Here is a 57,671-nt window from a genome sequence, read left to right as displayed (position 1 = left end):
CGTCCAGATAATGTGACCCATGCTAGGATTAGCAGCGGCGAGACTCACCAGCCAGGCGGCAAGTATCAGCAATGCCGTGATTGCATAGCCTAACATTAGCCAGCGGCTGTTTTTAAACGCCAGTTGCCAGTGTGCATCGACAAACCAGAGCGTGTTTTTTCTGCTGCGCAGATAGATCGCACCTATCAGCGCGCCGGTACTCAGGAAGGGAACCAGCAAGCCTACCATGCCAAACTTCAGCGCAATAACGGCGGGCGCCATCAGCAGATTAAATCCAAACAAAGCGGAAATGAGTAAATTATGCGGGAATTGCGCGCGTTTAATTACGGACGGATCAATCTCAAATTGCATCGCATTTCCCGATTTGAATTCAACAGAGGAACATATTAGCACAAGCTAATATTTAAATCAGGCTGATAGCACACGCCAGTGCATGCTCAGAAATGCGCCTGATCGTCCTATTCTACAGCGGAGGCCGGGATCACGGGTTCCGGGAAAATATCACAAAAACTGGCATATAACGACGTAAAGACCATCGGCATCAGTATCAGCCACCCTAACATCATCGGCATGCTGGCCAGTATCGCCAGCAACAAAAAGGCCATGCCATAGACAAACATCGCGCCGACATTATGTGTGAATGCGCGCAGACTCAGCTTCATCGCCTCATAAGGCGGTACATCACGAAAGAATACCAGCATGGGGGCAAACTGCATGGACATCAGCAGGAGTCCAAACAGTGCAACGCCAATCATGACCGATGCACCAGCGCCAGCGACTGCCTGCTGGATGACGTCGGGCGGCACGGCCGCCTGACTATTCATTAATATTCCCACCAGCGCAGCGCCCCCGACCATCATCATCACGCCAAAGATCAGATATTGACCGACCAGTGCAATCCCGCCCAGCGTTATCAAATGCGAAGTATGCCGCTGAAAGCCGCAAAAAAGATGCATCAGTTCCAGATCGTCACCCAGCTCCAACGACCGGCAACCTGCCATTAGGCCAATTACCACAACCGGCATCAGCAAACTGACCAACGGTTCGCCTATCACCGGCACCGCCGTGACGCCTGCAGCAGTAACAAAGCAAATCGCCAGCAGCACGATCCAGAGCAGCGGCGCCTTCATAAACAAGGCATACCCTTTTTTGATCCATTGCATGCCCTGAGCAGCTTCTAAACGTAACGGTTCCATTTTTTCCCCAAGCCCCTGCTTATCCGTTTTTAAATCCATACAGCTTGCGAGGTGTCGATATGATTTTTCAGGATGCGTTCAAAATGAGCGGGGTCATGAGCATGGATCAATTCGCCATCGCGCGGCAGATATTTATCGAACAGCCGCGACAGCCAAAAGCGCAACGCGGCCTGCCGCAACATCAAAGGCCATGCCTGATGCTCACTGTCCTGCAGCGGGCGCACAGTATGATAGGCGCGTAAAAAAGTCTGTGCTTGAGTTGTGTCGAGTATGCCGTCAGGACGCATGCACCAGTCATTGACCGTAATAGCGACGTCGTAGAGCAAGGCATCGGTGCAGGCAAAATAAAAATCGATCAGCCCGCCGACACGCTCTCCTTCCAACAAGACATTGTCACGAAACAAATCGGCGTGTATCAAGCCTTGCGGCAAGAGTGAATAATTGCGCTGAGCATGCAGAGCAATTTCACTATCGAGCAATGCCGCTTGTCCGGTGTTAATAAAGGGCCGGACCTGAGGTGCGGTCGCCATGCGCCATGCGCCTCCGCGCGGATTCGGCATGATCTGGGAAAAACTTTGTCCTGCGATATGCATCTGACCTAACATTGCACCCATCGCGGCACAGTGAGCCAGTGTCGGCGCCGTTGTGGATTTACCACTCAAGCGACTGACAATGCAGGCAGGCTTATCTTTCAGAACGCCCAAAAATTGATTGTGCCTGTTAGCCATCGGGGCAGGGCAGGGAATACCGTGACGGGCCAGATGGGCCATCAAGTTCAGATAAAATGGCAACTCGTCCGCGCGAAGCTTTTCGAACAAGGTCAGGACAAAGCGACCATTGCTGGTCGTAACGAAATAATTCGTGTTTTCAATGCCGGAAGCAATGCCCTGCAATTCCTGCAATTCCCCTAAAGAATAATCATTGAGCCAAACGGTCAGTTCAGCATCGGATACAGTAGTGTAAACAGACATGAGTTAAAAGGTCTTGATAATCCAGCGCGGAGGGCGAAATCCTGAGTCCAGACTTTCCTGACGGGCAAATTTACCATCACCCCTGTCGTCGACCAGATAGTAAGGAGGCCCGACCTTAGGAGTTACTTTGATCATATAGATGCGACCTCCCGAGCGATATTCTTCCACCGTGAGTTCAGTTTGTTTAACGATAGTCACTTCAGGCTCATCGCCTGCCGCCGCTTCCGGAGTAAATTCGGGCGGAGGAGATAATGGCTCCAGATTTGCGGGTACGGGCTGAGCCGCAAAAACCGGCAATGCGAAGCCTGCAAAAATCAACAATGACAATATACGCATGACAGCTGCCTGTAAAAAATTGTAGTGCGCGCATTTTAGCCGATTTATCGACTGGCAAGTTCGTGATTACCACCCGTCTGTGAGCAGCCATGAGCGTCTGGCGAGCAACACTCAAAAATATTTTTCATATTCCGGAACTTTTTACTAAGCGACCTGCCTGAGCATACAGTTAGCGCAAGCTATCACCCATTACCTCCCTGGATGGGTATCTTAACTCCTCCCAAATAGTTAAGAATTTCGCCCCTGACCTTTCATGTTCAGGGGCATTTTTTTGCCTGCTGCAAAGCCGACCGAATACAAATAAGGGCCAAAAGTTTAGAGCAAGCCCCGGGGCTTATGCGGTGCGTTCGCGAACAAACGGTCATATAACCAGCGTGGCAGACACCTGAGCACGCGCCCCACCCAACCCATTTGCCAGGGAATGACCGCAAAGGCCACTTGACGGCCGATCGCCCGCACCATTCTCGCTGCCGCATCGTCTGCGTCTAAAATAAAGGGCATAGGATAAGGATTGACCGCTGTCATCGCGGTCTTAATATAACCCGGGCAAATCGTTACCACCTTTACCCCGCTGCCATGCAACTCGACCCGCAGCGATTCCAGATAACTGACTGCTGCCGCTTTAGACGCAGAATACGCACCGGCGCCCGGCAGGCCGCGAAACCCGGCGACGCTGGCAATACCAACCAGCGTACCGCACCTCTCACGCCGCATGGCGGCAAGAAATGGCTGAAAGGTTTTGACCATCCCCAGCACGTTTACCTCCATCACCTGAGCAAACGCGTCAAAATCTTCGGCATATTCGGTGAGCGTGCCGACACTGACGCCCGCATTGGCGATCACCACATCCGGCACACCGACCCGCGCAATAAAGTTTGCTGCCGCCAGTTGCAAGCCGGCAGCATCCCGCACATCCAGCGCATAGCCATACACTTGACCTGGAAATTCGGCAGACAGCACCTGCAGCAATTCATCGCGCCGGGCGATTGCGCCAACAATTGCGCCGGACATAAGATAATGGCGCGCCAAAGCCAAGCCTAAGCCGCTCGACGCGCCACTGATTACAACCTTTAATGACATTAAGGCTTGGCTTTAACCTTGCCCGATGCACGCCCTTTACGCACCATTGCCACCACTTCATTCAATACACGGATCGTATCAGCCGGTTGCAGCCCGGTAATTGCATACCTGCCGTCAACGACCAGTGTGGGCGTCCCCTCGATATGATATTCACGAATCATTTGCTTAGCACGCATGATGCGGCTATTCACCGAAAAAGAATTGTAAGCTGCCGCAAACTTAGCTTTATCTACGCCGTTGCTCGCAACGAATGCGCTTATCGTATCCATGTCATACAGGTTTGCTTGTTTCACATGGATAGCCTGATAAATCGCATCATCTAACTGCTTGATTTTTCCGATGCTATCGAGCGCATAGTAAGCACGCGCCAGCGGCTCTGTTGAGTCGCGAAAAATAGTCGGTACAAGAGTCAGCTCGACATCAGCGGGCAAAGCCTTTTCCCAGCGTGCCAGTTCAGGGTGCAAATGATAACAGTGCGAGCACTCATAGAAGAAAAACTCCAGCACCTCGATTTTCTTGGCATTTGCGATCTGCGGCGCAGCCAACAGGGTAAATTCCTTCCCCTGCACGGCGGCATAAGAGGTTCCGCACATCAACAGGGCTAGGGCAACAAGCAAACCTTTAAGACTTAATTTCATGCATCTCTCCTCAAAAATACGACAAAAATGGCTAAAAACCAGATTAGCGCGCCGGCGTAGCATCCAGCCCGTTCAGCTTTAACGTACCACGCGCGCTATTCAACTCCTGCTCGCTTGTAAATGGGCCGATGCGTACGCGATGCATCTCGCCGCGCCCTGGAATGGTCACTTTTTGCACACTTGCCTCCATTCCCTTCATCGCCAGGGTCGCTTTAAGATTTTCAGCATCGGTTGCACTCGCAAACGAACCTGCCTGTAAAAATTTGGGCACCGATTTGAACTCCTCGGCTTTAGGCTTCTCGGCCGGTTTGAGCTGGGCATCCGCCGCATCCGGCTTGTCGGTCAACACCTTGTAGAATTCAAAACGGGGTTTAGCCTCATCCACGCTAGAGACGGCCGCAACATCAACCTTAGGCTTAACAGATTCAGGGCGCGCAACGTCAACGATTGAGACTTCCGCCGCAGGCCTCGTTGCTACCTCCTTATTGACGAAAGGGCTAGGCGATTTCAATATAAACCAAGCCAACCCTGCCGCCAACGCCACCCCCACCACCATCCCCATCAAAATACCGGCAAGCAATGGGCTGCCACTTTTTTTCGGTGAGGACGGTTTACTGCCTGTGACTTTACTCATTTTTGATTCATTTCCAATTTAAAATATTCAACTCTTGGCAAAACTACATTTTTTCCGGAGCGCCGACACCCAAAAGCGCCAGGCCGTTCTTCATCACCTGTGCCGCTGCCGCAATCAGTGCCAGACGCGCACATTTGACCGCTTCATCCTCGACTAGAAAGCGAGACGCATTATAGTAACTGTGAAACGCAGCCGCTAATTCCTTCAGATAAAAAGCAATCAGATGAGGCGCCAATTCCTGAGCTGCATTTTCAATCACCTGAGGGTAATCAATGATCTGTTGCAGCAACGCCGTTTCGTATTCGCTGTCTAGCAAACTGACATTCGCATTCAACAAGCTCAAGCGCTCGCCGCCCCAAGTTTCCAGCACGGTACTGATGCGTGCGTGCGCGTACTGAATGTAGTACACCGGATTGTCGTTACTCTTGGATTTCGCCAAATCAATATCGAACACCAACTGGGAATCAGGATGACGCGCGGCCAGGAAATAGCGCGTTGCATCGCAACCCACTTCGTCGATCAAATCGCGCAACGTCACATAACTGCCCGCACGCTTGGAAATTTTCACCTCTTCGCCGTTTTTAAGCACCGTCACCATCTGATGCAACACATAATCCGGCCAACCCTTAGGAATCCCGACATCCAACGCCTGCAATCCCGCACGCACGCGCGTGATGGTGCTGTGATGATCTGCACCTTGCTCATTGATGACGCGCACAAAACCCCGGCGCCATTTATCCAGATGGTAAGCCACATCCGGCACGAAATAGGTATAACCGCCATCAGATTTGCGCATCACACGGTCTTTATCGTCGCCAAAATCCGTGGTGCGCAACCACAGCGCATCATCCTGTTCATAGGTATGCCCGCTCGCGATCAAGCCTGCCACCGTTTCATCGACCTTGCCTTCGCTATACAGCGCCGACTCCAGTGAAAACACATCGAATTCGACGTGGAAGGCACGCAAATCCAAGTCCTGCTCGCGACGCAGATAGGCCACCGCAAAATGGCGAATGGCCACCACGTCGTCCACATCCCCGCAACCGGTAGTCCGCTGATCGTCCGCTTCAACGGTTTCACACGCCATATAAGCCCGCGCCACATCGGCAATATAATCGCCACGATAACCGGCCTCAGGCCAGGATGGATCATCCGGCGTAATTCCCTTGCAGCGCAACTGCACTGAACGCATCAGATTATCGATTTGAGCCCCGGCGTCGTTGTAATAAAACTCGCGCGTGACATTCCAGCCAGCCGCCTGCAACACATTACACAGGCAATCGCCAACGGCCGCCCCACGGCCATGCCCCACATGCAAAGGACCAGTCGGATTGGCCGAGACAAATTCCACCTGAACCCGTCGCCCCTGCCCCACATGCAGATGGCCGTAACCGGCACCCGCATGCAACACGGCATGCACAATGGCCTGTTTGGCAGCATGGGTCACGAACAAATTGATAAATCCGGCACCCGCAATTTCAACTTTTTCGATCACATCGGACTTTGGCAGGGCAGCAATCAGTGCATGAGCAATATCGCGCGGCGATTTTCGCAGCGGCTTAGCCAGTTGCATTGCCAGATTGCAGGCGTAATCGCCGTGCGATGCCTGCTTGGGACGCTCTATCAAGACAGACACACTGCCCTGCTCTGGCGCGACCTCGCGCATCGCTTCAACAAATAATTCGGTAATATGGGATTTAAAATTCAATACGACGGACATAAACAGCACCTTTAAAGAGGTGTTGATTATAACACTTGCATGCGAACTGGCTGGTACTCGCGAGATTCTGGCGCATCGCGCAGATCAAGAATAGGTGTTTTTTCCGCTTCGCTTTGCCAGATACATAGCCGCTTTATCCATAATTTCATCCACTTCGCAGCCGTTACCCAACGCATTTCCGATCGCCGCCCCCACTGCAAAATCTCAGATGCCTGCACCGTGACAGTGACCAGATAAGCCCGCGCTAACGCAACAGATTTGAAAAGTATTTCACATGACGCCCATCGCGCAACTTGCACGACAAGCGAGGCTCAGACTACCTTGCCCGGATTCATCAGATTCCCGGGATCAAAAGCATGCTTGATCGTGCGCATCATTTCCAGTTCCAGCGGATCTTTGTAGTCGCGTATCGTTTCTCGCTTGAGTTGCCCAAGACCATGCTCAGCGCTGATGCTGCCGCCCAGTTTTTGCACCACCTGATAGACAAGGCGATTCACTTCGATTTCATGCTGCCCGATAAAAGCATCATTCACTGCAGCGTCAAGTAACGACACATTAAAGTGAATATTGCCATCCCCCATATGGCCGAATGCCACAATGCGCAGATCAACAAACCGGTTACGCAATACGCGGCTAGCCTCGGCAATAAATTCCGCGACGCGGCTCACCGGAACAGAAATATCATGCTTGATACTCACCCCTTCGAGTTTTTGCGCCTCGCTGATATTTTTGCGCAGATGCCACCACAGCTCGGCCTGCCTCGCATCACAGGCGATGCCGAACGTCAGCACGTCGCCACCAAAATTGAGCAGCGCACTGCGAATCGCTTCAGCGGGTGAGCTTTGCTGCACGTCATCGATTTTGATCAGCAAATACCATTCGTAGCGTTTCTTGAATGGCTCATGTGCATCCTCGATGTGCTTGAATACCAGATCCAGACAATTGCGCGAGATAATTTCAAATCCGCTCAATGCCTGACCACAGCTTGCCCGAATAGTCGCCAGCAATCGCACAGCCACTTCTGGGCTTGCGACCGCGACACAGGCCGTCGCGGTCGATTGAGGACGCGGAAACAATTTCAGCACAGCAACCGTAATAATGCCTAGCGTACCTTCGGCGCCCAGAAATAATTGCTTTAAGTCATAGCCGGTATTGTCCTTACGCAGACTGCGCAATCCGTTCCAGATGCGGCCGTCCGGCAGTACGACTTCAAGGCCTAACACGAGATCGCGCGCGCTACCGTAGCGCAGCACACCGATACCGCCCGCATTAGTGGAAAGATTGCCGCCAATTTCACAGTGCGCGGCGATGGCTGTCAACCCGAGGGGAAACAAACGATTAGCCTGTTCGGCCGCCTCGTACAGCGCAGCCAGCTTACAGCCCGCCTCAACCGTCATCGTATAGTTAATTGCATCTACGACACGAATTTTATTCATGCGCGACAGATTCAACACAACCTGGCGGCCTTGACTGACCGGTACACTCGCCCCGCACAAACTCGTGTTGCCTCCCTGCGGCACAATGGCCACCTGATTTGCAACACACAACTTGACGATTTCAGATACCTGCAGGGTATTAGCGGGAAACAGAACCGCCAACGCAGCACCGGAATAGCGCCCGCGCCAGTCTTCGCAATAAGCGGTCATCGCATCCCCGGTTAGAACCGCCTCACGGCCTGCGATGGTGATTGCCGACTGAATGAAGGCTTCCTGCATGATCAATGCACGGGTCTTTTAAGCGTCCAGATCTGATATAAAGAAATCAGAATTTGCAGCGCCATCGACATTCCTAGCAAGCCACCCGCCGCAATCACGATCACAGCGTAGTGCGAATCGTATTTGGTCAAAAACCATGAAAGCACGTCAACGAACACCGCAAGCATAGGCGACACAACCAGAAATCGCTTAAACCAGACGTTGATTTCGCACTGGATAAAAATAGATCCCAGCATAAACAACAGCAGACTAATTCCGAACAGATGTATATGCGACAGTTTCAACAAACTGGCCATCGACATGCCGGTATCCACTTCGGCAAACTTATGCAGCCCCTGATAGGTGCTGAAATCAGCGATATTCATTCCCGAAGCCTGCACATGACAGGCAAGACAGGTCTTATCCAGAATCGGTTTGATATCCTTTGCAAAGTGCTCTTCTTCTGCACCGTCCTTAAGCCAGGCCACCATTACCTCGCTGTCTTCAGGGCTTATGTTTCCGGACATCGGACCGCGTATCGCAGCCTCAAGACGGGTACCGCTACGATTACCGTAATAGCTGTTTGCTACATCGGCAACCGATAATCCCGGCTTAGTGTCATTCATTTCGTGCGTGACGTACAAATAAGCTGTCGCCATCAAGTAGCCCAACCCCACCAGAGACAGGAAACACGTGTAGAGTAATTTTTCGCTGATCGTGCGATCGTAAAAACGTTTTGGTACGATGTGACCTTCTACTGCTGCCATAGCTTTTTCTCCAATTTAATGTGTGACTTTAAAACTCTAGCGGGTCAATGTCCAGCGAACATCGCAGTTTATTACTTGCCAAATCCGCCAGTCCGGGTTGCCATACGCGCAGAAACTGCTGGAGCACTCGTCGAGAATTAGCCTGAATCAACAATTGTGCTCTCACATGGTTAGCACGACGCGCTAGGGACGCCGGCACAACGCCGAAAATTTCCACCGGGTGATTTAATTTAACGCCAGCTAACTTCGCCATATTAAGGTAAGCATAGACATCTGCTTCCACCAATCCCTCGGCTCGTAGCATGGCTTGAAACGCAAAGGGAGGAAAATCAGCCATCTCGCGCTCGGCCAATTGCGATGCTGCCCAGCCTTCAAAATCGTGTTGCTGTAAACATCGGTACATAGGATGATCCGGAAACTCGGTCTGAATCAAAACCTCGCCGGGTTTATCGGCACGTCCGGCGCGCCCCGACACCTGCATCAGCTGAGAAAATAATTTTTCTGCCGCCCGAAAATCGCTGCTGTACAGCGCACTGTCCGGATTCAAAATGCCCACCAGCGTCAACGCCGGGAAGTCATGTCCTTTGGCCAGCATTTGCGTACCGACCATAATATCTACTTCATTCGCCGTAATTTTCGAGCGCATCGCCTCCCACGTGCGCTTGTTGCGCGTGCTGTCGCGGTCAACCCGCAGAATGCGCGCTTCCGGAAATCTATCGATCAAAACCCTCTCGACTCTTTGCGTGCCGCTGCCAACCGGAAGTAACTCTGGATGGCGGCATTCAGGACACAGCGTGGGCACATGAATCTGGTAGCCACAATGATGGCAGCGCAATCGCTGATCTTTAGTATGCAGCACCATCTTGCCTGCACAATTTTTACAATCTGATAACCAGCCGCACTCCGTACACATCAACACGGGCGCATATCCGCGTCGATTGATAAAGAGCAGACTTTGCTCGCCTCTTGTTATGCGGTGAGCAATCTCGCGCAACAACACCTCGCTGATACCGTCCACCATTACCGTTTGCTTGCTATGTATGAATTTAATTTCAGGCAGATTCGCATCCGCAAGCGCTCGCCCTGTCAGCTTCAACATTTCGTAACGACCGTTCAGCGCATTGTGGTAACTCTCAAATGAGGGCGTGGCAGACCCCAGAAGGATGGGCACGCCGCATTGTTTTGCACGAAAAATCGCTACATCCCGTGCAGAATATCGTAAGCCATCCTGCTGCTTGAATGAAGCATCATGCTCCTCGTCCACGATAATGAGCGACAACTTAGGCAATTCTGCGAATACCGACAACCTCGTCCCAAGCACGATGCCTGCTGCACCTGATTGCGCCTGCTGCCAATGCTTGAGCCGCTCATTTTCAGATAACCCGCTGTGCAAACTGACTAATGTAGCAACGGGAAATCGACTTAAAAAATAGTGTTCAAGCTGAGGGGTCAGATTAATTTCCGGCACTAACAGCAATACCTGACCGCCTGTTTGCAAGACGCGATTGATCAAATGCACATAGACTTCGGTCTTCCCGCTCCCAGTGATTCCATGAAGTAGAAAACAACGATATCCGGATGTCTGCGTAACCGCATCAACGACCTGCTGCTGCTCATCTGTCAGTTTGTGTGCATTCGCAAAACAGTGCATACGAGGGAGGCAAGCCAGCGGGTTTACCTCGAACGCCTCAACCCAGCCCGCTTCAATCAGCCACTTCAGTTGAGCTGAGGCAGTTAGCGCCACTGTTTTCAGTTGTTGCAAGTTGCAAGGCTGAAGCGCTAGCATCTTAACCATATTACGCGCGGCGGTTTTTCGTTGCGGAATCAGATCGATAGGTGGCGCGCCATCAAGTAATCGGTAGTGATACTCGTGTTTGACAGTAATAGGTTTGTCAGAGCGCAATCGCGCAGGCAATGCGGGTATAACAGTCTGACCAATGGGGTAATGATAATACTCGCTGCAAAACCTCAACAAAGCGAGCAACTTACTTGATATAGGCTCACTATCAGATAAAATTCGCACAACCGGCTTAATTTTCTCTACCGCCAGCTCAGAAAACATCACGCATTCCATCACCACACCGACAAGTTGGCTGCGACGAAACGGCACAATTACACGCTGTCCGAGCACAACTGCATCGTCCACCGTGTAATCAAACAAAGTGGGCAGCGGTACATCAAGGGCAACACGGACAATTTGCATTTCTATTCAGGCACAGGAGTTAGCGGGATTATCTCAGACTCAGTGATCTAATACCGATTGAAATTTAACAGTACAAAGCAAAAACCCCCGCCGTTTCCGGAGGGGGTTATGCATATAAGGAGTCTGACGATGACCTACTTTCACATGGGTAATCCACACTATCATTGGCGCGGAGTCGTTTCACTGTCCTGTTCGGGATGGGAAGGAGTGGGACCAACTCGCTATGGTCGTCAGACAAACTGGTAAGTCGTTTGCGATGTTCTGCAAACCACTATGTTTGTTGTTTCTTGCCGCCATTATACATGGTTTCAAGAAACATTATCTGGAAGAAGTAAAGTAAGTCTTTGATTGTACTTGCGTTACATATATAAGACCGTTTTATCAGCCCTACTTAATGTTATAGGATCAAGCCTCACGAGCAATTAGTATTGGTTAGCTTAACGCATTACTGCGCTTCCACACCCAACCTATCAACGTCCTGGTCTCGAACGACTCTTTAGAAGGCTTAAAGCCTAGGGAAATCTTATCTCAAGGCGAGTTTCCCGCTTAGATGCTTTCAGCGGTTATCTCTTCCAGATTTAGCTACCCGGCAATACCACTGGCGTGATAACCGGTACACCAGAGATCTGTCCACTCCGGTCCTCTCGTACTAGGAGCAGGTCCCTTCAAATTTCCAACGCCCAAGGCAGATAGGGACCAAACTGTCTCACGACGTTTTAAACCCAGCTCACGTACCACTTTAAATGGCGAACAGCCATACCCTTGGGACCGGCTACAGCCCCAGGATGTGATGAGCCGACATCGAGGTGCCAAACTCCCCCGTCGATATGAACTCTTGGGAGGAATCAGCCTGTTATCCCCAGAGTACCTTTTATCCGTTGAGCGATGGCCCTTCCATACAGAACCACCGGATCACTATGACCTACTTTCGTATCTGCTCGACTTGTCAGTCTCGCAGTTAAGCATCCTTTTGCCATTGCACTATCAGTACGATGTCCGACCGTACCTAGGATACCTTCGTACTCCTCCGTTACAATTTGGGAGGAGACCGCCCCAGTCAAACTGCCTACCATGCACGGTCCCCAACCCCGATAAGGGGTCTAGGTTAGAATCTCAAACACACCAGGCTGGTATTTCAAGGTTGGCTCCATAAGAACTGGCGTCCCTACTTCACAGCCTCCCAGCTATCCTACACAGGTCTATTCAAAATCCAATGCAAAGCTACAGTAAAGGTTCATGGGGTCTTTCCGTCTAGCCTCGGGTAGATTGCATCTTCACAAACATTTCAACTTCGCTGAGTCTCGGGTGGAGACAGTGTGGCCATCGTTACGCCATTCGTGCAGGTCGGAACTTACCCGACAAGGAATTTCGCTACCTTAGGACCGTTATAGTTACGGCCGCCGTTTACTGGGACTTCAATCAAGAGCTTGCACCCCATCATTTAATCTTCCAGCACCGGGCAGGCGTCACACTCTATACGTCCACTTTCGTGTTTGCAGAGTGCTGTGTTTTTAATAAACAGTCGCAGCCACCATTTCACTGCAACCCCATCGAGCTTCGGACGCGAAGTCCTACACTCTACCGGGGCGCACCTTCTCCCGAAGTTACGGTGCAAATTTGCCGAGTTCCTTCACCCGAGTTCTCTCAAGCACCTTAGAATTCTCATCCTGCCCACCTGTGTCGGTTTGCGGTACGGTCCCAATATAACTGAAGCTTAGTGGCTTTTCTTGGAAGCTTGGTATCAGCAACTTCTCGCTCAAAGAGCAATCGTTATCACGCCTCAGAATTGACCTCCCGGATTTGCCTAAGAGATCTCCCTACACGCTTGAACAGCCTATTCCAACAGACTGCTTGCCTAACCTTCTCCGTCCCCACATCGCATTATATTGAGGTACAGGAATATTAACCTGTTTCCCATCGACTACGCATTTCTGCCTCGCCTTAGGGGCCGACTCACCCTGCGCCGATGAACGTTGCGCAGGAAACCTTGGGCTTTCGGTGAGGGAGCCTTTCACTCCCTTTATCGCTACTCATGTCAGCATTCGCACTTCTGATACCTCCAGCATCCCTCACAGGACACCTTCGCAGGCCTACAGAACGCTCTCCTACCATATCAACACCCATATAGAGTGTTCAATATCCGCGATTTCGGTGCATAGTTTGAGCCCCGTTACATCTTCCGCGCAGGACGACTCGATCAGTGAGCTATTACGCTTTCTTTAAATGATGGCTGCTTCTAAGCCAACATCCTGACTGTTTTAGCCTTCCCACTTCGTTTTCCACTTAACTATGTCTTGGGGACCTTAATCGGCGGTCTGGGTTGTTTCCCTCTTGACACCGGACGTTAGCACCCGATGTCTGTCTCCCACGCTCGCACTTCTCGGTATTCGGAGTTTGCAATGGTTTGGTAATCAGCAATAGACCCCTAGCCATGACAGTGCTCTACCCCCGAGAGTGATACGTGAGGCACTACCTAAATAGTTTTCGGAGAGAACCAGCTATTTCCAAGTTTGTTTAGCCTTTCACCCCTATCCACAGCTCATCCCCTAATTTTTCAACATTAGTGGGTTCGGACCTCCAGTTGGTTTTACCCAACCTTCATCCTGGCCATGGATAGATCACTTGGTTTCGGGTCTACGCCCAGCAACTATCGCCCTTATCAGACTCGGTTTCCCTACGCCTCCCCTATTCGGTTAAGCTCGCTACTGAACGTAAGTCGCTGACCCATTATACAAAAGGTACGCAGTCACGGAACAAGTCCGCTCCCACTGTTTGTATGCATGCGGTTTCAGGATCTATTTCACTCCCCTTCCGGGGTTCTTTTCGCCTTTCCCTCACGGTACTGGTTCACTATCGGTCGATTACGAGTATTTAGCCTTGGAGGATGGTCCCCCCATATTCAGACAAGGTTTCTCGTGCCCCGCCCTACTTGTCGTAACCCTAGTTCCACACCACTGTTTTTACCTACGGGACTATCACCCACTATGGTCAGACTTTCCAGACTGTTTGGTTAACAATGATGCTAAAAGTTACAGGCTGCTCCGTGTTCGCTCGCCACTACTTACGGAATCTCGGTTGATTTCTTTCCTTCAGGTACTTAGATGTTTCAGTTCCCTGAGTTCGCTTCACGAAGCCTATGTATTCAGCTTCGGATGACCCCGAAGGGCCGGGTCTCCCCATTCAGATATCTACGGATCAAAGCTTATTGCCAGCTCCCCGTAGCTTTTCGCAGGCTATCACGTCTTTCATCGCCTGTAATCGCCAAGGCATCCACCACATGCACTTATTCGCTTGACCCTATAACGTTAAGTCCTCAGTGTTGCCACTAAGGCGTTATATATGTTTCGCAATTTAAATCTTCGTTACATCAGATTGATTTAAGGATCTGATTTCGCAAAGGTTTGTGTACAAACCATGATGACTAATCACGGAATGTCTTGATACAATCAAAAACCCATTTAAGTTAAACATGTAATCATAAGAATGGAGTTAACCAACCTGACTCATACATGAATCACTTCTTTACTTCTTCCAAATTTTTAAAGAACATCTTATCGGCAAAAGCCAATATCGAAACCCTAAAGGTTTAAATATGGGTTCTTGCAACTTCTTACTACCACCACTACTTCTCAGTTAATGGTGGAGGTTAACGGGATCGAACCGTTGACCCCCTGCTTGCAAAGCAGGTGCTCTCCCAGCTGAGCTAAACCCCCGGCAAAACTATTTCTAACTGGTGGGTCTAGTTGGACTCGAACCAACGACCCCTGCGTTATCAACACAGTGCTCTAACCAGCTGAGCTACAGACCCAGGTAATACTCTTAAATTAAACAATCGATGAGTGTAGGCACTCAATTTCCGGATTCTCTAGAAAGGAGGTGATCCAGCCGCACCTTCCGATACGGCTACCTTGTTACGACTTCACCCCAGTCATGAAACCCACCGTGGTAAGCGCCCTCCTTACGGTTAGGCTACCTACTTCTGGCAGATTCCACTCCCATGGTGTGACGGGCGGTGTGTACAAGACCCGGGAACGTATTCACCGCGACATGCTGATCCGCGATTACTAGCGATTCCGACTTCATGGAGTCGAGTTGCAGACTCCAATCCGGACTACGACGCGCTTTCTGAGATTAGCTCCCCCTCGCGGGTTGGCAACCCTCTGTACGCGCCATTGTATTACGTGTGAAGCCCTACCCATAAGGGCCATGAGGACTTGACGTCATCCCCACCTTCCTCCGGTTTATCACCGGCAGTCTCATTAAAGTGCCCAACTAAATGATGGCAATTAATGACAAGGGTTGCGCTCGTTGCGGGACTTAACCCAACATCTCACGACACGAGCTGACGACAGCCATGCAGCACCTGTGTTCAGATTCTCTTTCGAGCACAATCACATCTCTGCGATCTTTCTGACATGTCAAGGGTAGGTAAGGTTTTTCGCGTTGCATCGAATTAATCCACATAATCCACCGCTTGTGCGGGTCCCCGTCAATTCCTTTGAGTTTTAATCTTGCGACCGTACTCCCCAGGCGGTCAACTTCACGCGTTAGCTACGGTACTAAGGAAGTCTCCTCCCCCAACACCTAGTTGACATCGTTTAGGGCGTGGACTACCAGGGTATCTAATCCTGTTTGCTCCCCACGCTTTCGTGCATGAGCGTCAGTATTAACCCAGGGGGCTGCCTTCGCCATTGGTATTCCTCCACATATCTACGCATTTCACTGCTACACGTGGAATTCTACCCCCCTCTGCTATACTCTAGTCTTCCAGTTTCAAATGCAGTTCCCAGGTTGAGCCCGGGGATTTCACATCTGACTTAAAAAACCGCCTGCGCACGCTTTACGCCCAGTAATTCCGATTAACGCTCGCACCCTACGTATTACCGCGGCTGCTGGCACGTAGTTAGCCGGTGCTTCTTCTTCCGGTACCGTCATCTACTCCTAGTATTAATAGAAGCAATTTCTTTCCGGCTGAAAGAGCTTTACAACCCGAAGGCCTTCTTCACTCACGCGGTATGGCTGGATCAGGCTTTCGCCCATTGTCCAAAATTCCCCACTGCTGCCTCCCGTAGGAGTCTGGACCGTGTCTCAGTTCCAGTGTGGCTGGTCGTCCTCTCAGACCAGCTACGGATCGTCGCCTAGGTGAGCCTTTACCTCACCTACTAGCTAATCCGATATCGGCCACTCCGAAAGCGAGAGGTCTTGCGATCCCCCCCTTTCCCCCTCAGGGCATATGCGGTATTAGCGTAACTTTCGCTACGTTATCCCCCACTTCCGGATATGTTCCGATATATTACTCACCCGTTCGCCACTAACTAAAGAGCAAGCTCTTTAATCCGTTCGACTTGCATGTGTAAAGCATACCGCCAGCGTTCAATCTGAGCCAGGATCAAACTCTTAAGTTCAATACCTGTTTTGGTTCACTGCTGAACCGATCTTACTCAAAGAAAATCACATAACATGATTTTTTTCGACTTTGCGTAAGCACTACTATATTTTAAAGTCGTTATCTTTTTAAGCTCCATAAGAAGCCGATAACTACCAAAAATCAAGCACCTACACTCGTCGATTGTTTAATTTATGTTTTTAAAGAGCGTTCGCTTTGCAGCGAAGAGGTCAGCATTATAGAGACTTAAAACTTATTGTCAACTACATTTTGAAATCTTTTATTTCTCAACTAAACCGGCGAAACTCAATCAACCCTCTGATCTTTAAGCATTTCAGGCTACCCCTTACGCTTCGTTTCAAACCTCGTTCCGTTGAAGAGGTGCGCATTATAGAGACTAAAAACACATTGTCAACTAAATCTTCACACCTTTATTTCAACCTCACCAAAAACATCAGGAAACGCAATCATTTTATTGATTATTAAGACTTTTCCGCTTCCAGATCCGCCTCGTTTCAACCACTGTTCCGGTGAAGAGGTGCGCATTATAGGCACTTAAAATACCACGTCAACTCTTTTCGGTAATATTATTGAAATATCGCAAGAAACCTATTTTTTCGGACATCTTCTATTCAAACTGCATCCGCGAAAGCAAAGAACCGCAGGGGTCACCTGCGGTTCTTTGCTTTCAACGCTCTGCCTCTATAACTAGTGGTATTTTCGGCTCAGCTCATGCACGGCTGCCACCATCGCTGCAACATGCTCAGGGTTGGTATGCTGCGAAATCCCATGACCCAGATTAAATACATGACCGCTACCGTAACCGTAGCTGCTCAGCACTTTCTCTACTTCGTTGCGAATCGCATTAGGATTTGCAAACAGAACTGCCGGATCAAGATTGCCCTGCAGCGCGACTTTATTGCCCACCTTCTGACGTGCAACACCGATATCCATCGTCCAGTCCAGGCCGATCGCATCGCAACCCGTCGCGGCAATGCTGTCGATCCACAGTCCGCCACCTTTGGTGAATACGACATTCGGAATACGCACGCCGTCTTTTTCCTTGATCAGACCTTCCACGATTCGTTGTGTATAAGGAAGCGAAAACTCATGGTAGGCGGAATGCGACAATACACCGCCCCACGAATCGAAGATCATCACGGCCTGGGCGCCCGCTTCGATCTGCGCATTCAAATAGGCAATCACGGCCTGGGTCGTAACTTCCAGAATGTGATGCATCAATTTAGGCTCGTTGTACATCAGGGTTTTCACGCGTGCGTAATCATCGCTGCCACCGCCTTCAACCATGTAGCATGACAAAGTGAATGGACTACCGGAAAAACCGATCAACGGCACGCGACCGTCGAGCGTCTTGCGAATCTGTGAGACCGCGTCAGTTACATAACGCAGAGTTTTATCGATATCCGGCACTTGTAACGCCATAATCGCCGCTTCATCGCGCAGGGGACGCTCAAATTTAGGGCCCTCGCCATCAGCAAAGTACAACCCCAGTCCCATCGCATCGGGCACAGTCAGAATATCGGAGAACAAAATTGCCGCATCGAGCGGATAGCGATCCAGTGGCTGCATGGTTACTTCGGTCGCAAAATCAGGATTCTTGCACAGACCCAGAAAGCTGCCAGCACGTGCGCGCGTTGCACGGTACTCAGGCAGAAAACGACCTGCCTGACGCATCATCCATAACGGCGTGTATTCAGTAGGCTGGCGCAGCAAAGCGCGCAGAAACGTGTCATTCTTTAACTTGAAATTCATTTAATGGCCTTTAGTTCGTATTCATCGAGCGGGACGAATCCCGCACTTTTTAACGCGGTAAAACTGACGATCCCATCAGGAATTCATCAACAGAACGTGCGCACTGACGGCCTTCGCGTATCGCCCAGACTATCAATGACTGACCACGACGCATATCGCCCGCCGTGAATACGCGCTCCACACTGGTACGGTAATCATCGGTATTAGCTTTGATATTGCCGCGAGCATCTTTCTCAACGCCGAACGCTTCCAACACTTTTTGCACCGGACTGACAAAACCCATCGCCAGAAATACCAGATCGGCTTTGAGTTCGAATTCGCTGCTGGCAATCTCAATCATTTTTCCCGCCTGCCATTCAACGCGTACTGCGCGTATCTTTTCAAGCTTACCGTTGCTACCAACGAATTCCTTAGTAGCGATCGCCCAGTCGCGATTGCAACCTTCTTCGTGCGAGCTCGAGGTGCGCAGCTTCAACGGCCAGTTAGGCCAGGTTAGGGGTTTGTTTTCCTGCTCAGGCGCACGCGGCATTACTTCGATCTGCGTGACAGACAGTGCGCCGTGACGATTCGAAGTACCGACACAATCGGAACCGGTATCACCGCCACCAATCACGACCACATGTTTTCCAGTGGCGCGAAGCTGTTCCGGCAAGACATCCCCTGCATTGACACGATTTTGCTGCGGTAAAAACTGCATCGCGTTATAAATTCCAGACAGTTCACGTCCTGGAACCGGTAAATCACGCGGCGTTTCAGCACCACCCGACAAAACCACCGCATCGAATTGAGCGAGCAGCGCTTCAGGGGAAATCGTCGCAACGGCCATGTTATTGACGCCTGCCTCGCACTCGGAGCCGATAAACGTCGAAGTTTTAAATGTGACCCCCTCCGCTTCCATCTGAGCAACACGGCGGTCGATGTGCGATTTTTCCATCTTGAAATCAGGAATACCGTAACGCATCAAGCCACCAATGCGGCTGTTTTTCTCGAACACCGTTACATCGTGACCGGCACGTGCCAGCTGTTGCGCGCAGGCCATACCGGCGGGGCCAGAACCGACCACCGCTACTTTTTTGCCCGTTTTCTGAGCCGGCACTTGAGGCACGACCCAGCCATTTTCCCAACCTTTATCGATAATCGCATGCTCGATGGACTTGATACCCACCGCATCATTATTGATATTCAGTGTACAGGCCGCTTCGCAAGGCGCGGGACACAGACGTCCGGTAAATTCAGGGAAGTTGTTGGTTGAATGCAGCACATCGAGCGCCGCACGCCAGTTACCGCGAAACACCAGATCATTCCAGTCAGGAATAATGTTGTTGACCGGGCAACCCGAAGTACAAAACGGCACGCCGCAATCCATGCAGCGCGCACCTTGCGTCTTGGCCTGATCGTCGGTCAAATGCAACACAAACTCATTGTAGTTCGCGAGTCGGTCAGCCACCGGCAAGCTTGCCTCTGACAGACGGTCGAACTCCATAAAACCCGTTGGCTTACCCATTATGCAGCCTCCCCATTCTTAACATTTTCCGCTGCTTGCTCCTGCAATGCGCGGCGATAGTCGGTCGGCATGACCTTGGTGAACTTAGGCAGGTAGTCTGCCCAATTTTCCAGTACCATCCTTGCGCGCTCGCTGCCGGTGTAGAGCAGATGTTTTTCAATCTGTTCGCGCAGCGCATGTTCATCCGCCTTGTTCAAATGATTGAAATGCACGCGACCGTGACTCGACGGCAGCTCATCCGTGCTGTCCAGCGTAGCTAACTCTTCCTCAACCGGTTCGAGTGCCACCATGGTCAAATTGCAGCGTTTCTCAAAATCGCCCGTCTCATCCAGCACATAGGCAACACCGCCCGACATCCCGGCCGCAAAATTTCGTCCTGTCTGTCCCAGCACGATAACCATACCACCGGTCATGTACTCGCAGCCGTGATCGCCTAGCCCCTCGACAACGGCGATGGCACCCGAGTTACGCACGGCAAAGCGCTCACCCGCCACGCCGTTGAAATAACATTCGCCCGAGGTCGCACCGTACAACACGGTATTGCCGACGATGATGTTTTCTGATGCCACGAGCTTCGCTTCTGCAGGCGGCATGATCGCGATGCGTCCGCCGCACAGCCCCTTGCCAACGTAGTCGTTGCCTTCGCCGCGCAATTCAAACGAAATGCCGTGCGACAGGAATGCGCCGAAACTTTGCCCTGCCGTCCCCTTGAAGTTGACACGAATGGTATCAGCAGGCAATCCGGCATTACCGTAACGGCGTGCAACCTGATGCGACAACATGGTGCCGACCGTACGGTTTACGTTACGGATCGGACTCTCAATCACCACAGCAACCTGATTCTCAAGGGCCGCCTTGGCACCGGCAATCAGCGTGTTGTCGAGCGCACGGTCCAGTTCGTGATCCTGCTGTTCAGCATGCTGACGCGCCACTGATGCCGCGACTGCGGGCTGATGGAATACCTTGGAAAAATCCAACCCTTGCGACTTCCAGTGTGCGATGCTGTGTTTGACATCCAGCAAATCGGAACGTCCGATCAGATCGACAAAGCGGCGTATCCCCATCTGCGCCATCAATTCGCGCACTTCTTCGGCTACAAAGAAGAAGTAATTCACCACGTGTTCAGGTTGACCAGTGAATTTGCGGCGCAACTCAGGGTCTTGCGTAGCCACGCCAACCGGGCAGGTATTGAGGTGACACTTACGCATCATGATGCAACCTTGCACGACCAGTGGGGCCGTGGCAAAACCGAACTCATCCGCGCCCAGCAACGCACCGATCAACACATCGCGACCGGTTTTCAACTGACCATCCACCTGCAGCGCGACGCGACCGCGCAACTGGTTCAACACCAGCGTTTGCTGCGCTTCCGCCAAACCCAATTCCCACGGCGTACCCGCATGCTTGATAGACGACAAGGGTGATGCGCCCGTGCCGCCGTCAAAACCCGACACGACGATGTGATCAGCCTTAGCCTTCGACACACCAGCCGCCACCGTCCCCACGCCCACTTCGGACACCAGCTTGACCGAAATCGATGCCGATGGATTCGAATTCTTCAGGTCGTGGATGAGCTGCGCCAGATCTTCAATCGAATAAATATCGTGATGCGGCGGTGGAGAAATCAGGCCAACACCCGGCACTGAGAAACGCAGCTTGGCGATGTATTCAGATACCTTATGGCCGGGCAGTTGGCCGCCTTCGCCGGGTTTAGCACCCTGCGCCATTTTGATCTGAATCTGATCGGCACTGGCCAGATATTCGGCGGTTACACCGAAACGACCGGATGCAACCTGCTTGATTTTCGAACGCAACGAATCCCCTGCCAGCATCTCGCGATCCGCCTCAATACGGCTCTTGCCGATGATATCGGAGAGCATCTCGCCGCCCTTCAGCACCGCAAAGCGCGCCGCATCCTCACCCCCCTCACCGGTATTGGACTTGCCGCCGATGCGGTTCATCGCAATCGCGAGATTGGTATGCGCTTCGGTCGAAATAGAACCGAGCGACATCGCGCCGGTCACGAAACGTTTGACGATGGATGCAGCAGAATCGACTTCATCGAGCGGCACGGAAGCGCCGACCGACTTGATTTCAAACAATCCGCGCAAAGTCTTCAACTTCGTGCTTTGATCGTTGATCAGCTTGGCGTATTCCTTATAGGTAGACGCATTATTGGTACGCGTTGCCATCTGCAATTTCGCAATGGAATCCGGCGTCCACATGTGCTCTTCGCCGCGCACGCGGTAAGCATATTCGCCACCGGCATCCAGCGCGTTCGCCAACACAGGATCTTTGCCAAACGCATCTTTATGGTTACGCAGCGCTTCTTCAGCGACTTCTGACAAACCAATCCCTTCGATCTGGGTTGCCGTGCCGGTGAAATATTGCGCAACGAAGGAGGCATTCAGACCGATCGCTTCAAAAATCTGCGCGCCGCAGTAGGATTGATAGGTGGAGATACCCATCTTGGACATCACTTTCATCAAGCCCTTGTCGATCGCCTTGATGAAGCGCTTCTTGGCTTCCTTGGCATCCGTGCCAGACGCTGCGCTCATCGCCATGATGGTTTCAAATGCCAGCCACGGACACACGGCTTCCGCGCCGTAACCCGCCAGAAGCGCAAAGTGATGAACCTCGCGAGCGGAACCTGTGTCAACAACAAGCCCCGTGCTGGTACGCAGCCCTTCACGCACCAGATGCTGATGTACTTTCGAACAGGCAACCAGAGCCGGAATCGCAACGCGTTCAGCCGACATACTGCGATCAGACAGGATCAGCACGTTATAGCCGTCAGCGACCGCACGGTCGGCTGCCGCACAAAGCGCCATCACGGATGCTTCACAACCTGCCGCGCCCTCGGTTGCCGGATAAGTGATATCCAGCACGAGCGAGCGATAGCGGCCTTGCGTCAACGCATCGATATTGCGCAAACGGGCGATATCGTCATTCGACAACACAGGCTGATGCACTTCCAGGCGCAACGAAGGCACCGTTTCCTCGATGCCGAGCAAATTAGGTTTAGGACCGATGAAGGAGGTCAGCGACATGACGATTTCTTCGCGTATCGGATCGATCGGCGGATTGGTCACCTGAGCAAACAACTGCTGGAAATAATCAAAGAAGGAGCGGTTCTTGTTCGACAGCACCGCCAGCGCGGCATCCGTACCCATGGAACCGGTCGGCTCTTCACCGGCAGCGATCATCGGCGCCAGAATAAACTTGATGTCTTCTTGCGAATAGCCAAACGCCTGCTGCGTATCGAGCAAGGATGCGGCAAGCTTGACCTCGCTCACCGTGCTAGGCAGGTCACCCAGGAAGAAACGCGATTCGTCGATCCACTGACGATAAGGTTTGGCCGTCGCCAGCTGAGTCTTCAGTTCGCTGTCGTCGATAATACGACCCGCCTCCATGTCGATCAGGAACATGCGCCCCGGTTGCAAACGCCATTTTTTGACAACCTTGTGCTGAGGAATATTCAAAACGCCCATTTCAGACGCGAGCAACACCACATCGTCATCGGTAATCAGATAGCGGGCAGGACGCAGACCATTGCGGTCGAGCGTTGCACCGATCATTTTGCCATCGGTAAAGGCAACAGCGGCAGGGCCATCCCATGGCTCCATCAGTGCGGCGTGATATTCATAGAACGCGCGGCGCTCTTCATCCATCAGCGGATTACCGGCCCAAGCTTCAGGGATCAGCAACATCATCGCGTGCGGCAACGAATAGCCACCAGCAACCAAAAGTTCCAAAGCGTTGTCGAAACAGGCCGAATCGGACTGACCATCAACGATCAGCGGCCAGAGCTTTTCCAGATCTTCGCCCAGCAATTTGGAGGACATCGCCGCATGGCGCGCCGCCATCCAGTTCACATTACCACGCACCGTGTTGATTTCGCCGTTGTGCGCAATCATGCGAAACGGATGCGCCAAATCCCAACTCGGGAAGGTATTGGTGGAGAAACGCTGATGCACCAGTGCCAGCGCGCTGACCAGCGTACTGTCCTGCAGGTCCGGATAGTACTTGCCTACCTGATCTGCCAGCAACATACCTTTGTAAACAATCGTGCGCGCCGACAATGAAGGAATATAGAAGCCCTGCACATTGGGCAACGCATTCACGGCGTGTTCAGCCGTCTTGCGAATCACGAACAGTTTACGCTCGAAGGAGTCCGTGTCGATGCAGTTTGCGCCACAACCGATAAAGACCTGACGCACAGTAGGCTCGACGAGCTTTACGCTCTCACCAAGAATCGCGCTATTAACCGGCACATCGCGCCAGCCCAGCAAGATTTGGCCTTCAGCCGCGATTTTATCGGCAATGATCTGTTCGCACGCAGCACGCGCTGCGACATCCGTCGGCAGAAACAACATCCCCACGCCATAAACTTCCGGCAACGCCAAACCCCGCGCCGCACACTGGACACGGAAGAATGCATCGGGAATCTGCAACAGGATACCCGCACCGTCGCCGGCCAGCGGATCAGCACCGGTCGCACCGCGATGGGTCAGGTTTTCCAGTATTTGCAACCCCTGGCTAACCATATCATGGCTTTTTTTACCCTTGATATGGGCGACAAATCCCACTCCACAGGCATCGCGCTCCTGGCGCGGATCATACAAACCTTGTTGCATCGGCAAAGAAGAGTTAACCACGGCATTCCTCAATCAAATCAAACTGGGTGTTAAAACCGGACAAGCACGCCTGCTATGCGGCGCGGCCTGCATCCTTTTTTAACACAATGTTAATGCAAAAAAATGACGACACGCGTCGCCATGCCTACTACCTGTACTCAAATACAAAAGCGAAAGGGCTGGAATCTTACCTTTAATCAGCCCTATCGGCAACCGCAGTACACATTATCCTCGCGAGAAAATCTTTTGGATTATTTATTGATAGGGGTAGAATGCCTACCAGAATTCGCAATTTACGGTGAGAGACATATCATGACAAACATATCAGGCTTATCGTCCTCTAACATTGCCGCTTACAGCGCACCCGCCCAAAAGCCCAGCGCGGTCTCGAGCGCAGCAACCTCCGCCAGTCCTTCGACGGTCAGTTTGCTCAACTCATCAACCAGCAGCACGCCGCTAACTTATAACGCCACAGGCCAGCTCAATGCCTCAACGCAGAGCACGACCAACGCCATGCAGGCAGCGCAAAATGCCATGCTGGCTACACAGAATGCACTGACGCAAACACTCGACTCGCTGATGTCAGGATCTCAGTCTGGCGCATCGACTATAGATATGTTCGGCAATACCACCGACACGAACGACCCGCTCGCCGCCAATACACCCGCAGCCACTTCCGGGGGAATCACGGCTCAGGCGGCACAAAGCGCTTATCTCGCAACGCAAAACATCGTTACGCAATCACTTAACTCAATCAAGTAATCATTACCGGCCAGTCAACGTCACCCCGATTCAGGCCGGCTTACTTTTTTCATGAAATCCCGGTTCCTGCACAACGAATCCGCTCGCATAGCGATTGCCCTTGGACTGTCGGTGCTCGCTCATATCGCCATCTTGACACTACAGCCGCACTTTAACGCCGCGCCTTTTGCACACCAAACAACCGGAAAAACCTTATCCGTAACACTCAATAAAAATTCAGCGAAAACTCCGCCGCGCCCTAGCACCATCAACCTAACATCCACACTAAAGCCGGCCATCACACCCAGCTCGCCTGCCGCTGCGGCCACGTCCGATACACACTACTTCAATACAAATGAGCTGGATCAACCGCCCCACACGGACCAAGATCAACTCGCCTTTAACCTGCCTGACCCGCCAAAACAGATCGACATCGTGATGCGCCTGTGGATAGACAAATCCGGCAAAGTCGTTAAAGTCGAGCCGGTTACCGCAGAATTGTCGCAAGCCTTAATTTCTGAGATTCGCTCACATCTGATGAACAGCCGCTTTTCCCCCGGGCACAGACTAGGCTACCCGGCAAACTCCGTGGTCGAGATCACCTTACACTACGAATAGCCGGAACAATCGGTCGCTATTGCCCAAACTTTTAACTGCCTGCCTGATACGTTTATGGCGAGTTGCGCTCCGCTCATCTGAATTTGCCAACGCTCAGTCGGATTGCGATGGCAGTTTACCCCGTAAACATTTACGCTTTGCACATTCTGGAAAAGCTATGGAGTGCAACATGAGCAAGCAACGAGGCTTCACGCTGGTTGAACTGTTAGTCGTTATCGCCGTGATCGGCATTCTGGCAAGCATCGCCATACCCAGTTACAGCGACTACTCAATCCGCGGCAAGCTTATCGAAGGCACATCGCAACTCTCCGACGCACGCGTCAAAATGGAGCAGTTTTATCAGGACAATCGCACTTATGCGGGCGGCACCTGCCCCGCTGCCACCGCCAATTTTACCTATGCATGCAGCAACCTGACCACCACGACTTATACGATAACTGCAACCGGCAAAAGCGCTCTCTCAACTTACAGCTACACCATTAACGAGTCGAACGTAAAAGCATCCACCACCCCTTGGGGCGACAACACCACTTGCTGGGTCACGAACAAGGGAGGTGGCTGTTGAACACCTACAATAAATCTCGAGGCTTCTCGCTCATTGAATTGATGGTCACTATCGTCGTGATGGCGATTCTGGCATCGGTTGCCGTCCCGAACTTCCAGTCATGGCTACGCAACACGCAAATCCGCAATGCGGCCGAATCGGTAACGAATGGACTGCAGCGTGCCCGCGCTGAAGCCGTGTCACGAAACACAAAAATCACTTTTGTACTCGGTGCGGATACGGGATGGACTGTCACGGTGGTATCGACCGCCACGGACATTGAACGGCGACTTGCCGCTGAGGGGTCAAAAAATGTTACCCGCACCGTGCTGCCGGCAACGTCCAGCACCGTCACCTTTAACAGTTTTGGCCTGATCGATGCCGCCAATGCGGATGGTTCAGTGCCCTTTAACCAAGTGGATCTAACCGCCACAGGCAGCAATCAACCTTTGCGCGTCACGATAGGCACGGGCGGCAACGCCAAAATGTGCGACCCCGCCTTGCCCTCCTCCAACCCACGCGGATGCTAAACGGAGAACAAGTCATGATTCCTGCGCCAAATCTAAAATCTTCCCAACAGGGCATCGTCATCCTCGAGGCGATGATCGCCATCCTGATTTTTTCGATGGGGGTACTGGCCATCGTTGGTTTGCAAGCCGCAATGCTGAAAAATACCGTCGACTCGGAATTTCGCACCGATGCCAGCTACATTGCACAGCAACGAATAGGGCAAATGTGGACGGACCCTGCCAATCTGGCAAGCTATGTGCAAGCGGCGACCGCGATACCCGAGCTGCCTAACGGCACACTCGCCGTGACGCAATCCGGAACCCAGTACACCGTAACGGTCACCTGGCAGCAACCGGGGCAGATTCAGCACAACATCACCACCACAGCCAATATCAACGGGGGATAAAATTATGAGTTCAAAACACCTCCCCTTACGTCAATCGGGATTCACCTTAGTCGAATTGATGGTGGGCATGACCATCGGCCTGCTCGTGGCCGTGATCATCTTGCAGGTACTCTCAGTCTTCGAAGCACAAAAGCGCACAACGACCGGCACCGCAGACGCCCAGACCAACGGCAGTATCGCCTTGTTCAATATCGGCCGCGAACTGCAACAAGGAGGTTACCCCTTGGTTCCCATCACCAACCCCGCACTCAAATGCACAGCGGTAACGGTAGGGGGCATAGCGGACACCATCTCACGCTTGTCTCCGGTCACACTGACTGACGGCACAAGCGACAGTCTCACGGTGCGTTACGGAGATTCACTGATGGGCGGCGTTCCCACCCAAACAGCTGCACTACCGGCAGGTTCATTAAGCACGGCAGCACCTGCCAGAGATGTGACGGTCCTTAACAACTTCGGCTGCAGCACCAGCAGCGATGTCATTTTGATCAGCAGTGGCAGTAATTGCGCACTTTCCAGCGGTTTCGCCACATCAGGCACCACCTCGACGATCACCTTTGCCGACGCCACCGATGCAGATACTCTGACCACCGCGGCCATTATCGCCGCACCGCCCGGGGTCACCAACATTGCCTGCCTAGGATCGTGGCATGAGGTATCTTACCGGGTCAATGCCGGCAATCTTGAGCGTCAGGATGGAATTGCCTCTGCTTTCGTAGCTAATGTCGCTGGCATCGTCAATATACAGGCGCAATACGGCATATCCGCCACAGCCAACTCCAATCAGGTCATTCAATGGGTAGATCCGAGCGGCGGCACCTGGGCCGCCCCTACGACTGCCAATCGCAATTTAATCAAGGCAATCCGCATCGCCGTCGTCGCACGCAATGCAAAGATGGAGGCGGGCAATGTCAGCAGCGCCTGCAGTTCGACCACCGCCTCTAGTCCTACCGGTCTGTGCGCGTGGGCGGGCAATGCCGTCTCACCTGCGCCTGCCATTGACTTGAGCGCGGATGCCAACTGGCGCCGTTACCGTTACCGGGTATTTGAAACCATCCTCCCCTTGCGCAACATGATCTGGTCCAAGGATACGCTATGAAACACCTATCCAAATCAGCAAGTTATGCAAAGCAACGTGGCATTGCTCTGTTTTTTGCGCTGATCGCGCTGCTGGCCATTTCGCTTGCTGCCGTCGCACTGATACGCTCAGTCGATACCAGCACGCTCATTGCAGGCAATCTTGCCTTCAAACAATCCGCGACAACCTCAGGGGATGCCGGGGTTGAAGCGGCGATGTCCTGGATGTCCACGATAGAAACTGCCAATGCAGGACTCTCCGTGTTAACACAAATCGCACATCCGTTTAACAACACGGGTGGCATAGCAGGCGCGCTCAATCCCGGCTACTATTCAAGCCTTGATGCTACACTCAGCCTGACCGATGGCACGGGTATCCAGTGGAATGCAAATGACAGTTGCGGCACGGGGCCCAATTGTGCAGATGCCGTCGATCCGAGTGGTAATACTACCCGCTACATCATCCAGCGCATGTGCCGCAATGCCAACCAGCTTGTTCCGGCAGCGAACTGTCTGTTCAGCGGAGCAGCACTCGACAACGGCGGTCACGCCACCCCGCTTCCACAAAATGTTTGCATAGGGGAAGGTTGCCCTTCATCTGGGCAGGCTCCACAAAATCGCATTACCTCAAGAACCACCGGCCCCAGAAATACCGTCAGTTACATACAGGCATTCGTATATTAGGAGACAGCCATGTCACATCATCTGAAAAACCATCTCAGCTTGTATATTGCATTGAGCATCAGTCTGATGTCGCCTCTGCCTGCATCGGCAGCCTCCATTACGCTGGCGACCTCGCCGCTGGCGACCTCGACCACTTCGTCAGTCAAACCCAATGTACTGCTGGTCATGGACAATTCGGGCAGCATGGACTGGGACCACATGCCGGACGACTCTGGTGACGGCGGCAGTGCGGTGACCTTCTCCTATGGCTATTACGGCCTGCGCAGCAGCCAGTGCAATCAGGTTTATTACGACCCGACGGACACCTACTTACCCCCGGTCTATGCCGATGGCACAAGCTACCCCAATGCCAGCTTCACCGCTGCATGGACGAACGGTTTCAATACCGGCTCCGGCACCGTCAATTTAAGCACCAGTTTCAGGGCTTCGCAGTCACTGTCAGGCGATTCTATCAATCAACCGGCCTACTACTACCGCTACTCGGGCACTCAAACAACGGCATTACAAAAAAACTACAACACGCCCGGCAATACCTTCAGCACTGAATGCGGCAATTCCAGCGGCGGCTCCGGCGGATCGACCGCGCCTGCCAGCGGCGTGGGCGGCCTCTTCACCAAAGTCACGGTCAGTGCCACGTCCGGCCCCGGCGCCACGGATGAGCGCACCAATTTCGCCAACTGGTACAGCTATTACCGCACCCGATTGCTAATGATGAAAACAGCAACCGGACGCGCGTTCAAAAATCTGGACAAAAACTACCGCGTTGGCTTTATGAAGATCAGTTCCTCCGGCGCACCGACCACTTACGTCGATACCTTCTGGAATAACACCGACAGTAGCTTAGGCGCAGTCAGCTCGCAGCGCAGCAACTGGTATAACGCGCTGTACAACACCAGCAGCAGCGGCAGCACACCGCTGCGCACCGCGCTGTCGGATGCGGGTCTCTATTATGCAGGGCAGTTGTATACCATCGATTCGACCCATCCGGACCCTGTGCAATATTCCTGTCAGCAGAATTTTGCCATCATGTCGACCGATGGCTACTGGAACACAGGTAACGGTTATCAGATGGATGGCAGCAGCGCGGTCGGCAATCAGGATGGCACTGCAGCGCGCCCCATGAATGACGGCGCACAGACCGGCACGACCGTGGTGACTACCTATACTCAGAATGTCTATTCTGCCGTCAAATCCAACTGCTCCAGCAAGAAGAAAAAACTACAAACACAACCAAAAACAGGAACTTGCAGCGTAACCACAGTAGGCGGCGTCACCGGTGCCGAGAGCTGCTCATGGGTTAACGACGGTTCAGCCAGCGTATCAGGCAGCTGTGTATCCACTGTCTCGCTGCCGAACCCGAACCCCAGCGCGCGCGTGCAGGTAGGCAGCCCGGTCACGACGCCGGGCAGCGTGGGCGGCACCAGCAACAATCTTGCCGACGTGGCGATGTACTACTACCAGACCGATTTGCGTCCGGGCACCTGCACCCTGTGTACCGACAACGTATTCATCAGCAGCACCGACAATAACGTCAAGCAACACATGACAACTTTTACGCTGGGTCTGGGTGCGAGCGGCTGGATGAACTATTCTTCCAGCTACACGGTTGACACCCTCGGTGACTATGTTTCTGTCAAACAAGGCTACACCGCAAATTCAGCGGCAAATCCGCCCATCTGCTCATGGCAGGCTAACGGCACAACCTGTAACTGGCCTATCCCCGGCATGACCGACACCGCCGGCACCTGCACTAACGCCTCGACAGGCAGCAACGGCTGCATCGCCAATATCGATGACTTGTGGCACGCAGCCGTCAATGGTCACGGCGTCTATTTTAGTGCCACTAATCCAGCGACCTTGTCCGCAGGCCTGTCGGGTGCATTGGCCGGCATTAATTCACGCAAAGGATCTGCAGCGGCAGCGGCAACCAGCACACTGAATCCTGTCACGGGCAACAATTTTGCCTATGTCGCCAGCTACACGACCGTCGCATGGAAAGGTAATCTGGAAGCACGCGGCATCAATGTGGATACAGGGATCGTAAGCGAAAATGCGACATGGTGTATTGAGGACGTTGTAGCAACTACCTGCGCCGCTCCGAGCACCATATTTACCGACACCACGGGCGGCACGACCATCTATGACTGCGTCACACCCGGGGTTGCGTCATGCCCCAACGGCTATCTTGTACCGGCTAATACAAACGATGCCAATGGCATTCTGATTCCAGAGGGGTGTCATGTACCGCTTGCAACCGCCTGCAATGGCACGCTGCCGGCGATGGTAGGCAGCAGCAGCGATAGCAGAACCATTTACACGAGCAATGGCACGACCCTCACACCGTTCAATGCGGCCTATGCGACTGCGAATCCGACCAACTTCTCATCGGCGCATATCAACACACTGAGTCAGTGGCCTTTGTTGACAGCCACACAGCAGACCGCCGCTGCGGGAACGAATTTGATCAACTTCCTGCGCGGGCAGAAAGCTTATGAGGCGAATGCAGCCATTGCCACCAACCAGCTTTACCGTTACCGTGAAGCCGTACTGGGTGATGCGCTCGAATCACAGCCGGCCTACCTTGGTGCACCTGTCTACTCCTATACCTACCCCGGTTACAGCGCGTTCAAATCTTTATACGCATCACGGGCAGGCACGGTATACATGGGCGCCAACGATGGCATGATGCACGCCTTTGCAGCCGACACAGGGATCGAACGCTGGGGCTATGTACCTAGCATGGTGATCCCTAACATGTGGAAGCTGGCGGATAAAAACTATGGCGCCCAGCACGCCAATTTCGTCAACGGCAGTCCGATCACCAACGATATCTGTACAGCAAATTGCAACAACGCAAATTATGCCGCAACCGCAACCACAGCCGATGACCCAGTTTGGAAAACCATACTGGTGGGCGGCCTGAACGGCGGCGGACGCGGTTATTACGCGCTGGACATCAGCAATCCCGACGCACCCTCACTGTTGTGGGAGTTTTCACCTGCTAGCGACAGTGATCTAGGTTACAGCTACGGCCCCCCTGTTGTTACGCAAAAAGCTGACGGAACCTGGGTTGTGCTGCTCACCTCCGGCTACGACAACGGTACGTTAAGCCACGACCCTGCTGTCAATAACTCACCCGCAGGTAACGGTCAGGGATATCTGTATGTGCTCAATGCTGGAACCGGCGCAATTATCAGTAAAATATCGACCGGTGTTGGTACAGCAACCACGCCAAGCGGACTGGCAAAGATCGCCGCTTGGAATAACGATGTGGCAGGCAATTTGGCCGGCTACGTTTACGGCGGGGATTTACTTGGCAACGTATGGCGCTTCGATATCAACAGCACGGCTAGCGCCGCGCTAGGTACAGGTTCCGTACTGAAATTCGCCGCACTGTATTCAGATACCGCAGGAACCCTGCCACAGCCAATTATGACAACGCCAGTGCTTGGCAGCGTCACGGGCAGACGGGTGATTTTTGTCGGCACAGGCAAGTATCTTGAACAGGCGGATCTCTCCACCACTCAGACCCAAACCCAATATGCCATACTCGATGACAATGCGGCGAGCACACTGGTAAATCCGAGAAATTCGCTGGTTGCCCAGACCCTGAGCACGAACGGTGCCATCAGGACGGTTTCCAGCAACGGAATGAGCTTTTCTACCAGTCGTGGCTGGTACATCGACTTCCCTGAAAGCGGAGAGCGCGTCAATATCGACAGTCAACTGGTATTGGGAACCTTGCTGGTGCCAACAATCGTGCCTTCCAACACGGTATGTTCGCCCGGCGGTCACGGCTGGTTAAATTATATCGACTTTCAAACGGGTGCAGCAGTTGACCTGACTAGCAATATGAGTTCGTTAAAATTCGACTCGACCATCGTGGGTGTCAACGTCATCTACATAGACGGCAAACCCAAAGTCAGAATCGTCACCTCGACGAATCCAACGCCCGAAGTACCTAAAGATTCCAGTGGCAACGACTTATCCGACAAAATGTTCAATCTGAATCAGGGTTACGGTTTTACCGGGAAACGCGTATTGTGGCGTGAACTGATACCGTAACCTTTAAACGGAATATCAAACAAAAACGGCATGATGGTTCATGCCGTTTTTTTCGTTCTATACAACCTAAAACCGGACTAAATCGCGTCTTCTTCCACCGCGAAGAGGCGTTTATGCTCGCGTATCGCATAACGATCGGTCATACCGGCAATATAGTCCGCCACCACTCTGGCACGACTGGCCTCGTCTTTGGCAGCCGCCGTTTGAAACTGCGTCGGCAGCAAACGACTGTCTTCCATAAATACGCCAAACAGGTCGCGAATAATACGCTGCGCCTTCGCGCTCATACGCATCACCCGGTAGTGACGATATAAATGCGTATGCAGGAATTTTTTAAGCTCTCGCTGTTTGAGATACAGTTCGTCGCTAAATGCGATCAGCGCAGGTGCGCATCGCACATCCTCCAGCGTCAGCAGATTTTGTGCGGCGATATTGGCCGCACTCTGACAGATCAAGTCCGATACCAGCGTATTGATCATGCGCCGCACGGTTTCATGCACAACACGGCGCTGAGTCAAATCCGGATGAGCGCAGCGCACCTCCTGCAGATGCTCCGCCACCAATGGCACTGCAGCGAGTTGCTCCAGCGTGATTAACCCTGAGCGCAGCCCGTCATCGACATCGTGGTTGTTGTAGGCGATCTCATCGGCGAGATTAGCAATCTGCGCTTCGAGCGAGGGACGGCGATCAGCCAAAAATCGCTCACCCAATTCGCCCATCTGAGTGGCATGCAGCGCAGAGCAGTGTTTTAAAATGCCCTCGCGCGTCTCAAAACACAGGTTCAACCCGTCGAAGGTGGCATAGCGCTCTTCCAAAATATCGACCACGCGCACGGATTGCAAATTATGCTCAAAACCGCCGTAGGCTTTCATACAGCCGTTCAATGCATCCTGTCCGGCATGGCCAAACGGCGTATGCCCCAGATCATGCGCCAGCGAAATCGCTTCCGCCAGATCTTCATTGAGATTCAGGCGGCGTGCAATTGAACGGGCAATCTGCGCCACTTCAATACTATGGGTCAGGCGAGTGCGGAACAGATCACCTTCATGATTGACGAACACCTGCGTTTTGTATTCTAAGCGGCGAAATGCGCCTGAATGGATGATGCGGTCGCGGTCGCGCTGAAACTCGCTGCGACCAGACGGGGAGGCTTCAGCGTAGCGACGCCCTCGCGAGTTAACTTCCGAGACCGCGTAAGACGCAAGCTCAGTCATCACTTATCCTCGTGAAGCCAGTTCGTCCCCGGGCCACCCTTGCTGCAACAGGCAACGAGCGTTTGTTGCAATAAGGCTAACGGCACATCGCTGACTAACGCTGCTACACCCACTTGTTTCAGCAGCACAAAACGCAATTTTCCACCTTCAACTTTTTTATCCAAACCCATATAGTCCAGATAGCGATCGATGCCTAAATCAGGCGATACAACCGGCAAGTTAGCGCGCAAAAATAAGTCACGAATGCGCAACACATCGTCAGTGCTGATCCATCCCATGCGCTGCGACAAGTCGGCTGCCATCATGGTGCCTGCCGCGACCCCTTCACCATGCAGCCAATTACCATAGCCCATACCCGATTCGATCGCATGACCGAAGGTATGCCCCAAATTCAGCAGGGCGCGCTCGCCGCTTTCACGCTCGTCCGCCGCAACCACTTCGGCCTTATTCTGGCAGCTGCGCATCACGGCATATTGCAGCGCTTCGGTATCGCGTGCCAGCAGCTTTTCAATATTCCGCTCCAGCCACTCAAGAAAGGGCAGGTCGCGTATCAGGCCGTACTTAATCACTTCAGCTAAGCCTGCCGACAGTTCCTTATCTGACAGCGTATTGAGCGTCGAAATATCGGCCAGCACCAGTTTTGGCTGATAAAACGCACCGATCATATTTTTACCCAGCGGGTGATTGATGCCCGTTTTGCCCCCCACCGAGGAGTCGACCTGAGACAGCAGGGTCGTCGGAATCTGAATGAACGGTACGCCGCGCAAGAAACTGGCCGCCGCAAATCCCGTCATGTCGCCGATGACCCCGCCACCCAGCGCGATCAGCGGCGTCGTGCGTTCGCAGCGATGCGTGAGCAATCCATCATAGATCAGGTTAAGCGTCTCGCCCGTTTTATAGACTTCGCCGTCAGGCAAAATAATTTCGACACTCTGCACGCCGATTTCCCGCAAAGTCGCTTGCAACTGGCTTAAGTACAGCGGCGCAATGGTGGTGTTCGTGACAATCGCAACGCGTTTTCTTGGAATGCTGGCCGCCAGTAGCGCGGCGTTACTCAGCAAACCGGTGCCGATATGGATCGGATAGCTGCGATCACTCAATCCAACTGTCAGTGTTTGCATCATTGATTATTCTTCCGGTAGAGTTCAATTTCGTTGACCAGTTTAAGCATCAGCGCATGCACGCTCTGCCGGCCGGTAGGCATCACAATATCCGCGACCTGCTGATACAGCGCATTGCGCTGCTGCAACAGTTCGGCCAATTTCGCATGCACATTCCCCGTCTGCAGCAGCGGGCGATTCCGGTCATTGCGTGTGCGCAGCCACAAATCATGCACATTGGCTTTCAGATAAATCACGATGCCGTTTTCGCTCATCATTGCGCGGTTTTCCGGCGCAAGTACCGCGCCGCCGCCGGTTGCCAACACCAGATCATTTCGTACCACCAAAGCTGCGAGCGCATCGGTTTCACGCTGACGAAACCCCGGTTCACCTTCGACATCAAAAATGTGCGGGATCGTCACGCCGGTGCGAAACTGAATTTCTTCATCGCTGTCGACAAACACCTTGTTCAGATGGCGGGCCAGAATCCGCCCCATGGTGGTTTTTCCCGACCCCATCATACCGACCAGAATCAGATTCCCGGACTGAATTTTCCGCGTGCTATTTGTAGGGCTGTTTTGCATAGTGCGTATTGTAAACGATAACAATCAAAAGCCCGGACTCAGCCGGGCCTCGATCGTGCAGATTAAGTTAATAACGGTTAGCGCAAGTTCATCGAATCTTGCATGATTTTAGGGGTAATAAAAATCAGCAATTCATTCTTGGCATCGGTCTTAACCTTGTTTTTGAACATCCAGCCCAGCACGGGAATGTCACCTAGCAGCGGCACTTTATTAACGGTATCGGCCACGTCCTGAGTAAATACGCCGCCGACTACCACCGTGCCGCCATTTTCAATCAGCACTTCGGTGGTCACCATTTTGCTGTTGATGCTGGGCACACCGCTATACAACGCACCAACGGTATCCTGACTTGCCACCAGCGTCATGTTGATGTTGTTATCAGGCGTAATGCGCGGCGTCACATCGAGACTTAACGCCGCAGTCTTAAAGGCGGTGGTAGGCGGACTACCCACAGTACCGGCAATCGTATACGGAATCTCGACACCCGACTTGATAGAGGCTTTAGTCTTGTCGGCCGTCACCACGCGAGGGCTGGCGATATTTTTGGTAATACCATCGGTTTCCGATGCATTCAACTCAAGCGTCAACACTTTAGTCGCGGCAGGATTAAACAGCGACAGCAATAAACCGCCGCCCGTACCGGCAAGCGAATTTGGCAAATTCACATTCACGCCGTTAATGGCACCCGTTGTTGCAGCCCCCCCGTTAGCCGCATTGGCAGGACTGGCATAACCCAGCTTACCGCCCAACGATCTGGCAAATGAATCGCCCGCGGAGACAAAACGGGCTTCTATCATCACCTGACGCACCGGCACGTCGATCTGTTTGAGCAACTTGCGAACCTCCTCGAGACGCGATGGAGTGTCTTTGACGAATAAGGTATTGGTCCGGACATCCGCCATTGCACTGCCGCGTTTGGACAGAATGCGCGCCAACGCGGCCTGATTTGGTGCGCCTGCAACTGGCACTGCAGCTGCAGGAGCCGCACCCTGAGCTGTGGCACCGGGGGCAGATATGCCGTTCAATAAAGCGGCTGCAGCAGTCGCCGTTTGATACCCCAGTTGAAAACTTTCCGTGCGCAGTTCTTCCAACTCGGAAATATCCTGCTTGGCGGTCAGGTCGCTCTTTTCAGATGCGGCAATCTCTCCGATCGGCGCAACCTGAATCACATTACCGTTCTTGCGCATCGCAAGTCCCCGGCTTTGCAAAATGATATCGAGCGCCTGATCCCAAGGCACATCTTTCAAACGCAATGTCAGGTTACCAGCAACCGTATCGCTGATCACCATATTGAGCTCGGTAAAGTCCGCAATCACATTCAGCGCTTCGCGCACGGAAATATCCTGGAAATTAAGCGTCAGTTTTTCGCCCGCATAACCTGCTTGCACGCCCTTAACCAGTTTATTCGGGTCTTCAATAACAGGCTTCACTTCGACAATAAACTTGTTGTCCGTCTGATAGGCCGCATGCTCCCAGATTCCCTTAGGCTCAATCACCATACGGATGTTGTCGCCCTGAGCAAAGGTATCGACCAGTTGCACAGGCGTTGCAAAATCAACGACGTCGAGTTTACGTTGCAATTTTCCCGGTAGATTCGCTTTCATAAAATCAACGATCAGCTTGTTGCCCTGACGATGAATATCGATGCCAACGCCTGAATCGGAAAGATCAACCTGAATCCGTCCTTCGCCATTTTTACCGCGACGAAAATCTACGGCGCTCACGGTATGCTTCTGCGCTGTCTGGCGCGCATCGGCGAACCGCGTGGCGCTAGGTGCGGCCTGCGCAGCTTGCTTTGCATGCAAAGTAATCAGGATATTTTTGCCATCGGTACGGGTTTCATAACCCAGCATCTGGTTGAGATTAATCACGAGACGCGTGCGCGAACCTGCCTGAACAATGTTGGCGCTACGCAAATCTCCTGCGGAAAAATCCTGAGCCGAGCGGCCCAACGCATTTTCGGTATTAGGAAAATCAAGCGCAATACGGGGAGGGACATTGATGGTAAATCCGGCAGGCGGATTGCTCAGGGCTTCTGCCATCTCAACCTTGATCACTGTCAGCCCGGGCCCTGCCTCCGACACACTCAGCGCGGTTATTTTATTCTGCGCCTGAGCCGCCTGACCAAACATCATCAGCAAACTCACTATCGCGGCCTTTGCAGCAATCACGGCTATTTTTCTCGTCATGTCCATGCCCTACTCCTTATCAACCAATTGCAGACTGCTGGTGCGCTCAGACCAGTCGCCGGTGCTATCCTGCACCACTTCTTTAATCGTAATTTCGGTATCGGTTAGCTTCTTAATCAGACCGAAATTCATACCGATGTAATTTCCCACCTTGACCTGATAAAGTTTTTTGTCAGGCGCACGGATCACCGCATGCCCGACTTTAGCCTTCAGAACATAACCCACCATTTTGAGGCTTTCCAGCGAAAACTCTTCCAGCGCCTCTTTCGGACGATTGCGATCGGGTTCATTCTCCCCGCGCTTATCGCCGAGATTTTCCTCGGGTTTACGAGGCTTGAACGGATCGGCCAGATTCGTATCGTTCACATACGCATAAGGCTCAAAAATTTTGACGACCGGCGGTGGCGGAATTTTTCCGCGCAGATCGTTGCCTGAATTTTTAACAAATTCACGCAGATCGCTGAACTCCTCGCCGACACAGCCTGTTAACAGCAGGCTGGCTAACACAACGGAAATTAGCTTCATTTACCACCTCCCGCAGGCTTGTTCGCTTTTTTCTGGGATGCGAGCTCCTCATCATCCAGATATCGGAAGGTCTTGGCGATAGCATCCATCGTCAATATCCCTGCATTGGGCGTAATCGCAATTTCATTCAGCGTCACAATACGCGGCAACATCGAAATATCGCTGGAAAACTTGCCCAGATCATCGTAGCTGCCGGTCACTTTGATGGAAATCGGCTGTTCGGCAAACGACCCCTGAATACTTTCAGGGCCCGGACGGAACAATTCGAACTGCAAACCGCGCCCTAAGCCCGCCTGATTGATATCCGTCAACAACGCATCCATTTCTGACTTGTTCGGCAATTGCTTGAGCAAAGCGCCAAAGGACTCCTGAGTTTCCAGCAACTGCTTCTTGATCAGATCGAGATTCACCGCCTGACGTTTTTTGGATAAAAAAGTCTCTTTGAGCGTCTCTTCCTGAGCTTTAGCCGCATTCAGACTATCCCATTGCTCCTGCCAGTCGAGCAGCGCACCGGCAATGACAACCGCGACAAACATCATCACGAAACTCAGTATTTTCGCAGACCAAGGCCACGCACCCGGCGTTTTAGGATTGAGATTCTTCAGTTCTTCCAGATTCATCATTGCACCTGATTCCTTCCTTCGGCCGACTTCGCCGCTTCAGCACCCGGCAACTTGGTCAACCTGAAAGTCAGGGTAAACTCGCTGACTCTCGCCCCGTTCGCGCTGGAGGCATGTATTTCCACCAATGCCGGCGATTCCAGCCAAGGGGAATCCTCGATAGCTCTCATCAAAGTAGAGACGCGCGCATTCGATTGTGCAAAACCGACTAGATTAATCGCGTCCCCGGTTTGTTTAATCGACTTGATATACACGCCGTCAGGCAGAATGCGCAGCATTTGATCCAGCAGATGGACCACATTCGAGCGGTCACTTTGCAATTTTTCGACCGCATCCTTACGTTCCAGCAAAGACCGGGTCTGTTCGCGCAATTTGCGGATTTCCGCTATCTGCTTATCCAAAATCAAAGTTTCCTGTTTCAGATAATCATTGCGGCGTTCCTGATAACCTATTTGCGCACTGATCACGGCATGCACAACACCCCAGACCACAAGCCCCAACACAAAGGACAACACCCCCAGCGTAATGAACTGTACTTGCTTGATACGCCGTTTTTCCTCTCGGTGCGGCAATAAATTGATGCGTATCATGATGGATCAAACCTCCGCATAGCCAGACCGCAGGCGACAATCAACGCAGGCGCATCGGCTTGCAACTGGCGGTTCTTGATTTTTCCTGACAATGTCATGAGTGCGAACGGGTTGGCCACCATCGTACTCACCTGAGTGCGCGTGGCAACCGCATCGTCGAGTCCGGGCAATACGGCGCAGCCGCCGGCCAGCACGATATAGTCGATCTCGTTGTAATGCTGCGACGAGGTAAAGAAAAACTGCAACGCGCGGGCGATTTCCATCACCAGATTTTCGCGGAAAGGCGAGAGCACTTCGCTGTCATAATTTGCCGGCAAATCGCCGCTGCGCTTGGCAACTTCCGCCTGCTCTGCGGTCATACCGAAAGCGTTCTGAATTTGCAGGGTCAATTGCTCACCGCCAATTTGCTGATCGCGCGTATAGATAGACTGACCATTGCGCAAGACATTGACATTCATCACGGTCGCCCCGATGTCGATCAACGCAACGCATTTATCGTCTGCATTGTCGGGCAACTGCGCGCGTATCTGCGAAAAAGCCGCCTCTGCCGCATAGGGTTCCACGTCGACCACGGACACCTTAAGGCCGGCGGCTTGTGCGGCGGCTACCCGGTCTTCAACATTGGCTTTACGCGAAGCGGCCAGCAGCACCTCGACTTCATCGGCATTTCCGGGCGCAGGTCCCAGCACCTGAAAATCCAGATTCACCTCATCCAATGCAAAAGGTATATATTGGTTAGCTTCGGATTCGACTTGAAACTCAAGATCTTCGTCGCGCATACCGGCTGGCAAGAGGATTTTTTTAGTGATCACCGCAGAGGCGGGTAGCGCCACGCTGATATTTTTAATTTTTGTGCCCAAACGCTTCCACGCGCGCTGCAGCGCATCGGCCAAGGCATCCAGGTTATTGATATTGCCGTCGAAAAAAGCGTCTTTCGGCAAAGTTTCAATGACGTAGCGTTCCACCACGTAGCCGCCATTGTTAGGCGCCTGGCTTAATTCAACTAATTTAACCGAAGACGAACTAATATCTACCCCGATTAAAGGTGGCGCTTTGGACTGAATAAAGTCCACAAAAAAATCAAAATTTACTTTAGGCATAGGCCGTTCGGAGCTTTTCCGTATAAAGTGGTTGAAATCCTAGCAACAAGTATCGACACTGTAAAGGCGTTTTTGCAGCTGCATTTATCTCGTATAATCGACGCGTCGGTTGAACAATACCATTATTAATTATTCTTGAACAACTATTCAATGACTACACGCCGCTGGCTGCTCCCCGTTATCGTTCTGCTCACCCTGTTGTCACTGCCGGTGCTGCTGCTCGGCATGGCCGTCATGCTGACCTACCCCAGCCTGCCTTCTTTAGAAGTGCTGACCGATTATCACCCTAAAGTTCCCCTGCGCATTTATAGCGCCGAAGGCACGCTGCTGGGCGAATTCGGCGAAGAACGCCGCGCGCTGGTCAAAATTGCCGACGTGCCGGACGCAATGAAAAAAGCGATTTTGGCCGCCGAGGACGATCGATTTTATCAACACGGCGGCGTTGACTACATGGGCGTCATGCGTGCAGCCCTCTCCAACTTTACGGCAGGCGGATCAAAACAGGGCGCGAGCACCATCACGATGCAAGTTGCCCGTAATTTTTTTCTGTCTAAGGAAAAAACGTTTACGCGTAAATTCAACGAAATGTTGCTGGCCTTCAAAATCGAACACTACTTATCTAAGGACGATATTTTTCAGCTGTATATCAATCAAATTTATCTCGGCCAGCGCTCTTACGGTTTTGCAGCCGCCGCGCAAATTTACTTTGGCAAACCGCTAAACCAGATCTCGATTGCCGAGGCCGCCATGCTGGCAGGCCTGCCCAAAGCGCCATCGAGTTACAATCCGGTCGTCAACCCGAAGCGCGCTAAACTTCGCCAGATGTATGTATTAAGACGCATGCATGAACTGCACTTCATCAACGATGAGCAATTCAAAATCGCACAAAACCAGCCTCTGTCCACGAAACACGGCAATCAGGAATTTTCAGTTAAATCCGATTATCTGACCGAGATGGTGCGTCAGGCGGTATACCAGAAATATCAGGAGGCGACCTACACAGAGGGGTTCAAGGTTTACACCACAATACGGTCACAGGATCAGTTGGCGGCATACCAGGCGGTTCGGCGTGGCGTTCTCGAATACGACAGACGCCACGGCTACCGCGGCCCTGAAGGGTACACCGACTTACAGCAAAACCATGGGGAAGAGGCTTTCGAGGAAGCGCTGCAAGAGACCACCGACAATGATGACTTGTTGCCTGCGATCGTGCTGGCCACTTCCGCCACTCAAATTCAGGCCTATTGTAAAGGCGGCGAGCACATTAGCATCAGCGGAGAGGCTTTGCGCTTTGCACAGCGCGCATTAACCGACAAAGTTGCATTAAATCAGCGTATCGTGCCCGGCTCCATCATCCGCGTGCAAAAGACCGATCAGGGGACATGGCAAATCAGCCAGTTACCGCAAGTTGAATCCGCCTTTGTTTCAGGCAACCCAGTCGATGGCGCCATTTACGCGCTGGTTGGCGGATTTGATTTCAACCATAATCAGTTCAACCACATCACTCAGGCATGGCGTCAACCCGGCTCGAGTTTCAAGCCGTTCATCTATTCAGCGGCACTGGAAAAGGGCTTCACCCCGGCGACACTGATCAATGACGGCCCGCTTACGTTTGGCTCCGATCAAACGGGTAGCGAACCTTGGCAACCCAAGAACTATGACGGCAAGTTTGAAGGCCCTATGCGCATGCGTCAGGCACTCATTAAATCTAAAAACATGGTTTCGATACGGATATTGCAATCCATCACGCCCCGCTACGCTCAAGATTACATCACTAAATTCGGCCTAGATGCAGCAAAGCACCCCCCTTACCTGACGATGGCGCTTGGCGCAGGTTCGGTGACTCCATTGCAAATGCTGACCGGATATTCGGTGTTTGCCAATGGCGGCTTCCGCGTCTACCCGTATTTCATTCAACGCATTGAGGATGCTCAAGGCCGAAAACTCAGTCAAGCCATGCCGACCGTGGCTAATGTAAATGCAGAGCCCGTCATCGATGTGCGCAATGCCTTCACGATGGTCAACATGATGCAGGATGTGGTCAAGCACGGTACAGCCATCCGCGCGATGCAGCTTGGCCGTCAGGATCTGGCAGGGAAGACCGGCACCACCAGCGATTCCATCGATGCTTGGTTTTGCGGTTTTCAACCGACTGTGGTCGGTATCGCATGGATGGGCTTCGATCAGCCGCGCAGCTTAGGCGATAAGGAAACCGGCGGCGGAGCAGCACTGCCTATCTGGATCAACTATATGGAAAAGGTGCTTAAAAACGTTCCACAAGCCGAATACAGCATGCCTGAGAACATGGTTGCCGCCCGCATCAATGAAAGCGGTCATCGTGATGAAAATGGCGCCAGAGTGGAATATTTTTATCAGGAAAATGTCCCGGGCGGTCAAGGCTCACCGGTCATCCCTGATGGCGATAAACCCGCAGAGGCTATCAAGGACCAGTTGCTTTAGGTCGACACCCCCATGCCACATTCTTCTAAACGGGACCTGATGCGCGAGCAATTAGCGCATCAGGCGGCCAAGCTGATTGCGGAAGCGGGTGCTGCTGATTTTGCTTCGGCCAAACACAAAGCAGCACGCCAGCTTGGCGCTACCGACACGCGCCACCTTCCCAGCAACAAGCAGATACTGGATGCCTTGCAAAGCTACCGCGCACTGTATCAAAGTGACAGCCATCCGGATGTGTTGCAACGATTGCGCCGCGAAGCCTTGGATTGCATGCATCTGTTCTCAGTTTTTAATCCGTATCTGACAGGTTCCGTATTGAACGGTGCCGCGGGTGAAAATTCGGACATTAATCTGATGCTTTTTTCTGACGATGCCAAGGCGGTGCTGCTGTTCCTGCTTAAAACGAAGCTGGATTTTGAAGACGGGGAATGGAGATTAAAACTCGGCGGTACGGAAAGCACCGTACCGAGCTATACCCTAACGGGCGAGTCAGGTACACAAATTCATATCGTCGTACTGCCCGAAAATGCCCGTCACAGCGGCGCCCGTCATCCTGAAACGCATGCAGATATCGCTGCGTTAACTAAGATGCTAGAGAGGCAGGATTGAGGAGAGGATAGCGAGAATTCGAGGATTGAGCGCGGAGTTAAAACAGTGAGCTGATTTTGACTTACCTCAATCCTGAATCCGAGATCCTCGTTCCTATTTTTGCAGCCACCTTGCCGCATCCAGCGCAAAGTAGGTCAAAATCCCGTCCGCTCCCGCACGCTTAAAGGCCAACAGTGATTCGAGCACACACGCCTCTTCATTCAACCAGCCGTTTTGCGCTGCCGCTTTGAGCATCGCATATTCTCCGCTGACCTGATAGACGAAGGTGGGCGCTTTAAACTCATCTTTGACGCGACGCAGGATATCCAGATAAGGCATGCCAGGCTTGACCATGACCATGTCCGCACCTTCCTGCAAATCCATGCCGACTTCCCACAGCGCTTCGTCGGAATTCGCCGGATCCATTTGATAAGTGTATTTGTTCCCCGCACCGAGGTTAGTGCTGGAGCCGACCGCATCGCGGAACGGACCATAGAAGCTCGATGCATATTTGGCCGAGTACGCCATGATGCGGGTATGGATATGTCCGTGCTCATCTAACGCCGCACGCACCGCACCGATGCGACCGTCCATCATGTCGGAGGGCGCGACGATATCAGCACCCGCTGCGGCATGCGTTTGCGCCTGCCTAGTCAGCACGGCGATGGTTTCATCGTTAAGTACATAACCTGCCTCATCGATCAGGCCGTCCTGCCCGTGACTGGTATAAGGATCAAGTGCGATGTCGGTCATGATGCCGAGTTCAGGGTAGTGCTTTTTCAGCGTCGCCACGACACGCGGCACCAATCCGTCCGGATTGTAGGCCTCCCGCGCATCGAGTGATTTTTTGGACGCATCAACAACCGGAAAAATCGCCATCACCGGTATACCTAGTTTAACGCACGCCTCCGCATCCTTTAACAGCAAATCCAGCGTCTTGCGCTGTACGCCAGGCATGGATTTGATATCCTCAACCGTATTGGTGCCTTCCAGTACGAAAACGGGATAAATAAAATCTGCGGATGTCAGCACATTCTCGCGCATCAAATTGCGTGAGAAAGCATCATGGCGCATGCGGCGCATGCGTTTGTTAGGGTATTGTCCTAGTGTCTGCACGATTTTTCCTAAAAAATTATTTTATTTTTGAACTATTTCAGAAAACGCCTATCAGAGTGTGCGAATGATGATGAATCGTTCCACGTTTCTCCTCCCTGAGCGTGTCTTAACCTTGTTAAGATTTTGGCCCCCACTTGTTGGGGGCTTTTTTTTACTCTTCTGCCGTCTCATCCTCTGCAACAACGTCCGCCTTCAACCAACCGGCAATCACGGCTTCAGCCTCTTCCAGTCCCTGTTTTTTCAAACTGGAAAACAGCTGCACCGAGCACTGCGGATAATTTTCCGCCAGATACGCTTTGACTTTCATCAGCGTCAGCGTCGATTGCTGGCGGCTCAATTTGTCCGATTTGGTGAGCAATATATGTACTGGCTTACCGGTGGTGGCGAACCAGTCCAGCATCGTCTCATCGAGCTCCAGCAACGGCCTGCGGATATCCATAATCACAATCAGTCCGCTCAACTCTTCGCGCTTTTGCAAGTAGGTGCTCAGCAGTGCTTCCCAATGACGCTTGGCTTCCGGCGGCACCTTGGCGTAGCCGTATCCCGGCAAATCGACGATATAACCGTCATTGCCCAGCGAAAAGTAATTCAGATGCTGCGTGCGTCCCGGCGTCTTGCTGGTGTATGCCAGACGAACATGATTTGCTAATGTATTGATTGCACTTGATTTTCCTGCATTTGAGCGCCCTACGAAAGCAACTTCGCGACCGCCGTGCATCGGCAAATCCTTGATATGATTGACCGTGGTATAAAACGCTGCCAGCGAAAAGAGTCCCATTATTTCCAGACCGAGAAGATGCTATCTGCTGCGGCTATCGTCTCATCGATATCTGCCTCAGTGTGTGCGGACGAGACAAAGCCCGCCTCGAATGCAGAAGGCGCCAGATACACACCCGCGTCCAGCATGGCGTGGAAGAAGCGATTAAAGGCCTCCTTGTCGCAGGCCATCACCTCTGCGTAACTGGTTGGCACAGCGCGGCTGAAATACAAGCCGAACATGCCGCCCACCGATTGCGCGCAAAATTCAACGCCGTGCTTTTTGGCACTCGCCGTCAACCCTGTTGTCAGCCGTGTTGCCAGCTTCGACAGATTTTCGTAGAAACCGGGCTCCTGCACGAGCTTCAATGTCGCCATGCCTGCAGCGACCGCAACCGGATTGCCCGACAAGGTGCCTGCCTGATACACAGAACCTAAAGGAGCCAGACACTGCATGATGTCGCGTCGCCCGCCGAAAGCCGCCGCAGGCAACCCGCCGCCCATCACCTTACCCAGGGTCACCAGATCAGGCTTGATGCCGTAATAACCCTGAGCACCCTGCAAACTGACGCGAAATCCCGTCATCACTTCGTCGAGTATCAGTACCGCACCATATTTTGTGCACAAATTGCGCAGCGCATCGAGAAATTCGCGTTTCGGGGTAATCAAATTCATGTTGCCTGCAACAGGCTCGACGATCACGGCTGCAATCTCATTGCCGGATTCGGCAAACGCGCGCTCAAGCCCTGCCGCGTCGTTGTAGTCGAGCACGGTGGTGAGAGCAGCGATCTCGGCTGGCACACCGGATGAACTTGGCTGACCGAAAGTCAATGCACCGGAACCTGCCTTGACCAGCAAGCCATCGGAATGGCCGTGATAACACCCTTCAAACTTAATAATGCGAGAACGATTGGTAAAGCCGCGCGCCAGACGAATCGCCGTCATGGTCGCTTCCGTACCGGAACTCACCAGCCTGACCATTTCCAAACTCGGCAATAGCTTGCACAACAGCTCAGCGATCTCCAGTTCGGAGGCGGTTGGCGCGCCAAAACCCAGCCCGTTGGCCGCGGCATCCTGCACCGCCTTGACCACATCGGGATGGCAGTGACCTGCAATCATCGGGCCCCAGGAGCCGACATAATCCGTATAACGCTTGCCATCCGCGTCCCAGACATAGGCGCCGCTGCCTTTCTGAAAAAACAACGGCGTGCCGCCTACCGAGCGGAACGCACGAACAGGTGAATTCACGCCGCCAGGAATACGCAATTGCGATGCATCGAAAAGAGATTGATTCTGAGAAATCGGGTGTGAAGTCATGTCGCGTATTCCTAAACTGATAATTGAGTATTCAAATTTGCAAACTGTCTGGCAGCAAGCGTGATATCCGGTGCGCTAAACAACGCTGAAATAACAGCCAGCGCATCCGCGCCCGCCTCCAGTACCGATGCGCCGTTTTCCAGCGTAATGCCGCCTATCGCCACGACCGGCAGCGCAATCACGCCTCTGGCCTTCTGCAGCAAGGAGAGCTCTGCCACGCTCGCATCAGGCTTAACGCTGGACGCGAAAAAAGCGCCAAACGCGACATAGTCCGCGCCCAAATCTTCGGCTTGCTGCGCCAGACTCAGGCGATTATAGCAAGATACGCCGATGATTTTATCAAAGCCCAGCACCTGCCGCGCAGCCGCAATGCTGCCATCCTCGCCACCCAAATGCACACCGTCCGCATCCACCTGCTGCGCCAGCACCGCATCATCATTGATAATCAGCGGCACGCCAAATTCGCGGGTCAATTGACGCAAGGCCGAAGCCTGTTCGCCGCGCACAGCAGGCACACTCAACTTGTTGCGGTACTGCAAGAGATTAACACCGCCCTGCAAGGCGCACCTTACCTTGTCCAGCAATTGAACGGTGTCAGGCTCTTCCGGCGTAATCGCATAGAGCCCGCTGATTTTAGCTTTCAACTGCCAACATCCAATGGAGTTTCGTCATCTTCGCCACGCGCCCAGAACAACCGGTCAGGAATAAACTGCCCCATGCCGGGCCGGAATCCGGAATTAAGCGATTGCCAAGTGTACTCCTGCGCTTCCTTGACCGCCTCGGGCACATCCACCCCCTGCGCCAGCAATGCCGCAATCGCAGAGGCGAGCGTACATCCGGAACCGTGATAACTACCCGGCAGACGCGCCCATGCATCGCTGCGAACCACGCCCCGATCGCTGTACAAGGTATTGATCACTTTGGCAGACTGCTCGTGCGTGCCGGTGATCAGCACATATTCACAGCCCATCGCTAAAATGCGGCGCGCGCACTCTTCAAGACTAGGGTCATCCTCTTCGTCGTCTTCATTAATCGCCAAACGGCGGGCTTCGATGCTATTGGGCGTGACTATCGTGGCCTGTGGTATCAGCAACTCGCACATCGCATCGAGCATATCCTCATCGGCGAGTTCATCGCCGCGCCCGGAAGCTAACACGGTATCCAGCACAAACGGCACGTCAGGATAATCCGCCAAAATCTCAGCGATCGCCACGACATTTTCAACGCTGCCTAGCATACCGATTTTAAAAGCCGCCACCGGCACATCTTCTAGCATTGCGCGCGCCTGATCGATCACCCATTCCGCCTCCATCGGCAACACATCCTCCACGCCGCTAGTATCCTGCACCGTGATGGCGGTCACAACGGACAGCGGATGGCAGCCCATACTGGAAATGGTCAGCATATCAGCCTGCAAGCCGGCACCTCCCGAAGGATCGGTCGCGGCAAAACTCATAACTAAGGGGAAGGGTTCGGACATGATAAGGAGAATGGTATTATGCGCATCGGGTCTGGCATTTTACCCTATATGTGACTGATTACCGAATAACAATTTCAAAGTACGGGAGCTTTTATGCGCATACTGCACACCATGTTACGCGTGGTTAATCTGGAAACTTCCATTGCCTATTATTCAGATGTGCTGGGGATGAAGCTGCTGCGCCGCACCGATTATCCGGAAGGAAAATTCACGCTGGCCTTCCTAGGCTACACCGAGGAGGCACAAGGTGCGGTGATCGAACTCACGCACAACTGGGGCGTGACACAATACGAGATCGGCAATGCGTTCGGCCACATCGCGATCGAAGTTGACAACGCCTATGAAGCCTGTGAAAAAATCAAACAGCGCGGCGGCAAAGTGGTGCGGGAAGCCGGCCCCATGCAACACGGCAGCACCGTACTCGCCTTCGTCGAAGACCCGGACGGCTACAAAATCGAGCTGATACAAACCCGCTAATTATCGTGACAGACCTGTCCTTGAGCACACAGCGCAGCCTTTATCGCTATGCACACACTCGTAAACCATCTTTAAATATGCCGTACTGAGGATCAGGTTGGTGATACGCTCCATAAAGCTTTGTAAAGCAGGCAGAGGATAACTCGATATTATTAGGCCGAAGTGCGCTAAAACTTGTGATTCTTTCCCCAGTTGGATGGCGCATTGAACCTGAGGAAATTGAAGGAAAGAGGCAGAAAATACAACGTTTTCTTGAGCACTGATCTGTGCTCTTAATTAATTGCGGTTCTATTTCCCGAGGAGATCACATGCAACTGGAAGACTGGATTTTCAATTCTCTACTCAAGTACACCAAAGGATTATCGGCAGCTTTAGGGTACCGTGACCTTTCGACACAACTTCATTCCGAACGCGTGCAAGGACTGTCTGTGGAAATCGGTAACTATTGCGGCCTGCAAAGCGATGAAATTAATGCACTTAATATTGCAGCTTCGTTTCACGATATAGGTAAAATCGGTATACCCGACCGCATCTTATTGAAGCCTGCTCAGCTTGATGAAGCCGAGTGGGCGCAAATGAAACTGCACTCCGAAATCGGTGAAAAAATAATGCTTTCAACAGAACTCGAAGGCTCGCAACAGGCTGCCATATTGATTCGTCACCACCATGAGCATTACAACGGCAGAGGCTATCCGGACCAGCTTTCAGCGGAAAATATCCCCATTTGCTCCCGCATTATCTCCATAGCAGACAGCTACGACGCAATGGCTGTGACAAGGTCATATCATCACGCGCGAACACATCTGGAAATAATGGCTATATTGCATCAGGAAACGGGTGAAAAACATGATCCAGAACTCATGCAGGTCTTTTGCAAGCTTATTGAGTCCAGCAAATTTAAATCGAAAAGAATTTAAGTCGCTGGTTTTATCCCATGAAGGCAGCACCATTCGACTGGCTGCAAAGCAGATCCCAACAAATGCGCTGTGCGCCGCGGAATCAAGTCTAGGCGACAACCCGATCATCCACATACGCGGCAATTCTGGCGAACTCATCTACCGATAAATTCTCTGCACGCAACTGAGGGTTGATACCCAAGTTTTCAAACTCAGCCTCATTCAAAAAACTTTTCAGCGTGTTGCGCAAGGTCTTGCGGCGCTGACCGAAAGCCGTACCGACAATCTCGCCGAACAACTTTTCATTTTTAACGACAATCTGATCGGCCGGTATCGGGATCATGCGCACGATGGCGGAATTCACTTTAGGCGCAGGACGGAACGAATCGGGGGGCACATCCAGCAGCTTTTCCATGAAAAAACGGTATTGCAACATCACTGACAGTCGCCCGTAAGCCGGGGTTGAGTGATCGGCCACCATGCGCTCAACCACTTCGTTTTGCAGCATAAAATGCATGTCGGTAATACGGTCGGCATATTCGGCAAAATAAAACAGCAGCGGCGAGGAAATATTGTAGGGCAGGTTGCCGACGATGCGCAGCGGCGCACCCAACGAAGCCAGATCAAACTTGAGCGCATCCCCCGCATGAATGGTCATTTTCGTATGGGGCTGCGGGTAGTCCGCTTCGAGACGCGCAATAATATCGCGATCAATTTCCACCACGTGCAGATGCGCCAAGCTCTTGAGCAACGGACGTGTCAGCGCACCCAACCCCGGGCCGATCTCCACCAGATTGTCGTCAGCTTCAGGGCGAATCGCGCTGATGATATCGGCGATGATATTTTGATCAACCAGAAAGTTCTGGCCAAATTTCTTTTTAGCTTTATGTGCGCTCATGCAAGGGTCCGGACGAAAGTCTTTCAAATTGAGCCATCTGCGCGGCAACCAAAATCGCTTCGAGCAGACTGCCGCTGTTGGCACGTCCCGTTCCTGCCAGATCCAGCGCCGTACCGTGATCGACCGAGGTGCGTATCACAGGCAGACCCAGCGTGATATTGACGCCCTGCCCGAAACTTGCATGTTTTAATACCGGTAAGCCCTGATCGTGATACATGGTCAGCACACAGTCGCAGGTTGACAGCTTATGCTGCGTAAACAGCGTATCGGCCGGCAGGGGCTGACTGACATTCATACCCTCAGCGCGCAGCCTGTCAAGCACGGGGATCATCACCTCAATCTCCTCGCGCCCCATGTGCCCCCCCTCGCCGGCATGCGGATTTAAGCCTGCCACTAAAATGCGCGGCGCCGCCACGCCGAAACGACACGCCAGATCGCGATGAATGATGCGCAAAACACGCGCCAAAAGCTCCACTGTGATCGCATCCGGCACATCGCGCAACGCCATATGGGTCGTGACCAGCGCCACGCGCATCCCACCGCCTGCCAGCATCATCACCACCTGCGGTGTTTGCGTGAGTTCAGCCAAAAATTCGGTGTGCCCGGAAAAAGGAATACCGGCATCGTTGATGATGCCTTTATGAACAGGCGCCGTCACCATGCCGCTAAATTCGCCCGACTGGCAACCCAGCAGCGCACGGCGCAACGTCTCGAGCACATAGGGGCTGTTAGCTGCGTTTAACTCACCTGCCACAGACGGCACAGCCAGCGGAACGTGGATGACATCAAGTCGACCGGCGCATGCCCCTTCCCACTTAGCCCTGTCCCACTCCCTGATTTTCAGGTCTATGCCGAGCTGCTGTGCGCGTTGTTGCAACAGATGCTTGTCGGCCACGACCACCACATTCAGCGCGGCGGCGGCAATCTGCACGCACAGCTCCGGGCCTATGCCGGCTGGTTCCCCGGCGGTAATGACCAGCGGTGCATAACGGACATTCACTTTTCTTCGAGACGGTATTCAACGAACGCGCGATCGCGCAACTGACGCAGCCAGTCCTGATACAACTCTTCAGATTTAAAAGTCCCAATCGAGACGCGCGCCTGCTGACGTTTTTGCTGCTCGCTGACATCGGTATTGCGACGCGCCAGCACCTGAATCAGATGCCAACCAAACTGGGTTTGCACCATACCCATTTGCCCCACCTGCAACTTATTGATCGCGCCCTCAAACTCAGGTACCGTCTGCCCGGGTGAGAGCCAGTCCAGATCGCCCCCCTGCTGCGCGCTGCCGTCCTGGGAATAGCGTTTGGCTTGCTCTGCGAAACCCGCACCGCCGTCTATGCGCTGCTTGATTTCAAGTAGCTGTTTTTTCGCTTCCGCTTCCGTGACGATTTCACTGGTTTTAATCAGGATATGCCGCGCATGGGTCTGAGTAATCACGACCGGCGCGCTGCCACCGCGTTTTTCGACCAGTTTGAGAATATGAAAACCGCTCGGGCTACGCAACACCGCGGTATTTTGACCTGGCTTCAGATTTTGCAACTCATTCATAAATGCAGGCGGAATACGGTCCCCCGCACGCCAGCCCAGATCTCCGCCTTTTAACGCATCCTTCGCATCTGAAAAACCGGCCGATACCTGTGAAAAATCTGCGCCGCCGGACAATTGCGCAAACGCCTGATCTGCGCGTTCACGTGCGGCACGAATCTTCTCGGCACTGGCCTGTTCCGGCACGACCACCAGAATATGCGCCAGATGATATTCGTCGTTATCCAGCCCCATTTTTGATTTATTCGATAGATAATTATCCACTTCCGTGTCGCTGATCACCAGCTTGCTTTCTACTTCGCGCTCGCGCAATCGCGTGGAAACGATTTCGGCACGGATTTCTTCGCGGAATTTTTTAACATTCACGCCATCCGATTCCAACTTGGCCATGAATTCAACCAAAGACGGGAAATTGTTCTGCTGAGCGATACGCGTAATCGCCATATCCAGCTGCGTATCATCCACCCGTACGCCGTTCTCTTTGGCGAACTGAGCCTGCAGCATTTCTGCAATCATTCGTTCCAGCACTTGCGTTTCCAGCACTGCGCCTTCAGGCAGCGGCGTGCCCTGTTTTTTCAACTGACTGACTACCATACGCAAGCGCTCATTGAGCTCCAAACGGGTGATCACATCGTCATTGACCACCGCCACCACCGCATCGATCGTCGCGACCTGCTGCTGCGGTTCAATCACATGCTTTTCAACAGCCAGAACAGGCGTAGACATCAGCGAAAGGACGCTGAGCAAAACAGGAAATTTAATTTTTGACATGGCGATCTCTTCAGATTAATTAACGCAAAACAGCACCTGGCTGACTCGCGGGCTTTTCATTCAACTTTTTATACCCCGGCACGCTTTGTTTGAGCAAGACTAGCGGGTCAGAACCTACCTTGACCAGCTCATTCAATTCAAGCTGCACAAATATCCCGGTACTGGTCTGTTGGGTACCAACAGTAAAACTGTGCGCAACCAGACGCAACATCCAGCAACTTTGCTCGTACTCCAGCCCCGCCACACCACTGAGCAAGCGCTGATCCAGATAGGAATAATTCCATTGACCCACTGCATGCCAGCGCCCGGATAAAGGCCACTGCCCGGAAACATTGATTTGCCGCAGTCCGGCAGAGGCAACTGAGTAGTTATTGCCACCTAATGTTGTGTAGGGCACCCCGCCAAACGTGGGATATACGACACCGTTAATCACCATAGAACCCGTGGCCGTCACCGCGCCTGGAATCAGCGCGCCTAACGAATCGCTGACAAAACGATATCCCAGATTAAGCACCTTACCGGCCTCCGGGCGATAGCGCGCCATCACGTTGTAATGCTGAATTCGCGCCAAGGCCGGACTATATTGCAGTTCGGTGTCAAAAGACAACGCGGCATTAAGCCGCCCTGAAGCAGCCAGCAAAATATCCGACTTATTAGTGGTGGTGGTCGGCGCCACCAGATTCACTTGTGGTGCGCTCAGACTAAAACGCTCGCCTACCGTCAACTTCAGGTTCTCTGCACCATCGTCTTGACCCAGAAAGCGCGAGACCACCGCCAGCGTCAGTTGATTGGCATCGCCTATGCGGTCGTTGCCGAAAAAACGGTTCTCGGTGAACATCTGCACAAAGCTGAACGGCGCCTGAGCCGAGTCAAATACCGGCAATTTATCCTGATTCTGGTACGGCACAAACACATAGTAGGCACGCGGTTCCAGCGTATTCAAATACCCCTTGCCAAACAAATTGATATCGCGCTCGAATACCGCACCGCTATCCAGACTAAACAGCGGCAACACCCTTGAGGCATCGGGCAACAAGGTCGTATTGTTCGACCCCATCGCATAGCTTGTGCTGTGCAGGGTGAATTTCGGCGTGACGTAATAGCCCGGTGTCCGCAGCAGCGGAACGCTGACACTAGGCGCTACCACCATCCGCTGGCCGTTGACGGCCGTGGTATGGGTAAAACTCACATACTCGCCCATCAGCGCGAAATTTGCGCCGGCATATTTTTGTGCCGCATTGACATTGACCTGCGGCAGGCGCGCATAAGGTTCGCCGACCGGCGCCAAAGGGTCTTGCAGCGTTTGATAGCGCTGCACGCGAGCGGTACTACTCCACCAGCCGCCGCCGTAGCTCACCGACGCATCCTGCAACAGGTTAATTTTGGAAGTGACACTCATCTCGCTGGACAAATCCCGGTAATAGGCATTGTCTGAAACGCGATTGAAATTGATCTGACCGCTGAAGCCGCCACCTAATGCCTGATCATGCTTCAGACCGAAACGTGTCCGGTTCGTTTGGGTAATCGCATCTCCGGGCAATACATCAAGATTAACTTCGCCACGATATTGCGGCTGCAGATAGCGAAACTGATTGCCCAGCATCACGCCGCGCTTGCTCATGATGCGCGGCGACAGGGTTAAATCGTAATTGGGTGCCAGACTCAGATAATACGGCACGGTCAGTTCGGCGCCACCCTTGGTGGTACTCCCGATGACGGGAGACAAAAAACCCGACTTATTCCTGTTATTTAAGGGAAAATCCATCCACGGCGAATACAAAATCGGTACGCCCTTAAATTCGACCCAGGCGTGACGCGCCACACCCACTTGCGCCTCGCGATCGATTTCCAGACTGGACATTTTCATCAGCCAGTCTTCGCGATCGGCAGGGCAGGTAGTATAGGTGCCATTGTCCAGCGTGTAATGCTGCTGGTCCTGAATGTGCAGCATATCGCCCTTGCCGCGCCCGTCATTCTCCTTGAGGAAAAACACCGGCTTTTCCATAAACCCGGCATGCGTATCCAGATTGAGTTCGAGATGCGGCCCGCTCATGGTGCTGCCGCGTTGCTCGACCACCACTGAACCCGTTCCGTCCAGATCGGCCGTTTCCTGATCATACAAAAGCCGGTCGGCACGAATCGTCTGATCGGACTTGAGCAGGATGGCGTTGCCGGTCGCCTCCATCTGATTTTTTTTATCGCCGGTCAGGTTATCCGCCTCAACAAACACCGGCTCTTCGCTCTCGGACTCGGCAGCAACAGGCGCGCGCAGCGCTTCGGCCGCAACGGAGTGGGCAAAAACACACAGTAAAGTGAACAAAACAGGCTTAAGACTAAACCGCATAATATTGTTAAGGTGGTAAACTTTTGCAAGTTTACCATTAAGACCACTCCAATAGCCCAAATATGAAACGCGAACAACAACTAACCGTTTGGCTGCAGGGCCAATTTCCCGAAGCAACTTTCACGCTCGCACCCGCCTCCGCCGACGCGAGTTTTCGCCGCTATTTTCGCGCCACCTTTGACGACGGCACAACACGCATCATCATGGATGCCCCGCCGGAACACGAGGACTGCCAGCCGTTTTTGCATGTCGGCAAATTATTTGAACAGGCCGGCACCCATGTGCCGCACGTCTATGCGGAGGATTTGGAGCAGGGATTTTTGCTGCTGTCTGACCTTGGCAACACCACCTATTTGCAGGCCTTGACGCCTGACAATGCGCGCGCCCTCTATGCTAAGGCCACCGATGCGCTGATTAAAATTCAGCGCGCCTCGAATGAGGCCGAATTACCGCCCTATGACGAAGCGCTGTTGTTACGTGAAATGCGCCTGTTCCCTGAGTGGTACATCAACAAGCATCTGAATATCACACTCACCGAGGCGCAAAACGCAAAGCTCGAATCGGTGTTTGCCCGCATTGTCGCCAACAATCTGTCGCAGCCGCGCGTGTATGTACACCGCGATTATCACTCGCGCAATCTGATGGTCACCGAACCCAACCCCGGCATCATCGACTTTCAGGACGCCGTGTACGGCCCAATCACCTACGATCTGGCCTCGCTGTTCAAGGACGCCTATATCAAATGGGAAGAGCCGCAGATCATCGACTATCTGATCGGCTACTGGCAAAATGCCCGCCGTGCCGGCCTGCCGGTGCATGAAGATTTCGGTCAGTTCTACTGGGATTTCGAGTGGATGGGCGTACAGCGTCACATCAAGGTGCTGGGCATTTTCGCGCGCCTGTGTCACCGCGATGGCAAGGACGGTTATCTCAAAGACATGCCGCTGGTGATGAGCTACCTGCGCGCGGCGGCGGCACGCTACGTCGATCTCAAACCCTTGTTCAACCTGCTCAATGAACTCGAACCCCCGGCTGAAGCCCCAACCGGTTACGGGTTTTAAGGTCGCATCATGATTGCGATGATATTAGCGGCGGGACGGGGCGAGCGCATGCGCCCGCTCACCGATCACACGCCTAAACCGCTGCTCGAAGTGGGCGGCAAAGCGCTGATCGTCTGGCATATCGAAAATCTGGTGGCAGCAGGCATAGTGCAACTCGTCATCAATCACGCGCATCTGGGCGCACAAATCGAAGCCTCACTGGGCGACGGCAGCCGGTTCGGCGCGCAGATTCGTTATTCTGCTGAAACCCTTGCACTGGAGACTGCAGGTGGCATCGCCTATGCGCGCCCGTGGCTGAACGAGGAACCTTTTGCGGTGATCAACGGCGACATCTGGTGTGACTACGATTTTTCCCGACTGCCCGAGCACGCCGCCAACATGCAAGCCCGTGGCGATCTGGCCCATCTGATTCTGGTGGACAATCCGCCGCAGCACCCGAAGGGCGATTTTTGCCTGACAGGCAATCGCATCACGTCATTTTCTACACCGGTCGCCGCGCCAAATCCTGAATCGCTGCTGACCTTCAGTGGCATCGGGCTATATCAACCCGCGTTATTCGAATCCATCGCGCGCGGCAGCGTTGCCCCGCTAGCCCCGCTGCTGCGCGCCATGATAGAACAGGGCAAAGTCAGCGGCGAACGTCACGCAGGCTTATGGGTCGATGTCGGCACGCCGCAACGCTTAGCGGAGCTCGACGCAAAATTGCGCAAGGAAGCCCATGTTTGACAAATCCCTCTATGCGCAGCGTCGCGCCCGGCTGCTAGCTAAAATGCAGCACGGCCTCTGTATTCTGCCCAATGCGCCCGAGCAGCAACGCAACGCCGATGCCGACTATCCTTATCGCTTCGACAGCAGC

46 protein-coding genes, 2 tRNA genes and 3 rRNA genes (2 of these 51 running past the window's edge) are annotated in these 57,671 nt (G+C 52.9%); 15 read left to right on the top strand and 36 right to left on the bottom strand.

The features are described from left to right. From GALF_RS00965 to gltB, 19 genes are all read right to left on the bottom strand, one after another. A protein-coding gene (locus GALF_RS00965; protein WP_013292175.1) for a hypothetical protein crosses the window boundary here: on the bottom strand, positions 1–351 show its 5' portion. The gene continues 138 nt to the left of window position 1, outside the view; only the first 351 of its 489 coding nucleotides appear in the window; it begins with the start codon at positions 349–351; the stop codon falls past the left edge of the window. Positions 352–458: 107 nt separating this feature from the next. Beyond that, complete coding sequence (locus GALF_RS00960) at positions 459–1,196, bottom strand: BPSS1780 family membrane protein (RefSeq protein WP_041938151.1); 738 nt, start codon at positions 1,194–1,196, stop codon at positions 459–461. A 29-nt stretch (positions 1,197–1,225) separates the two neighbouring features. Next, entirely contained in the window at positions 1,226–2,167 is a 942-nt protein-coding gene (locus GALF_RS00955) for a homoserine kinase (protein WP_013292173.1), read from the bottom strand. 3 nt (positions 2,168–2,170) lie between these two features. Then, positions 2,171–2,503 carry a DUF2782 domain-containing protein gene (locus tag GALF_RS00950; RefSeq protein WP_013292172.1) on the bottom strand — a complete coding sequence of 111 codons (333 nt, stop codon included), beginning with the start codon at positions 2,501–2,503 and terminating at the stop codon, positions 2,171–2,173. Between the two features lie 315 nt (positions 2,504–2,818). Beyond that, positions 2,819–3,583 carry an SDR family oxidoreductase gene (locus GALF_RS00945; RefSeq protein WP_013292171.1) on the bottom strand — a complete coding sequence of 255 codons (765 nt, stop codon included), beginning with the start codon at positions 3,581–3,583 and terminating at the stop codon, positions 2,819–2,821. Next, complete coding sequence (locus GALF_RS00940; protein ID WP_083777060.1) at positions 3,583–4,284, bottom strand: thiol:disulfide interchange protein DsbA/DsbL; 702 nt, start codon at positions 4,282–4,284, stop codon at positions 3,583–3,585. Before GALF_RS00940 ends, GALF_RS00945 begins: the two co-directional genes overlap by 1 nt. Then, a complete protein-coding gene (locus GALF_RS00935) occupies positions 4,265–4,855 on the bottom strand; it encodes an SPOR domain-containing protein (RefSeq protein WP_013292169.1) in 591 nt (196 codons plus the stop codon). Before GALF_RS00935 ends, GALF_RS00940 begins: the two co-directional genes overlap by 20 nt. Positions 4,856–4,898: 43 nt before the next feature. Continuing rightward, the gene (argS, locus tag GALF_RS00930) at positions 4,899–6,575 is read right to left on the bottom strand and encodes an arginine--tRNA ligase (protein WP_013292168.1); all 1,677 of its coding nucleotides are present in this window, start codon (positions 6,573–6,575) and stop codon (positions 4,899–4,901) included. A 311-nt stretch (positions 6,576–6,886) separates the two neighbouring features. After that, the gene (locus GALF_RS00925; RefSeq protein WP_013292167.1) at positions 6,887–8,290 is read right to left on the bottom strand and encodes an FAD-binding oxidoreductase; all 1,404 of its coding nucleotides are present in this window, start codon (positions 8,288–8,290) and stop codon (positions 6,887–6,889) included. 2 nt (positions 8,291–8,292) lie between these two features. Next, the gene (locus GALF_RS00920; protein ID WP_013292166.1) at positions 8,293–9,036 is read right to left on the bottom strand and encodes a hypothetical protein; all 744 of its coding nucleotides are present in this window, start codon (positions 9,034–9,036) and stop codon (positions 8,293–8,295) included. A gap of 28 nt (positions 9,037–9,064) precedes the next feature. Continuing rightward, the gene (locus GALF_RS00915) at positions 9,065–11,239 is read right to left on the bottom strand and encodes a primosomal protein N' (protein ID WP_013292165.1); all 2,175 of its coding nucleotides are present in this window, start codon (positions 11,237–11,239) and stop codon (positions 9,065–9,067) included. Positions 11,240–11,360: 121 nt separating this feature from the next. Beyond that, a 5S ribosomal RNA gene (gene rrf, locus GALF_RS00910) occupies positions 11,361–11,474 on the bottom strand. Positions 11,475–11,640: 166 nt separating this feature from the next. Continuing rightward, a 23S ribosomal RNA gene (locus GALF_RS00905) occupies positions 11,641–14,536 on the bottom strand. A gap of 340 nt (positions 14,537–14,876) precedes the next feature. After that, positions 14,877–14,952: transfer RNA gene (locus GALF_RS00900), tRNA-Ala, on the bottom strand. A gap of 18 nt (positions 14,953–14,970) precedes the next feature. Further along, positions 14,971–15,047, bottom strand: a tRNA-Ile gene (locus GALF_RS00895). 61 nt (positions 15,048–15,108) lie between these two features. Next, a 16S ribosomal RNA gene (locus tag GALF_RS00890) occupies positions 15,109–16,644 on the bottom strand. Together the 16S, 23S and 5S rRNA genes with 2 tRNA genes alongside form the textbook arrangement of a ribosomal RNA operon. Positions 16,645–17,333: 689 nt before the next feature. Next, entirely contained in the window at positions 17,334–18,398 is a 1,065-nt protein-coding gene (gene hemE / locus GALF_RS00885; RefSeq protein ID WP_013292164.1) for a uroporphyrinogen decarboxylase, read from the bottom strand. Positions 18,399–18,447: 49 nt separating this feature from the next. Then, on the bottom strand, positions 18,448–19,902 hold the full coding sequence (locus GALF_RS00880) for a glutamate synthase subunit beta (RefSeq protein WP_013292163.1): 1,455 nt from the start codon (positions 19,900–19,902) through the stop codon (positions 18,448–18,450). Next, positions 19,902–24,539, bottom strand: a complete 4,638-nt coding sequence (gene gltB / locus GALF_RS00875; RefSeq protein WP_083777059.1) for a glutamate synthase large subunit — start codon at positions 24,537–24,539, stop codon at positions 19,902–19,904. The genes GALF_RS00880 and gltB overlap by 1 nt, the downstream gene beginning before the upstream one ends. A 312-nt stretch (positions 24,540–24,851) precedes the next feature. On the opposite strand from gltB, the gene GALF_RS15440 reads away from it, so the two are divergent. The 8 genes from GALF_RS15440 to GALF_RS00835 all read left to right on the top strand — a co-directional run bounded on the left by GALF_RS15440 (position 24,852) and on the right by GALF_RS00835 (position 33,184). Continuing rightward, positions 24,852–25,301, top strand: coding sequence for a hypothetical protein (locus tag GALF_RS15440; protein WP_013292161.1), 450 nt, complete (start codon positions 24,852–24,854; stop codon positions 25,299–25,301). Positions 25,302–25,352: 51 nt separating this feature from the next. Continuing rightward, on the top strand, positions 25,353–25,898 hold the full coding sequence (locus GALF_RS00865; RefSeq protein WP_013292160.1) for a hypothetical protein: 546 nt from the start codon (positions 25,353–25,355) through the stop codon (positions 25,896–25,898). 169 nt (positions 25,899–26,067) lie between these two features. Then, positions 26,068–26,463 (top strand): type IV pilin protein, encoded by a 396-nt coding sequence (locus GALF_RS00860; protein WP_013292159.1) that lies wholly within the window; start codon positions 26,068–26,070, stop codon positions 26,461–26,463. Continuing rightward, the gene (locus GALF_RS00855) at positions 26,460–26,972 is read left to right on the top strand and encodes a GspH/FimT family pseudopilin (RefSeq protein ID WP_013292158.1); all 513 of its coding nucleotides are present in this window, start codon (positions 26,460–26,462) and stop codon (positions 26,970–26,972) included. Before GALF_RS00860 ends, GALF_RS00855 begins: the two co-directional genes overlap by 4 nt. Positions 26,973–26,986: 14 nt before the next feature. Then, positions 26,987–27,358: a type IV pilus modification PilV family protein gene (locus GALF_RS00850; RefSeq protein WP_013292157.1), complete on the top strand. Its 372-nt coding sequence runs from the start codon at positions 26,987–26,989 to the stop codon at positions 27,356–27,358. Positions 27,359–27,362: 4 nt separating this feature from the next. Next, complete coding sequence (locus tag GALF_RS00845) at positions 27,363–28,457, top strand: PilW family protein (protein WP_013292156.1); 1,095 nt, start codon at positions 27,363–27,365, stop codon at positions 28,455–28,457. Next, positions 28,454–29,119: a pilus assembly PilX family protein gene (locus tag GALF_RS00840; protein ID WP_013292155.1), complete on the top strand. Its 666-nt coding sequence runs from the start codon at positions 28,454–28,456 to the stop codon at positions 29,117–29,119. The genes GALF_RS00845 and GALF_RS00840 overlap by 4 nt, the downstream gene beginning before the upstream one ends. A gap of 9 nt (positions 29,120–29,128) precedes the next feature. Continuing rightward, complete coding sequence (locus GALF_RS00835) at positions 29,129–33,184, top strand: pilus assembly protein (protein WP_013292154.1); 4,056 nt, start codon at positions 29,129–29,131, stop codon at positions 33,182–33,184. A gap of 77 nt (positions 33,185–33,261) precedes the next feature. Here GALF_RS00835 and GALF_RS00830 read toward each other — a convergent pair whose 3' ends face one another. From GALF_RS00830 to GALF_RS00795, 8 genes are all read right to left on the bottom strand, one after another. Further along, a complete protein-coding gene (locus GALF_RS00830; protein ID WP_013292153.1) occupies positions 33,262–34,398 on the bottom strand; it encodes a deoxyguanosinetriphosphate triphosphohydrolase in 1,137 nt (378 codons plus the stop codon). After that, positions 34,398–35,519, bottom strand: coding sequence for a 3-dehydroquinate synthase (gene aroB, locus GALF_RS00825; RefSeq protein ID WP_050752565.1), 1,122 nt, complete (start codon positions 35,517–35,519; stop codon positions 34,398–34,400). Before aroB ends, GALF_RS00830 begins: the two co-directional genes overlap by 1 nt. Beyond that, positions 35,519–36,082 carry a shikimate kinase gene (locus GALF_RS00820; RefSeq protein ID WP_013292151.1) on the bottom strand — a complete coding sequence of 188 codons (564 nt, stop codon included), beginning with the start codon at positions 36,080–36,082 and terminating at the stop codon, positions 35,519–35,521. The genes aroB and GALF_RS00820 overlap by 1 nt, the downstream gene beginning before the upstream one ends. Positions 36,083–36,159: 77 nt before the next feature. After that, complete coding sequence (pilQ, locus tag GALF_RS00815) at positions 36,160–38,277, bottom strand: type IV pilus secretin PilQ (protein ID WP_013292150.1); 2,118 nt, start codon at positions 38,275–38,277, stop codon at positions 36,160–36,162. Between the two features lie 3 nt (positions 38,278–38,280). Continuing rightward, positions 38,281–38,796, bottom strand: coding sequence for a pilus assembly protein PilP (locus GALF_RS00810; protein WP_013292149.1), 516 nt, complete (start codon positions 38,794–38,796; stop codon positions 38,281–38,283). After that, entirely contained in the window at positions 38,793–39,419 is a 627-nt protein-coding gene (pilO, locus tag GALF_RS00805; RefSeq protein WP_013292148.1) for a type IV pilus inner membrane component PilO, read from the bottom strand. Before pilO ends, GALF_RS00810 begins: the two co-directional genes overlap by 4 nt. Beyond that, entirely contained in the window at positions 39,416–40,006 is a 591-nt protein-coding gene (locus GALF_RS00800) for a PilN domain-containing protein (RefSeq protein ID WP_013292147.1), read from the bottom strand. The genes pilO and GALF_RS00800 overlap by 4 nt, the downstream gene beginning before the upstream one ends. Continuing rightward, complete coding sequence (locus GALF_RS00795; protein ID WP_013292146.1) at positions 40,003–41,106, bottom strand: pilus assembly protein PilM; 1,104 nt, start codon at positions 41,104–41,106, stop codon at positions 40,003–40,005. The genes GALF_RS00800 and GALF_RS00795 overlap by 4 nt, the downstream gene beginning before the upstream one ends. 150 nt (positions 41,107–41,256) lie before the next feature. Here GALF_RS00795 and GALF_RS00790 point away from each other — a divergent pair, with 150 nt between their 5' ends. Then, complete coding sequence (locus GALF_RS00790) at positions 41,257–43,566, top strand: penicillin-binding protein 1A (RefSeq protein WP_013292145.1); 2,310 nt, start codon at positions 41,257–41,259, stop codon at positions 43,564–43,566. 39 nt (positions 43,567–43,605) lie between these two features. Continuing rightward, positions 43,606–44,172 carry a hypothetical protein gene (locus tag GALF_RS00785; protein ID WP_223293714.1) on the top strand — a complete coding sequence of 189 codons (567 nt, stop codon included), beginning with the start codon at positions 43,606–43,608 and terminating at the stop codon, positions 44,170–44,172. 93 nt (positions 44,173–44,265) lie between these two features. On the opposite strand, the gene hemB is transcribed toward GALF_RS00785, so the two are convergent. The 5 genes from hemB to thiD all read right to left on the bottom strand — a co-directional run bounded on the left by hemB (position 44,266) and on the right by thiD (position 48,820). Beyond that, on the bottom strand, positions 44,266–45,267 hold the full coding sequence (gene hemB, locus GALF_RS00780; protein WP_013292143.1) for a porphobilinogen synthase: 1,002 nt from the start codon (positions 45,265–45,267) through the stop codon (positions 44,266–44,268). Between the two features lie 151 nt (positions 45,268–45,418). Further along, on the bottom strand, positions 45,419–46,045 hold the full coding sequence (gene yihA, locus GALF_RS00775; protein WP_013292142.1) for a ribosome biogenesis GTP-binding protein YihA/YsxC: 627 nt from the start codon (positions 46,043–46,045) through the stop codon (positions 45,419–45,421). After that, complete coding sequence (gene hemL, locus GALF_RS00770; RefSeq protein WP_013292141.1) at positions 46,045–47,340, bottom strand: glutamate-1-semialdehyde 2,1-aminomutase; 1,296 nt, start codon at positions 47,338–47,340, stop codon at positions 46,045–46,047. The genes yihA and hemL overlap by 1 nt, the downstream gene beginning before the upstream one ends. Positions 47,341–47,351: 11 nt before the next feature. Beyond that, positions 47,352–47,984: a thiamine phosphate synthase gene (gene thiE, locus GALF_RS00765; RefSeq protein WP_013292140.1), complete on the bottom strand. Its 633-nt coding sequence runs from the start codon at positions 47,982–47,984 to the stop codon at positions 47,352–47,354. Then, positions 47,981–48,820, bottom strand: a complete 840-nt coding sequence (gene thiD / locus GALF_RS00760) for a bifunctional hydroxymethylpyrimidine kinase/phosphomethylpyrimidine kinase (protein WP_013292139.1) — start codon at positions 48,818–48,820, stop codon at positions 47,981–47,983. Before thiD ends, thiE begins: the two co-directional genes overlap by 4 nt. A gap of 93 nt (positions 48,821–48,913) precedes the next feature. Here thiD and gloA point away from each other — a divergent pair, with 93 nt between their 5' ends. Continuing rightward, complete coding sequence (gene gloA, locus GALF_RS00755) at positions 48,914–49,297, top strand: lactoylglutathione lyase (RefSeq protein ID WP_013292138.1); 384 nt, start codon at positions 48,914–48,916, stop codon at positions 49,295–49,297. Positions 49,298–49,605: 308 nt separating this feature from the next. Beyond that, positions 49,606–50,214, top strand: a complete 609-nt coding sequence (locus GALF_RS00750) for an HD-GYP domain-containing protein (protein WP_013292137.1) — start codon at positions 49,606–49,608, stop codon at positions 50,212–50,214. Positions 50,215–50,302: 88 nt separating this feature from the next. Here the strand turns inward: GALF_RS00750 and rsmA are convergent, their stop codons facing one another. Genes rsmA through GALF_RS00730 form a run of 4 tightly spaced genes read right to left on the bottom strand, consistent with a single transcriptional unit; the run spans position 50,303 to position 55,730 of the window. Continuing rightward, entirely contained in the window at positions 50,303–51,091 is a 789-nt protein-coding gene (rsmA, locus tag GALF_RS00745; protein WP_013292136.1) for a 16S rRNA (adenine(1518)-N(6)/adenine(1519)-N(6))-dimethyltransferase RsmA, read from the bottom strand. Then, complete coding sequence (gene pdxA, locus GALF_RS00740; protein WP_013292135.1) at positions 51,078–52,091, bottom strand: 4-hydroxythreonine-4-phosphate dehydrogenase PdxA; 1,014 nt, start codon at positions 52,089–52,091, stop codon at positions 51,078–51,080. Before pdxA ends, rsmA begins: the two co-directional genes overlap by 14 nt. Further along, the gene (locus GALF_RS00735; RefSeq protein ID WP_013292134.1) at positions 52,088–53,410 is read right to left on the bottom strand and encodes a peptidylprolyl isomerase; all 1,323 of its coding nucleotides are present in this window, start codon (positions 53,408–53,410) and stop codon (positions 52,088–52,090) included. The genes pdxA and GALF_RS00735 overlap by 4 nt, the downstream gene beginning before the upstream one ends. Positions 53,411–53,429: 19 nt before the next feature. Further along, positions 53,430–55,730 (bottom strand): LPS-assembly protein LptD, encoded by a 2,301-nt coding sequence (locus GALF_RS00730; protein ID WP_190274088.1) that lies wholly within the window; start codon positions 55,728–55,730, stop codon positions 53,430–53,432. A gap of 86 nt (positions 55,731–55,816) precedes the next feature. On the opposite strand from GALF_RS00730, the gene GALF_RS00725 reads away from it, so the two are divergent. The 3 genes in view from GALF_RS00725 to pepP are tightly spaced (at most 9 nt apart) and all read left to right on the top strand, a layout consistent with a single transcriptional unit that may run on beyond the window. Continuing rightward, entirely contained in the window at positions 55,817–56,815 is a 999-nt protein-coding gene (locus GALF_RS00725) for an aminoglycoside phosphotransferase family protein (RefSeq protein ID WP_013292132.1), read from the top strand. A gap of 9 nt (positions 56,816–56,824) precedes the next feature. Then, entirely contained in the window at positions 56,825–57,541 is a 717-nt protein-coding gene (gene murU, locus GALF_RS00720) for an N-acetylmuramate alpha-1-phosphate uridylyltransferase MurU (RefSeq protein WP_013292131.1), read from the top strand. Then, positions 57,534–57,671: the 5' end (the start) of a Xaa-Pro aminopeptidase gene (gene pepP, locus GALF_RS00715; protein WP_013292130.1), read on the top strand. The gene runs 1,173 nt beyond the window's last position; the window shows 138 of its 1,311 coding nt (coding positions 1–138); the start codon lies at positions 57,534–57,536; its stop codon lies off the right edge, out of view. The genes murU and pepP overlap by 8 nt, the downstream gene beginning before the upstream one ends.

Source organism: Gallionella capsiferriformans ES-2, assembly GCF_000145255.1.
GTDB classification, from domain to species: Bacteria; Pseudomonadota; Gammaproteobacteria; order Burkholderiales; family Gallionellaceae; genus Gallionella; species Gallionella capsiferriformans.
The sequence above is the reverse complement of the archived record's forward strand: the minus strand, read 5'-3'. Positions and strand labels throughout refer to the sequence as shown.

Excerpts from the sequence above, each read along its gene's own strand:
- GALF_RS00810 (WP_013292149.1), bottom strand. The coding sequence starts at position 38,796 with ATGAAGCTAATTTCCGTTGTGTTAGCCAGCCTGCTGTTAACAGGCTGT.
- GALF_RS00790 (WP_013292145.1), top strand. The coding sequence starts at position 41,257 with ATGACTACACGCCGCTGGCTGCTCCCCGTTATCGTTCTGCTCACCCTG.
- murU (WP_013292131.1), top strand. The coding sequence starts at position 56,825 with ATGATTGCGATGATATTAGCGGCGGGACGGGGCGAGCGCATGCGCCCG.
- GALF_RS00960 (WP_041938151.1), bottom strand. The coding sequence starts at position 1,196 with ATGGAACCGTTACGTTTAGAAGCTGCTCAGGGCATGCAATGGATCAAA.
- GALF_RS00915 (WP_013292165.1), bottom strand. The coding sequence starts at position 11,239 with ATGCAAATTGTCCGTGTTGCCCTTGATGTACCGCTGCCCACTTTGTTT.
- hemE (WP_013292164.1), bottom strand. The coding sequence starts at position 18,398 with ATGAATTTCAAGTTAAAGAATGACACGTTTCTGCGCGCTTTGCTGCGC.
- rsmA (WP_013292136.1), bottom strand. The coding sequence starts at position 51,091 with ATGAGCGCACATAAAGCTAAAAAGAAATTTGGCCAGAACTTTCTGGTT.
- GALF_RS00785 (WP_223293714.1), top strand. The coding sequence starts at position 43,606 with ATGCGCGAGCAATTAGCGCATCAGGCGGCCAAGCTGATTGCGGAAGCG.
- GALF_RS00860 (WP_013292159.1), top strand. The coding sequence starts at position 26,068 with ATGAGCAAGCAACGAGGCTTCACGCTGGTTGAACTGTTAGTCGTTATC.
- GALF_RS00955 (WP_013292173.1), bottom strand. The coding sequence starts at position 2,167 with ATGTCTGTTTACACTACTGTATCCGATGCTGAACTGACCGTTTGGCTC.
- GALF_RS00880 (WP_013292163.1), bottom strand. The coding sequence starts at position 19,902 with ATGGGTAAGCCAACGGGTTTTATGGAGTTCGACCGTCTGTCAGAGGCA.
- GALF_RS00940 (WP_083777060.1), bottom strand. The coding sequence starts at position 4,284 with ATGCTACGCCGGCGCGCTAATCTGGTTTTTAGCCATTTTTGTCGTATT.
- pilO (WP_013292148.1), bottom strand. The coding sequence starts at position 39,419 with ATGATGAATCTGGAAGAACTGAAGAATCTCAATCCTAAAACGCCGGGT.
- pilQ (WP_013292150.1), bottom strand. The coding sequence starts at position 38,277 with ATGGACATGACGAGAAAAATAGCCGTGATTGCTGCAAAGGCCGCGATA.
- GALF_RS00865 (WP_013292160.1), top strand. The coding sequence starts at position 25,353 with ATGAAATCCCGGTTCCTGCACAACGAATCCGCTCGCATAGCGATTGCC.
- yihA (WP_013292142.1), bottom strand. The coding sequence starts at position 46,045 with ATGGGACTCTTTTCGCTGGCAGCGTTTTATACCACGGTCAATCATATC.
- GALF_RS00795 (WP_013292146.1), bottom strand. The coding sequence starts at position 41,106 with ATGCCTAAAGTAAATTTTGATTTTTTTGTGGACTTTATTCAGTCCAAA.
- GALF_RS00800 (WP_013292147.1), bottom strand. The coding sequence starts at position 40,006 with ATGATACGCATCAATTTATTGCCGCACCGAGAGGAAAAACGGCGTATC.
- GALF_RS00925 (WP_013292167.1), bottom strand. The coding sequence starts at position 8,290 with ATGCAGGAAGCCTTCATTCAGTCGGCAATCACCATCGCAGGCCGTGAG.
- gltB (WP_083777059.1), bottom strand. The coding sequence starts at position 24,539 with ATGCAACAAGGTTTGTATGATCCGCGCCAGGAGCGCGATGCCTGTGGA.
- hemL (WP_013292141.1), bottom strand. The coding sequence starts at position 47,340 with ATGACTTCACACCCGATTTCTCAGAATCAATCTCTTTTCGATGCATCG.
- GALF_RS00945 (WP_013292171.1), bottom strand. The coding sequence starts at position 3,583 with ATGTCATTAAAGGTTGTAATCAGTGGCGCGTCGAGCGGCTTAGGCTTG.
- GALF_RS00850 (WP_013292157.1), top strand. The coding sequence starts at position 26,987 with ATGATTCCTGCGCCAAATCTAAAATCTTCCCAACAGGGCATCGTCATC.
- GALF_RS15440 (WP_013292161.1), top strand. The coding sequence starts at position 24,852 with ATGACAAACATATCAGGCTTATCGTCCTCTAACATTGCCGCTTACAGC.
- GALF_RS00830 (WP_013292153.1), bottom strand. The coding sequence starts at position 34,398 with ATGACTGAGCTTGCGTCTTACGCGGTCTCGGAAGTTAACTCGCGAGGG.
- GALF_RS00750 (WP_013292137.1), top strand. The coding sequence starts at position 49,606 with ATGCAACTGGAAGACTGGATTTTCAATTCTCTACTCAAGTACACCAAA.
- gloA (WP_013292138.1), top strand. The coding sequence starts at position 48,914 with ATGCGCATACTGCACACCATGTTACGCGTGGTTAATCTGGAAACTTCC.
- GALF_RS00920 (WP_013292166.1), bottom strand. The coding sequence starts at position 9,036 with ATGGCAGCAGTAGAAGGTCACATCGTACCAAAACGTTTTTACGATCGC.
- thiD (WP_013292139.1), bottom strand. The coding sequence starts at position 48,820 with ATGTCCGAACCCTTCCCCTTAGTTATGAGTTTTGCCGCGACCGATCCT.
- GALF_RS00840 (WP_013292155.1), top strand. The coding sequence starts at position 28,454 with ATGAAACACCTATCCAAATCAGCAAGTTATGCAAAGCAACGTGGCATT.
- GALF_RS00950 (WP_013292172.1), bottom strand. The coding sequence starts at position 2,503 with ATGCGTATATTGTCATTGTTGATTTTTGCAGGCTTCGCATTGCCGGTT.
- GALF_RS00820 (WP_013292151.1), bottom strand. The coding sequence starts at position 36,082 with ATGCAAAACAGCCCTACAAATAGCACGCGGAAAATTCAGTCCGGGAAT.
- GALF_RS00935 (WP_013292169.1), bottom strand. The coding sequence starts at position 4,855 with ATGAGTAAAGTCACAGGCAGTAAACCGTCCTCACCGAAAAAAAGTGGC.
- GALF_RS00735 (WP_013292134.1), bottom strand. The coding sequence starts at position 53,410 with ATGTCAAAAATTAAATTTCCTGTTTTGCTCAGCGTCCTTTCGCTGATG.
- aroB (WP_050752565.1), bottom strand. The coding sequence starts at position 35,519 with ATGCAAACACTGACAGTTGGATTGAGTGATCGCAGCTATCCGATCCAT.
- GALF_RS00845 (WP_013292156.1), top strand. The coding sequence starts at position 27,363 with ATGAGTTCAAAACACCTCCCCTTACGTCAATCGGGATTCACCTTAGTC.
- argS (WP_013292168.1), bottom strand. The coding sequence starts at position 6,575 with ATGTCCGTCGTATTGAATTTTAAATCCCATATTACCGAATTATTTGTT.
- GALF_RS00835 (WP_013292154.1), top strand. The coding sequence starts at position 29,129 with ATGTCACATCATCTGAAAAACCATCTCAGCTTGTATATTGCATTGAGC.
- GALF_RS00725 (WP_013292132.1), top strand. The coding sequence starts at position 55,817 with ATGAAACGCGAACAACAACTAACCGTTTGGCTGCAGGGCCAATTTCCC.